The following is a 54,683-nucleotide window of genomic DNA, read 5'->3' as shown; positions in this document are numbered from 1 at the left end:
TGGCGTGCTTGATGATGCCGCCGATGTACCACAGGCACTCCTGGCTCAGACCGGCGTATTTGTCGCCGGCGAACTGGGGCTTGCCGTCCTTCCAGATCGACATGTGGACGTGCATGCCCGAGCCGTTGTCGGCGAACATGGGCTTGGCCATGAAGGTGGCCGACTTGCCGTAGGCCGCGGCCACGTTGTGGATCACGTACTTATAGAGCTGCAGGCGGTCGGCCATGGTCAGCAGGTCCGAGAACTTCAGGCCCAGCTCGTGCTGCGCCGGGGCCACCTCGTGGTGGTGCTTCTCGGGGTTGAGGCCCAGGTCGCGCATGACGCCCAGCATCTCGCCGCGCAGGTCCTGGCCGCTGTCGACCGGGTTGACGGGGAAATAGCCGCCCTTGGGCCCGGGGCGGTGGCCCATGTTGCCCTCGGTGTATTCCGAGCCCGTGTTGGCCGGCAGCTCGATCGAGTCATAGCTGTAGCCGGTGTTGTGCGGCTGGGTGGACCAGCGGACGTCGTCGAAGATGAAGAACTCGGCTTCCGGGCCGAAATAGACCTGGTCGCCCGCGCCCGAGGACTGGACATAGGCCAGGGCCTTCTTGGCCATCGAGCGGCTGTCGCGGTTGTAGGGCTCGCCCGTGTCCGGGTTCATCACGTCGCAGAACAGGAACATCGTGGTCTGCTGGTAGAAGGGGTCGATGTAGGCCGTCGTCAGGTCCGGCATCAGCAGCATGTCGGACTCATTGATCGCCTTCCAGCCGGCGATGGACGAGCCGTCGAACATGGTCCCCTCGGTCAGGAATTCCTCGTCGACCAGGTCGATGTCGAAGGTGACGTGCTGCAGGCGTCCCTTGGTGTCGGTGAAGCGGACGTCGACGTACTTCACGTCCTTGTCCTTGATCTCCTGCAGGATCTTCTTGGCGGCGCTCATAGGTTCGATGTCCTTCTGCGTTTCTTCTGGGGAGGAAGCTGTACTGGTCTAGACCGCCTGGGCCCCGGTTTCGCCGGTGCGGATGCGGATGACGTCGGTGATGTCGGAAACGAAGATCTTGCCGTCGCCGATCTTGCCCGTGCGGGCCGCCGTCTGGATGGCTTCGATCACGGCCGGGGCCAGGTCGTCGGCGACGACCACCTCGATCTTGATCTTGGGCAGGAAGTCGATGACGTATTCGGCACCGCGATAGAGTTCGGAATGACCCTTCTGGCGGCCATATCCCTTGGCCTCGAGCACGGTCATGCCCTGCACCCCGATGTCCTGGAGCGCCTCTTTCACGTCGTCCAGCTTGAACGGCTTGATGACGGCTTCGATTTTCTTCATGGGCGCCCCCGAGGTGGTTGGGCCCGATCTCTTGCGAGAACGTCCAGACACTCGGGGAGCAAAAGGACACCGCATCGCAGCATAAGGCAAGGGCCGCGTTGCATTTTCAGGCGGTCCGTGCGCGGAAGGACGGATGGTGGAAACGAATGCTCCGTCCCTCTGGCTGGCCGTCCTTCCCTGGCCGGACGCGCAGACGCACAAGCACACGCGCGGACGGCTGGGCGTGGTCTCGGGCGGCCCCCTGCGGACGGGGGCCGCGCGGCTGTCGGCGCGGGCGGGACTGAGGACCGGGGCCGGGCTGGTGCGGCTGCTGTGCCCGGCGGACGCCGCCCGGGTCGTGGCCGGGGCCGTCGAGGCGATCATGGTCGACGCGTTCGCCACGCCGGAGGACCTGGCCACCCTGACCGCGCCGATGCAGGCGGTGGTGATCGGGCCTGCGGCCGGGCTGGATGAGGCGACGGTGGCGAACCTTGCGGCCATAGCGGACGGGGCGGCGGCGCTGGTGGTCGATGCCGATGCCCTGACGATCTTCGCGGGCCGGGCCGGGGACCTGTTCGCCCTGCTGGACGACGGCGACGTCATGACCCCGCACGAGGGCGAGTTCGAGCGGCTGTTTCCCGGCCTGCTGGAGCGCGGCCGGGAGGCGGCGGCGATCGAGGCGGCCGGGCGGTGCGGCGCGGTCGTCGTGCTGAAGGGCAGCCGGACCCTGATCGCCGCGCCGGACGGGCGGATCGTGGTTCAGCCCGAGGCCTCGCCCTGGCTGGCGACGGCGGGCAGCGGCGACGTGCTGGCCGGCATGATCGGCGGGTGGCTTGCGCAGGGGATGTCGGCGTTCGACGCGGCCTGCGCGGCTGTCTGGATGCACGCCGATGCGGCGGCCCGTTTCGGTCCCGGCCTGATCGCCGAAGACCTGCCCGAACAGATCCCCCACGTCCTCAGGAGCCTGCGATGACCCCGACCCTGTATGGCATCAAGGCCTGCGACACGATGAAGAAGGCCCGCGCCTGGCTGGACACGCACGACCGGGCCTATGTGTTCCACGACTACAAGGCGGTCGGCATCGACCGGGCGACGCTGGCGGGCTGGGTCGCCGAGCACGGCTGGGAGACGGTGCTGAACCGCAACGGCACGACCTTCCGGGCCCTGCCGGACGACGCCAAGGCCGGGCTGGACGCCGACAAGGCCATCGCCCTGATGCTGGCCCAGCCGTCGATGATCAAACGGCCGGTGCTGGATACGGGAGACCGGACGGTGGTGGGGTTCAAGCCCGAGATCTATGCGGCGGCGTTCGGGGTGGAGTAAAGCTTCTAAATCAGTAGGTTGGGCTGGTCAGTTTGCAGGCTGAAGTCAGTTCTGGCCGAGGCCGATTGCACTCCGAAAAAACCGAGTCCATCGAGTGCAAATCTAGATTTTTCAAGGCCTTGGATCGCACCGATTTGGACTCCTGGAGTCCAACGAACTTTAGGTGCCCATTCCTTCTCCCCTTGCGGGAGAAGGTGCCCCGGAGGGGCGGATGAGGGGTGACTCCCGGTGTCGCCGGTGGCCGCGCGTCAAGCTCACACTCGATGCTCCGGAGTCACCCCTCATCCGACCTCGCTTCGCTCGGCCACCCCTCCTCGGATCGCATGCGATCCTTCGTCGACCCGCAAGGGGAGAAGGGATTTTTAGATCAGCCCTCGACGTCGGTCTCCGGGCGATCGTGGCCGTCGGCGCGTTCGGTGACCCAGGCACCGGTGCTGTCGGCGTATTCGATCATCGCCGTCTGATCCGCCACGCGCTGCTCGCGCGAGGCCCTCACCGCCGCCGCCTTGGCCGCGTCGTGGTTGGGGAAGGTCTCGGAATAGGTGTCGCCGACCTTGTAGGCCCAGCCGCCGTCGTGTTCGACGATGCGATAGGTGACGTGGGTCATGGGAGGCTCCGTGATGGGGGTATGGAGGCCTCATTCGCATTTTCTGCGCGGGCGTGCATCCATTTCGCGCCGTGGCTGCGACCACTCATCGAAAGCGCGGGCGATGGGCCGGCGCGCACGGGGTGAAGACGATGGAAGACCTGTTCCGTTCCTACTGGTGGCTGCTGTTCCCGCTGGGCTGGTTCGTGTTCGGCGGCCTGCAGTCGGTGATCGACTATTTCCGGCACAAGGACACGCTGAAGATCATCAAGACCTATGCGGACAAGGGCGAACAGCCGCCCGAGGCCCTGCTGAAGGCGCTGGAGCAGCCGGAGTACGAGGACCGGCGCGACCGGCGGCGCTATCGGTACCGGTCGCACGGCGAGCGGGGGAATGTCTTCTCGGTGGTGCTGTTCGGGGTTCTGGCCGTGGGCTTCGGCTATGCCAGCTTCACCAACATGTACGCGGCGGGCGACGCCTTCCTGATCGTGACCTTCGTGATGGGGGCCCTGGCCCTGGCCTCCCTCGTCTCGGTCGTGCTGGCCGAGCGCAATCCGCGCGAGTGATGGTGGTCCGTGGGGGGCATGACGACAGACGCCGACCTGGTGCGGGCCGCCCGCGCCGGATCGGACGCCGCCTTCGCGCGGCTGGTGGAGCGGCATCAGGCCCCGGTGCGGGCCTTCCTGCGCCGGATGCTGGGCGGCAGTTTCGACATGGCCGACGACCTGGCGCAGGAGGTGTTCGTCGCCGCGTGGAGTTCGCTGGGACGGCTGGAGGATCCGGCGGGCGTGCGGTCCTGGCTGTTCGGCATCGCCTGGCGGCGGGCGCAGGACCGGATGCGGTCGGGCCTGAGGGGGCAGGCGCGGGACCGGGCCTGGCTGGACGAGATGCAGGCCCCGGCCGGGATCTCGCCCGAGGACCGGCTGGCGCTGGCCGACGCCATGGCGACCCTGCCGGCCGACCAGAGGGCCTGCGTCGCCCTGTGCCTGGCCGACGGATGGTCGCATGGGGAGGCGGCCGAGGCGCTGGGGCTTCCGCTGGGCACGGTGAAGTCGCATGTTGCGCGGGGTCGGGCGCGGTTGCTGGCCGTGCTGACGGGAGGATCGGATGACGCCTGAAGACAAGCTGTCGGCCTTCTTCGCTGAGACCGCCGTACCGGCCCGCGACCTGGGCTTTCAGGCCATGGTGGCCGAGCGGGTCGCGCGCCGCCGGGCGATCGCGACCGTGGTCGCCCTGATCCCCTGGACGATCGCCGCCATCACCCTGTGCTGGGCCCTGGGTCCGCTGCTGGCGCCCTTCGTGCTGGAATTCAGCCAGACCCTGGCCCCGGCCGCCGCCATCCTGGCCCTGACGGCGCTGGTCGTCGCGGTGTCCCTGACGGCGGGACGCAGGCTGTCACTGGTCTGAGGCGTCAGACGGCGCGCAGATACTCCAGGCATTCGGCCTTCACGGTCTGAAGCGCGGGATCGGTCACGCCCTCGACGGCGGCGATGACGGTCGGGTCGTCGGTGGCCTCGCAGGTCAGTTCGTCGGCCCCGCCCGAGGCGTCCAGCGCGGTCAGGACGCCGGACGGATTGATCGGCAGGGCCCGGAACAGGGCGTCGGCCATCCCTTCCGCGTATTCGCCGTCGACCTCGGGTCTCAGCAGGGGCGCGACGGCCAGCCAGCCGGGGTCGCCCGTCGCCATGCCGGCGAACACCGGGTCCAGTCCGTTCGGGGCCGCTGGACCGGTCAGGACGAGCACGGTGTGGCCGGCACCATCGGCCGCGATCAGATTCGCCAGGTGTGCGGCCGTCATGGGCTGCTCGGGAATGGCCTCGGGTTCGGTCGGTTGAACGCGCGGCGAGCAGGCGGCCAGCGCGGCCATCAGGGCGATCAGGGTCAGGCGATGTGGCATGCGGAGTCTCCTCGAGCGGCACCTTACGAAGATTTCACGTCATCTGGCGCATCCGTTGGCGCTCGCCGCTGCCTCTTGTGATCAGAAGGCCGGGCATCAGGCACGCGCCGATCACTGAAAAAGGGGCCAGACCCATGGAAGACTTCATCCCGATCTTCGCCATCTTCGCCGTCTTCGGCTCCATCACCGCCATCGTCGTCGGGCCCAGCTGGCTGAAGAGCCGGGAGCGCCGCGAGATGCAGGCCACCGTCCGCGCCGCCATCGACAAGGGCCAGCCCCTGCCGCCGGAAGTCATCGAGGCCCTGAGCACCGAAGCCACCAAGAACCTGTCCAGCCGCACCCGCGACATCCGACGGGGCATTATCTGGCTGGCGACCGGCGTCGGCATCGCCGCCTTCAGCCTGATCAACGAAATGCGCGGCGTGGGTGACGACTGGGACAACGGCGGCAACTTCGACAGCGGACTGCTGGGCATCGCCGCCATTCCGGTCACCGTGGGCCTGGCCTATCTGGTCCTGAGCTTCTTCAACAAGAACAAGGACTGAGCCCGGCCTGACAGGGGGAAACAGTCATGGCCAAGTCCTTGATGGACCATCACGACGTCGAGCTCGCCGCCCTCGCGGCGGCGGGCGGGCGGCGCGAGTTCGGCGAACTGGTGCGCCGCCACGGCTCGGCCGTGCGGTATCTGCTCCGGCGGATGGGCGCGCAGGGCGCCGAGGCCGACGACGTGGCCCAGGACGCTTTCCTGCAGGCGTTCGAGAAATGCGCCGAGTTCCGGGGGGAGGGGACCTTCGCCGCCTGGGTCAAGCGCATCGCCGCGCGCCTGTACCTGAAGCGCAAGGCCAAGGACGCCCGCTATGTCGCCGAGGTCGAACCGGATCAGGAAGAGGTCACCCCCGCGCCGGACCGGGCCGGACTGGTCGATCTGGACGAGGCGCTGAAGACCCTCAGCGAGACGGAACGCCTGTGCGTCTCGCTGTGCCATGGCGCGGGGCTGTCTCATCCCGAGATCGCGGCCGCCATGAATCTGCCGCTTGGAACGGTGAAGTCACATGTCAAACGTGGTCTGGATAAACTCCGTGCCCGGCTTTCGCCAATCTCTGGGAAAGACGGTGCCGGACAGTCGGGGAGGGCGACGCATGTCGGCTGACGAATTCGATCCCATGATCGAGCGGCTGTTCGCCCGCACGCCCCATCTGGCGGATGCCCCCCTGTTCGCCGCCGGTGTCGAGACGAAGCTGCAGTCGTCCACCCGGATGCGGACCCTGGCCCTGACCCTGGCCGGGGTGGTCGGCGGGATCATCGCGGTGCGGGAATCCATGAACCTGGACCTGCAGTTGACGGATCCGCAGGCCCCGGTCGCGGGCCGGGTCATCGGCCAGAGCCTGCAGTCCGCCAGCCTGGACGTGCAGGGAGCCGTGGCGTCGGGTCTGTCGCAGATGGGCCTGGCCGACGTGACGCTCGGGTCCATGGGCGGGATGCAGCTGTTCTGGATCACCGCGGGCGCGCTGATCGCCCTGGCCGCGGCAGGGGTGGTGAAGCTGTCGCAGGAGGTCTGATCCGCCCAGGTTGCCCGGCCCCCGCGTCGCCCCCGGAGGATGACTGAGGGTCCGGGTTGCTGCTAAAGGCAGCGATCAGTTTGAAGGTTCGCCATGTCCGCCCAGACCCAACCCACGGTCAAACGCCTCGCCGCCCCTGACATCATGAAACGGAAGGGGGGCGAGCCGATCGTCTGCCTGACCGCCTATGACGCGCCGACGGCCGCGCTGCTGGACGATCACTGCGACCTGCTGCTGGTCGGCGACAGCGTCGGCATGGTCGTGCACGGCCTGCCGAATACGGTCGGGGTGACGCTGGAGATGATGATCCTGCACGGCCAGGCGGTCATGCGCGGATCGAAGCGGGCCATGGTCGTGATCGACATGCCGTTCGGCAGCTACGAAGGCGGCATGCAGATCGCCTACGAGAACTGCGCGCGGGTGATGAAGGAAACCGGGGCCCAGGCGGTCAAGCTGGAGAGCGGCCCGACCGTGCCCCAGACCATCGAATATCTGGTCCAGCGCGGCATCCCGGTCATGGGCCACGTCGGCCTGCGCCCCCAGGCGGTGCTGACGGAAGGGGCGTTCAAGGCCAAGGGCAAGACCGACGACGAGCGCCTGCGCGTCATCGCCGAGGCCGAGGCGACGGCGGATGCCGGGGCCTTCGCCATCGTCATCGAGGGCACGGCCGAGGGCGTAGCCCGCGAGATCACCGGGACCATCGACAAGCCGACCATCGGCATCGGGGCCTCGGCGGCCTGCGACGGGCAGATCCTGGTCACGCCCGACATGCTGGGCCTGTTCGACTGGACGCCGAAATTCGTGCGCCGATACGCCGATCTGCGCGGGGAAATCACCTCGGCGGTCGCAAGCTATGCCGCCGATGTGAAGTCCCGCCGTTTTCCTGCCGAAGTCGAGACCTACTTCTCCAGCAAGCCCGCCGTCTCGTAAGGTCCGTCTTCGTCGACGGACATGCGTTGCGGCGCGGACGTTGACTCTCTAGGGTCCGCGCCGATTGGCTTTGCAGCGTTTTTTGGGGCGGCGTTTCACGTGACTGATGTCTTCGAAGAGGTCGAGGAGGAGATTCGCTCCGAACGCCTCAAGCGCCTGGCGCGCACCTGGCTGCCGGTTGTCGGCGGCATTCTGGCCGTCGCCCTGGTCGCCGCCCTGGCGTGGTGGGGCTGGCAGAGCTTCCAGACCAGCCAGGCCAACAAGGCCTCGGTCGCCTATCAGCGGGGGATCGAATCCCTGCAGTCGGGCGACACGACCGCCGCCGAAAGCGCTTTCGCCGAGGCCGAGAAGGCCGGCAACGGTGCCTACAAGGCCCTGGCGCTGCAGCAGCGCGCGGGTCTGGCCGTCCAGGCCAACCGCATTCCCGACGCCATCAAGCTGTTCGACGACGCGGCCAAGGCCGATTCCGATCCGATGCTGGCCGACCCGGCCCGCTACAAGGCCGCCCTGCTGCTGATGGACAACGGCGGCACGCTGGCGGACCTCGAGGCGCGCCTGCTGCCCTTGACCGAAGACGACCGGCCGATGCGCCCCTTCGCCCAGGAGGCGCTGGGCCTGACCCGGTTGCAGTTCAACAAGCCCGCCGAGGCGCGCGAGCAGTTCGTGCTGCTGACCCTGGGTCAGGACGTGCCGGAATCGGTGCGCCAGCGCGCCCAGGCCGCGATCAGCATGATCGACGCCGGCCTGGTCACGGGCCTGGCGCCCATCGTCGCCGCCCAGCAGCTGGTGCCGCCGCCCGAGCCCGCGGCCCCGACCGGCCCCGACGGCCAGCCGATCGACCCGCGCGCCCTGGAAGCGGCGCGTCAGGCCCAGGCCCAGGCCCAGGCCGCAGGCGCGAACTGACCGTGACGACCCGCCCCCTCAAGACCGGAACACCGATGACCCCTGTGTCGCGCGCATTGAAGACGGCCCTGGTTGTGGGGCTCGCTGCCGGACTGGCGTCCTGCGGGACCGTGCGGCGCGTGCTGCCGTTCGGTCTGGGCCAGGACGACGCGCCCCAGGCGACGGCGACCGAGGGGACGCGGATCTCCATCCTGACCTTCGAACAGCAGCTGGCGCCCTCCGCCGGTCTGGCGGGGCGTGATTTCTTCCTGCCGGGGCCGGTCGCGGCCACCGCCTGGCCCCTGCCGGGCGGCACCGAGACGAACTCGATCGAGCACGTCATCGCCGCGCCGACCTTCACCGTCGCCTGGCGCCGCAAGATCGGCGCGGGGTCGGGCAAGACGCGTCAGGTCATGGCCCCGGTCGTGGCCGACGGCGGGCGTGTCTTCGTCATGGATGGCGAATCGACCGTCACGGCCGTCGATGCCGGCTCGGGCGACGTCGTCTGGAAGGTAGACGTCAAGCCGGAGGGCCGCGAGGTTCGCGGCGGGTCCAGCCTGTTCGGCCTGCCCGTTCCCTCCATCGGCGTGGGCGGTCCCGGCGAGCTGACCGGCGGTTTCGGCGGCGGTGTCGCCGTCGGCGGCGGCAAGGTCTTCGTGGCCTCGGGCTATCGCACCATGTCGGCGCTGGACGCGGCCACCGGCGCGGTGGTCTGGACCGTCGCGGTCGACGTGCCGATCCACGGCGCGCCCACGGTCGCCGGCAACCACGTCTATGTCGTCGACGTCGACAACCAGCTGATCGCCTTCAACACCGCGACCGGTCTGCAGGACTGGTCGTACCGCGGCATCGTCGAGCCGGCCCGCATCATGCGCGCCTCCAGCCCGGCCGTGAGCGGCGAGACGGTCATCGCGCCCTTCTCGTCCGGCGAAGTGGTCGCCCTGCGCGCCGGCAACGGCCAGGCCGTCTGGCAGCAGGTCCTGTCGCGCACCAGCCGCACCAGCGCCCTGTCGGAAGTTCGCGACATCGCCGGACGTCCGGTCATCAGCCGGGGCTTCGTCTATGCCGTCGGCCACTCGGGCGTGATGCAGGCCATGGACATCCGCACCGGCCAGCCGAAATGGTCGCTGCCGATCGCGGGCGTCAACGCGCCTCTGCCCGCGGGCGACGTGGTCTATGTGGTGTCCAAGTCCGGCGAGCTGACCCTGGTCAACCGCGAGACGGGGGCCGTCTACTGGACGCGCGACCTGAACGACGGCCTGATCCGCCAGGAAGGCGGCTTCCTGGGCTTCTTCGACCGCACGGTGCGCCCGGAGTGGTCGGGTCCGATCCTGGCGTCGAACCGGCTGATCCTGGTCAATTCGGACGGCAACGCCGTGGCCTTCGATCCGAAGACCGGCCTGCAGACCGCCAGCCTGTCGCTGGGCGCGCCCGCCTATATCGCCCCGGCCGCCTACAACGGCGCGCTTTATGTTCTGACCGACGACGGTGAACTGGTCAGCATCCGCTGACCTTTCACGTCGAATTACGCTAGAAGGCCGACATGGCACTGAAGCTCGCCATCGTCGGCCGCCCCAATGTGGGCAAGTCGACACTGTTCAACCGGCTTGTCGGCAAGCGCCTCGCGCTCGTCGACGATCGCCCGGGCGTGACCCGCGACCGGCGCTATGCCGAGGGCAGTATCGGCGACATGGACCTGACGCTGATCGACACGGCGGGGTACGAGGACGTCAGCGACGACAGCCTGGAAAGCCGGATGCGCGAGCAGACCGAGCTGGCGCTGGAAGACGGCGACCTGATCCTGTTCATGATGGACGCGCGCGAGGGCGTGACCTCGCTGGACCGCATCTTCGCCGAGCGTCTGCGCAAGCAGCACAAGCCCGTCATCCTGCTGGCCAACAAGGCCGAGAGCCGCGAGAGCGGCGGCGGGGTGGGGGAGGCGCACGCCCTGGGCTTCGGCGAGCCGGTCGCCATCTCGGCCGAGCACGGCGAGGGGATGGCCGACCTGTACGCCGCCATCCGCGACGCCTCGGTCGACATCTTCATTGAGGAGATCGACGAGCCGGACAAGCCGATCCGCATCGCCATCATCGGCCGCCCGAACGCCGGCAAGTCGACGCTCATCAATCACCTGATCGGCGAGGACCGGCTGCTGACGGGGCCCGAGGCCGGGATCACGCGCGATTCCATCTCGGTCGACTGGGAGTACGAGGGCCAGAACATCCGCCTGGTCGATACCGCCGGGATGCGCCGCAAGGCGCGGGTGCAGGAGAAGCTGGAGAAGCTGTCGGTCGCCGACACCATCCGCGCCATCACCTATGCCGAGGTCGTCGTGCTGGTGATGGACAAGGACAACGCCTTCGACGTCCAGGACCTGCAGCTGGCCGATCTGGTCGAGCGCGAGGGCCGGGCGCTGGTCTATGTCGCCGCCAAATGGGATCTGGAAGAGAACCCGCAGGCCAAGCTGGCCGACCTGACGCGGATGGCCGACGACAAGCTGCCCCAGCTGCGCGGATCACCCTTCGTCGCCCTGTCGGCCCATTCAGGGCGCGGCGTCGACCGGCTGATGCCCGCGGTGCTGAAGGCGCATGCGACCTGGTCGGTCAAGGTCAAGACCAAGGACCTGAACGACTGGCTGTCCATGGCGACCCAGAGGCATCCGCCCCCCGCCGTGGACGGCAAGCGGATCAAGACGAAATACATGGCCCAGACGAAGGCTCGCCCGCCGACCTTCGTGCTGTTCGCCAGCCGCGCCGCGTCCCTGCCGGAGCACTATATCCGCTACCTGACCAACAGCCTGCGCGAGAGCTTCGACCTGCCGGGCACGCCGCTGCGCCTGACCATCAAGGGCGGGTCGGAGAACCCCTATGCCTCGGGCGGCGCCAAGTCCGGCCCCGAACGCTACAAGGGCGACGCCAAGACCGCACCCCGCGCGGTCCGCAAGAAGGCCGAGGAGGAATCCCACCTGCCCGGCAAGGCGCTGGAGCAGAAGAAGACCCGCGTCGCCAAGCCCCGCATCATCGGCGCGGTGAAGAACTCGGCGTCCAAGAAGGCCGGGTCGTCGGTGGCGGTCCAGAAGGGCGCCCGGGGCGGCGCGCGTCAGGTGTCGCGGTCGGGCCGCGTGCGGACGGGCCAGAAGCACCTGCCCAAGAAATAGGCCCCGGGACCGGTCGTTCGGGAGCGTTAGGCCTACGAAAGCGTATGGCTTGAGTGCCAGTCCAAGGGCGCGCGTATCGCTGTCCGGTCCCGATGTTGTCCCGAAGTCCGCCGCCTGTTCCGTTGCCGCCCCACCTTCGTCAGCGCCTGGCCTCCCTGATCCAGGCGTATGACCAGGGCCTGGGCCCGGTGGAGCGGGAGGCGCGGGAGCGACAGGCCGCGAACGCCCCGATGACAGCCCTGCAGATCCGGAGCGTCGCCGACGCCCGCTATCCCGCCGACGTGCGCGGGTTCCTGGATACGCTCGGGTATCAGGCCCTGTATCGCGATGACCTGGAGCGGGCGCTGGCCGTCCGGGCCGCGAGCGCGCCTGCGGCGGCGGCACCGGACGCCGGGGCCGGCGCCCGTCCCGATCGCCCGCGCCGCCGGAGCGCTCTGGCGGCCAATCTTCTGAGACTGGCGGTCCTGGCCATGGCGGTGGCCGCGGGCGGGCTCATCCTCCAGTTCAGCCTGCCGAAACTTCGGGCGGAGCCGGCGTCACCCGGGGCTGCGCGGCCGACATCGGCGTCGGCGACGCCGGCATCGGTCCCGCCGCCCGAGGACAGCCCGTGCCGCCAGGCGCTCCGGACCGACGCATCGGCCTGGTGTGAAAGCGCCCTGACGGGAACGCGCGCGCGGGGCCCGACGGCGGCAGCGACGCGCGAAGCGTGCGGCAGTCCGCTGGCCGCCAACAGCGACACGGTCCGTCTGGCGCTGAATGGCCTGCTCGATGACGGTGTGACGGAAACCTATGGTCCCGCCGAGGCGCGGCAGCGGTGCGCGGCGGCGGCGATGCTGGCCGTGCCCCGGTAGGGGGGTGGGCGCGGGCACAGCCGTTCCGCGATGGAGGCCTTCGTCTGACGGCCGGTTCAACGGAGACCGGGCGGTCAGGGCAGGGCAGGCGCGGCGGCGATGCCCGGCTTGGGCAGGGGGACGTCTTCCCGCATCGTCACGGCTCGCTCCGGTCCATGCGGGGTCGCTCCGGTATGGCCCTCGATCCAGTGAACGACCGTCATGACTTCGTCGACGGAGGCCTCGAGATCCAGGGTCGCCAGATCCTCGAGCTCGACGACGGCCTCGCCTTCAACATCGGCGGCGGGCGGTTCAGGGTCGGGCATGCGCCCTCCGGGCTGGGACTGGCCGCCATGTTGCACGGTTCCTGGTCAAGCCGGCACGAAATCGTCCGGCCCATCAGATCCCGCCGGCCTCATTGCCCCTTGAACATCCCGCCCGACTCCGGCATAAGCCCCCGCTCGCAGGCGGCTCATCCGATGGGCCGCCGCATTTCGTTTTCGCGTTGTCGGGTTTCGATCCGTTGCGCCCGACCCTGAGATTGAGACGGACATGGCTGTTCCGAAGCGCAAAGTATCGCCCTCGCGTCGCAATATGCGGCGTTCGCACGATGCCCTGGGCACCAATGCATACACCGAAGACAAGGACACGGGCGAGCTGCGCCGGTCGCACCACATCGACCTGAAGACCGGCACCTATCGCGGCCGTCAGGTCCTGACGCCCAAGGAAGAGTAGACCTCAGGGTCTCTCATCCCGCCCGACGGAGCGCGAAACGCGCAGGCCGGGCCGGGAGGCGTTCGACGAGTTTTGCGGCGCACGGTTCCCCCGTGCGCCGTTTTCGTGCGTTGATGAGGCATCGATCCTTCAAGGAGTGCCCCTCATGATCCGATCCCCGACTGCCGTCGCCGCCACGGCCCTGGTCCTCGCCGCCTGTAGCGCGCAGGAGCCCGCCTCGGCCCCCGCGCCCGAAACACCCGTGGCAGCGGCACCGATGGAGCCGGCCGCGCCGGCGGGCGACGTCCTGACGGCCCAGGGCTATGGCGCGCTGCGGATCGGCATGATGCGCGCCGAGGTGGTCACCGCCATGGGCGACGATTCGAACCCGGCCTCCGTGGGTGGGCCCGAGCCCGAGGTCTGCGACCAGTGGCGGCCCGCCCGCGCTCCCGAAGGCGTGCTGGTCATGATCCAGGAGGGGGTGCTGAGCCGCATCTCGGTGGCCGACCCGTCGATGCTGAAGACCGATCGCGGCTTCGGGGTGGGTGACACCGCCGCCGCCATCAAGGCCGCCTACGGCCCGCTGGTCGTGGCCCAGCCGCACAAGTATTCGCCCCCCCCCGGCCGAGGACCTGTTCGTCTGGCAGGTCGGCGCGCCGGCGACGGCGGGCGAATATGTGCAGGACGCGGCCGCGCGCGGCATCCGCTACGAGATCGGTGACGACGGCAAGGTGAAGATCGTCCACGTCGGCGGCCCGGCCATCCAGCTGGTCGAGGGCTGCGCCTGATCTGACGGTTCGGCGGTTGGCGATTCGCGGGGGCCGGGCTAAACCCCCGGCCTGATCTCCCTGCATCGCGAAGGCCTCAGCCCATGACCGACATCGCCGACATCGTCGCCCGCCAGATCCTCGACAGCCGGGGCAATCCCACGGTCGAGGTCGATGTCGTGCTGGATGACGGCAGCTTCGGCCGCGCGGCGGTGCCGTCCGGGGCCTCGACCGGCAAGCACGAGGCGGTCGAGCTGAGGGACGGCGACAAGGACCGCTGGGGCGGCAAGGGCGTGCAGAACGCGGTCGACGCCGTCAACGGCGAGATCTTCGACGCCCTGTCGGGCATGGACGCCGAGGACCAGCGCCGCATCGACGAGGCGCTGATCACCCTGGACGGCACCGAGAACAAGAGCCGTCTGGGGGCCAACGCCATCCTGGGCGTGTCGCTGGCCGTGGCCAAGGCCAGCGCCATCTCGGTCGGTCTGCCGCTGTTCCGCTATGTCGGGGGCATCTCGGCCCGCGTCCTGCCGACGCCCATGATGAACATCATCAACGGCGGGGCCCATGCCGACAATCCGATCGACATCCAGGAGTTCATGATCCTGCCGACCGGGGCCGAGAGCTTCTCGGAAGGCCTGCGCATGGGCTCGGAGATCTTCCACGCCCTGAAGAAGCAGCTGAAGGACGCCGGCCACAACACCAACGTCGGCGACGAGGGCGGCTTCGCTCCCAACCTGGCCTCGGCCGAGGAGGCCCTGAGCTTCATCACCAAGGCGGGCCAGGCCGCCGGCTATCTGGCCGGCGAGGATTTCCACCTGGGCCTCGACGTCGCGGCCACCGAGTTCTTCAAGGACGGGGCCTACAACATGGCCGGCGAGGGCAAGATTCTGGACGGGGAGGGGATGGTCGCCTACCTGGCCGACCTGTGCGAACGCTTCCCCATCGTCTCGATCGAGGACGGCTGCGCCGAGGATGATTTCGACGGCTGGAAGCTGCTGACCGATGCCCTGGGCGAGCGCGTCCAGATCGTCGGCGACGACCTGTTCGTCACCAACCCGGCCCGTTTGGCCGCCGGTATCGGCGAGGGTCTGGCCAACTCCATCCTGATCAAGGTCAACCAGATCGGCACCCTGTCCGAGACCCTGGACGCCGTCGATATGGCGCACCGCGCGGGCTATACCGCCGTGATGAGCCACCGCTCGGGCGAAACGGAAGACTCCACCATCGCCGACCTGGCCGTGGCCACCAATTGCGGACAGATCAAGACCGGCTCACTGGCCCGGTCGGACCGGACGGCCAAGTACAACCAGCTGCTGCGCATCGAGGAACTGCTGGGCGACCAGGCGTCCTACTACGGCGACGGCATGCTGCTGAAATAGGGGGCGGATCGCGGACCTTCGGGTCCGCTTTTTCTGCCTAGTCGATGCGGGTCCAGCCGAGCGGCTTCAGGACCTCCATCGGCCGGAACTGGGCCTTGTAGTCCATCTTGGGCGAGCCCTCGACCCAGTAGCCCAGATAGACGAACGGCAGGCGCACGCCCTGGGCCTGGCGGATGTGGTCCAGGATGGCGAAGACGCCCAGCGAGCGCTTGCTCAGGGCGGGATCGAAAAAGCTGTAGACCATCGACAGCCCGTCCGAGAGCAGGTCGCACAGGGTGACCGCGACCAGGTCGCCGGGGCCTTCGTCGGTCGAGGGCAGGCGGTATTCGATCAGGTGGGTCCGGACCGCCGTGTCCTCGACCATGGCGATATAGTCCGGCCAGGTCATGTCGGTCATGCCGCCGCCGGGGTGGCGGGTCTCGAGATAGCGTTTCAGCAGGGCGAACTGCTCCTGCGTGGCCTCCGCCTCGACCAGGTCGCGCGACAGGTCGGCGTTGCGGCTCAGGATCTTGCGGTGTCCGCGCGACGGCTCGAACTCCGGCACCGGCAGGCGGACGGAGATGCAGGCGTCGCAGCCCTCGCAGGCCGGGCGATAGGCGATGTTCTGGCTGCGGCGGAAGCCGGCGTGGGTCAGCTCGTCGTTGACGTGGGCCCCGTCCGAGAAGGGCAGGTTGGCGAACACCTTCCGCTCGGTCATGCCCGGCAGATAGGGGCAGGGGGCGACCGCCGTCATGAAAAAGCGCAGCTGACGCGTGGGAACATGCTGCGTCACGTCAGGGCGTCCGCATCGGTTGGACGATCATCGAGGGCAGGCAAGGCGTCATGGGTTGATTTGGCGTCATTCCGGCCTGCGCCGCAAGGCCGTTCGCGCCGGAGCTGATCCGGCGCGACATCTTCACAGGCTGGTGTCCGTGGGCAGGACCGGAGCCTCGCGCAGCAGGACGATGGCGATGCGGCGATTTCCGGCCAGCGAGGGGTCGTCGGGATACAGCGGATCGGAGCCCGCCTTGCCCGCCACGGAGTAGACCCGGTCGGCGTCGACCCCGGCGGCCTGGAGGATGGCGCGCGAGGCGTCCGCGCGGTTGGCGGACAGGGGCCAGTCGGTGGCGACCGAGGCGCGACCCGAGCCCGCGACGGCCGAGGTGTGGCCCGAGATGGAGATGCGGTTCGGCAGCCGGTTCACGACCCCGGCGATGGCCCGCAGCAGGACCTGGGCGCGGGCATTGGGGCGGGCCGAGTTCTGGTCGAACATCGAGCGGCCTTCCTGATCGACGAGCTGGATGCGCAGGCCCTCGGGCGTCTGGTCGATGATCAGCTGTTTGGACAGTTCCGCCAGTTCGGGCATGCGCTGCATGGCCTGGCGCAGGGATTCGGCGGCGGAGGCGAACTCCGCGGCCTCGCGCGCGGCGATCTCCTGGCGCAGTTCCTCCTCGGAGGCGGCGGCCAGGTTGGCGTTGGTGCCGACGTCCTCGGGCGCGTCCTCGGGAGCCTCGGGGGCCTGCTGTTCCAGGACCGACATGGAGCCGGAGCTCTTGGAGCCGTCCTCGCCCAGCGAGGTGCCGCCCAGGATGCCGCCCGAGCCCGAGGTCGTCTGCGACACGCTGGCGGGGGCGAAATACTCGGCGATGCCGCGCTTCTGTTCCGGGTCGGTCGTGTTGATCAGCCACATCAGCAGGAAGAAGGCCATCATCGCGGTCACGAAGTCCGCATAGGCGACCTTCCAGGCGCCGCCGTGGTGTCCACCGCCGACGACCTTCTTGACCTTCTTGATGAGGATCGGACGATCACTCATGGACGACATGGCACAGGCCCCGGACAACGATACCGGACCGTGGTCGATCAAGGTTAAGGCCGCGTTGCCGACAGGGCGGTTGTCGCCGCGACCACTTGCCCCTAAACCCACCGCCCAGTGCGGATGTGGCGAAACTGGTAGACGCACCAGATTTAGGTTCTGGCATCGCAAGATGTGGAGGTTCGAGTCCTCTCATCCGCACCATCATCCTTGAAGCGCGCTAACGCTCGGCTCGCGGAGCCTCGCTGCCTGAGCGCAACCTTGGAGGGGCGCTAACGCGCGCGACGCGGTCGCTCGCTGCCTGAGCGCGGGACACCAGACAAAGCAAAAGGCCCGGGATTGCTCCCGGGCCTTTCGTCGTTGAGGGCTGAGGAACTCAGTCCTTCTGGTTGTCGACGCCGGTGCCCATGGCCTCGGCCGGGGAGGACATGGTGGTCTCCTCGGTGATGTCGATGCCCTTGGCCAGCTTGGAGTTCCAGAAGCCGTAGGCGGCATAGATGACCGCGCCGACGGCGGCGTAGCCACCCAGCAGCATCAGCGGCAGGGGGTTGTCCTCGGCGGCATGCTGGAACATCGGGATCAGGTTCTGGCTGGCCAGGAACAGGCAGGCCAGGATGCCCAGGACCGCCGTGAAGATGCCGCCGGGGACCTTGAAGGGCCGGGGCATGTCCGGGTGCTTGATGCGCAGGAAGATCACGCTCAGGCAGACGATCGAGAAGGCGGTGGCCGTGCCCAGCGACACCAGGTCGCCCAGGATCGAGATCGGCAGGAAGGCCGCCGCGATGGCGATCAGCAGACCCAGCAGGATGGTGCCGATCCAGGGCGTGCGGAACTTCGGATGGATCACGGCGAAGGCGCGGGGCAGCAGGCCGTCGCGGGCCATGGTGTAGAAGATCCGCGTCTGGCCGTAGCAGAGCACCAGCATGACCGAGGACAGGCCGGTGATGGCGCCGATCTTGATCATGAAGCTGATCAGGTTCAGCGGCTCGCCGCTGGCCAGGATGATCGGCGTGTCGGCCCAGCCGAGGCTCATGCGGTCGATGGCGACGGCGACGGGCGCGGGGCTGGCCAGCTCCAGATAGGGAACCACGCCGGTCATGACGGCGGCGACGGCCATGTAGATCAGCGTACAGACGAACAGGGCGCCCAGGATGCCGAAGGGCACGTCCTTGGACGGGTTCTTGGCCTCGGCGGCGGCGGTCGAGACGGCCTCGAAGCCGACGTAGGCGAAGAAGATGATCGCGGCGCCGCGGAAGATGCCGCCGACGCCGAACTGTCCGGCGACGCCGGTGGGCTCAGGGATGAAGGGGACCCAGTTTTCCGGGTTCACATAGCCGATCCCGACCGCGATGAACGTCAGCAGGACGATGATCTTGATGATCACGATGGCGTTGTTGATGTTGGCGGATTCGGACACGCCCAGCACCAGCAGGCCGCAGACCGAGGCGATGCCGATGGCGGCCACCAGGTTGAAGGTTCCGGTCATGGGGAAGGAGGTCGCGCCCGCGTCCTGGACCAGCTGCACCAGAGGCGTGGCCCACTGGGGACCCTCACCACCCGCATACTGGATCACCGGGAAGATCTGCTGGCTGATGCCGAAGTCGCTCAGGATCGAGACGACATAGCCGGACCAGCCGACCGCGACGGTCGAGGCGGCCACACCGTATTCCAGAACCAGCAGCCATCCCATGATCCAGGCGAAGACCTCGCCCAGCGTGCCGTAGGCGTAGGTGTAGGCGGAGCCGGAGACCGGCATGGTCGAGGCCAGCTCGGCGTAGCACAGGCCGGCCAGGCCGCAGGCGATGCCCGCGACCACGAAGGACAGCATGATCGCCGGACCGGCGTTGGCCGCAGCCACCTGTCCGGTCAGCACGAAGATGCCGGCACCGATGATGGCCCCGATACCCAGGCTCATCAGGTTCCATTTGCCGAGCGTACGCTTCAGCTCGCTCTTGGCGGCTTCCTTCTGGATCTGTGCGACGGATTTCTTGAGGAACAGACGGTTCCCCTTTGGCTTGCTGCCAACTGCGGACATGAAGTCTCGCCCCTTGAATACGCGGCGAACCCTCCCCGGGTCGCCTTCCAGCGCGGGACGCTAGCGACCGAAGCCCGCGCGCGCAACGCGGTTTCCGATCCATAAAGGGGCGACGACGTTTTCGTGACCGTGGGCGTTGCGGCCCGGACGCGGTTTCGTGGCGGGATCGGCCGGTTCGGGTTAGGCATCCGCGATGATGCTGCCCATCCACGCTGTTCTGGACGACCTGAAGTCGGTGATCGCCGGTCATCCTGCCGTCGTGCTGGCCGCTCCGCCGGGAGCGGGCAAGACCACCGTCGTGCCCCTGGCGCTGCTGGAGGCTCCGTGGCGCGGTGACGGCCGGATCCTGGTGCTGGAGCCGCGTCGGCTGGCGGCGCGGGCCGCGGCCGAGCGGATGGCGGCGACCCTGGGGCAGGCGACGGGAGAGGTGGTCGGATACCGCACCCGGCTGCAGAGCCGGATCGGGCCGGGCACCCGCATCGAGGTCATCACCGAGGGCGTCTTCACCCGGATGATTCTGGACGATCCGGGCCTGGACGGCGTGGCCTGCGTGATCTTCGACGAGTTCCACGAACGCAGTCTGGATGCCGACCTGGGGCTGGCCCTGGCGCGGGACAGCCAGGCGGTGCTGCGCGACGACCTGAAGATCCTGGTCATGTCGGCGACGCTGGACATCGCCGGGATCTCGCGGCTGCTAGCCGATCCGGACGGTGCCCCGGCCGCGGTGATCGAGGCGGAGGGGCGGGCCTTTCCGGTCGAGACCCTGTATCTCGGCCGCAATCCGGTCGAGCGGATCGAGGACGCGACCGCGCGGGCCTGTCTGACGGCGCTGGCGGACCAGCCCGGATCGGTGCTGGCCTTCCTGCCGGGGCAGGGCGAGATCCACCGGACGGCCCAGCGGATCGCCGAGCGGCTGCGCGACCCGTCGGTCGACGTCGTGCCCCTGTACGGGGCCATGGAGAAGGCGGCACAGGACCGGGCCATCGAGCCGGCACCGCCGGGCCGTCGCAAGGTGGTGCTGGCGACCTCCGTGGCCGAGACCAGCCTGACGATCGAGGGCGTACGGGTGGTGATCGACAGCGGCGTATCCCGCGTGCCCCGGTTCGAACCCGCCAGCGGGCTGACCCGCCTGGTCACCGTGCGGGTCAGCCGATCCTCCGCCGAACAGCGGCGCGGTCGGGCGGGGCGCACCCAGCCGGGCGTCTGCTACCGCCTGTGGGACGAGGAGGCGACGCGGGGGCTGGTGCCGCATCAGCGGCCCGAGATCCTGGAGGCGGACCTGACGGGTCTGGCCCTGGACCTGGCCCGATGGGGAGCAAGGTCCACCGACGGGCTGGCCCTGCTGGATGCGCCGCCCAGGGGGGCGCTGGCCGAGGCGCGCGCCGTCCTGACGCGGCTGGGCGCGCTGGACGAGACGGGGGCCCTGACCGCGCACGGCCAGCGGTTGACGCGGATGCCGCTGACGCCCCGGCTGGCGCATCTGGTGGCGGTGGCCGCCGATGCGGGCGACGCCCTGCTGGGCGCGCGGATCGCCGCCGTGCTGAGCGAGCCCGGTCTGGGCGGAAATGACACGGACCTGCGCGACCGGCTGCGGGGCTTCGAGCGCGACCGCAGTCCCCGCGCCGCTGACGCCCGCAAGCTGGCCGACCGCTGGGCCCGCGCGGCCGGGCGCGGCACCGTTGCGACGGGGGACGCCGTCGAGGTCGGGACCCTGCTGGCCGAGGCCTTTCCCGAACGAATCGCCCGGGCGCGGGGCAAGCCGGGCGAGGTGCTGCTGGCGTCCGGCCGGCGCGCTTTCATCGACGCGACCGATCCGCTGGCGGCTGAGGCCTGGCTGGCCGTCGCCGATCTGGGCGGCGGCGACGCCCGCGACCGGATCCGCCTGGCCGCACCGGTGGACGTCGGCACACTGGAAGGTCGCTTCACGATCGAGGACCGGCTGACGCGCGAACCTTCGGGGCGGATGGTCATGCGGCGTATCCGCCGTCTGGGGGCCGTCGTCGTGGACGAGCGGATCACGGGCACCCCGGACCGGGCCGCCGTCACCGCAGCCCTGCGGGATGAGGCGGGGCAGGCGGATGTCGCGAGCCTGCCGTGGGGCGAGCGGTCCGGCGCGCTGCGGGCCCGGCTGGCCTTCCTGGGGACGCTGGATGAGGGCTGGCCGGACATGAGCGAAGCCGGCCTGTCGGCCAGTCGCGAAACCTGGCTATGGCCGTTGCTGGAGGACGTGCAGTCGCTGTCGAGCCTGGCCGACGGGGCGCTGGAACAGGGCCTGCGCGCCCTGGTGCCCTGGGATCAGCAGAGGGCGCTGGACGACCTGGCGCCGGTCCGGCTCACGACGCCGCTGGGGTCGGCGGCCATCGACTATGCGGCCGAGGGCGGCCCGCGGGTCGACATCCGGGTGCAGGAACTGTTCGGGGTCACGATCCATCCCACGGTCGGCGGCGGCCGGGTGCCCCTGACCTTGGCGCTGCTGTCGCCGGCGCGACGGCCGCTCCAGATGACCAAGGACCTGCCCGGCTTCTGGCAGGGGTCGTGGAAGGACGTGCGGTCCGACATGCGCGGCCGGTATCCGCGTCACCCCTGGCCCGAGAACCCGGTCGAGGCCGACCCGACAAATCGTGTGAAACCCAGAAGTAGATGACGCCAACGCGGTCACCCGGGTAGAGAGTGCAGCGGAGGGATATCCGATGAACGGACAATGCCGCTGCGGGCGGGTGAAGATCAGGATCAGCGCGCCGGCGCTGGTGACCATGGCCTGCCACTGTCGCGGCTGTCAGCGAATGACGGCCAGCGCCTTTTCACTGTCGGTGCTCGTGCCGGGTTCGGGCTTCGAGGTCGTGGAGGGCGAGACGGTACGCGGCGGCCTGCATGGATCCTCGCATCACGAGCATTGCGGCTGGTGCATGAGCTGGGTGTTCAGCCGCTTCGACGAGATGCCCGACCTGGTCAACGTGCGCACCCCCATGCTGGACGATCCCGAGGCCTTCCCGCCTTTCATCGACACCATGGTGTCAGAGAAGCTGTCGTGGGTCGTGACGCCTGCGCGCCATGCCTATCCGGCCTTCCCGCCGGAGGATGCGCTCGGTCCGCTGATCGCCGAATATGCCCGGACCCGGGCGGAAGCCCCATGACCGAACCCGCCTTGCTGATCGCGCCCAGCCCCGCCTCGACCCGGCGCGTCCTGTTCGCCAGCCTGATCGGTACCACGATCGAGTTCTTCGACTTCTACATCTATGCGACCGCAGCCGTGCTGGTGTTTCCGGCCCTGTTCTTTCCGGGCGGCGACCCGCTGACGGCCCAGCTCCAGTCGTTCGCCACCTTCGCCCTGGCCTTCTTCGCCCGGCCGGTCGGGGCGGTGGTGTTCGGCCATTTCGGCGACCGGATCGGGCGCAAGGCCACCCTGGTCGCGGCCTTGATGACCATGGGCCTGTCGACCATCGCCATCGGCCTTTTGCCCACCTATGCCCATGTCGGGGTGATCGCGCCCCTGCTGCTGGCGCTGTGCCGGTTCGGCCAGGGGCTGGGCCTGGGCGGCGAGTGGGGCGGAGCCGTGCTGCTGGCGACCGAGAATGCCCCGCCGGGACGCAAGGCCTGGTTCGGCATGTTCCCGCAGCTGGGCGCGCCGATCGGGTTCATCCTGTCGACCGGGGCCTTCATCGTCCTGACCTCGATCATGAGCGAGGAGGCCTTCCTCAGCTGGGGCTGGCGGACGCCGTTCCTGGCCAGTTCGGTGCTGGTCTTCGTCGGCCTGTGGGTGCGGCTGCGGATCACCGAGACGCCGGAGTTCAGCCGGGTGATCGAGCGGGCCGAACGGGTCAAGGCCCCGATCCTGACCCTGCTGGCCCGCTACAAGGGCGCGCTGATCCTGGGCACCCTGGGGGCCACGACCACCTTCCTGCTGTTCTATCTGATGACGGTCTTCGCGCTCAGCTGGGCGACGACGACCCTGGGCTTCACCCGCGCGGACATCCTGCCGATCCAGCTGGTCGGGGTGATCTTCTTCGCGGCCTTCATCCCGATCTCGGCCCTGGCGGCCGATGCGTTCGGGCAGATCAAGGTGCTGATCGCCGCCTCGATCGGGATCGCCCTGTTCGGCTTCCTGATCGCGCCGCTGTTCGCAGGTGGACTGACCGGGTTGCTGGTCTTCTTCTCGCTGGGCTTCGCGCTGATGGGGGCGACCTATGGCCCGCTCAGCTCGACCATGGCGCGGCCGTTCCGGGCGGCGGTGCGCTACACCGGCGCGTCGATGGCGTTCAATCTGGCGGGCATCGCGGGAGCCTCGATCGCCCCCTATGCGGCGACGTCCCTGGCGCGTTCGTTCGGCGTCCCGGCCGTGGGTCTTTATCTGGCGGCCACGGCGCTGGTGACCATCGTCGCCCTGATCGGCATGTCGCGGCTGAAGATCGAGGACTAGGGCCTCAGGCCGCGTCGGTCACCGCATAGGCCATGATGCCGGTGGCGATGGCCAGGTTCAGGCTGTCGGCCCGGCCGCGCATCGGGATCTTCACATTGACGTCGCAGGCGGCGGCCAGCCCGTCCGTCAGACCCGCCTGCTCGTTGCCCATCAGGATCAGGGTGGGGCCGGCATAGGCGGCCTCGCGATAGCTGACCGTCGCGTCCAGCCGCGTGCCGACGACGCTGCCCGGCCATGCCGTCCGCCAGGCCAGGAAGGCCTCCACCGTGCAGCGGACGATGGCGACGGCGAAGACGCTGCCCATGGTCGCGCGCACGGCCTCGACCGAGAACGGATCCACGCAGTCGCCGATCAGGATGACACCGCCGCATCCGGCCGCGTCGGCCGTGCGGATGATGGTCCCCAGATTGCCGGGATCGCGGACCTGCTCCAGGGCGATCCAGCAGGAGGCCGAGGCCGGGTCCAGCTGATCCAGTCTGGTATAGGCCTGGTCGAACACGCCCAGCACGGTCTGGGGGTTCTCGCGGCGGCTGATCTTTTCCAGGATCGGATGGGTGACGGTGACGATCTCGCCGCCGGCCTCCAGCGTCGCGGCCTTGGCGCGATCCAACAGCGGATGCGGCCGCGCCTCCATGCCGACCATCAGCAGGCGGGGGGCGCGGCCCTGATCCAGCGCCTCGCCGATGAACTTCAGCCCCTCGGCCAGGAATTGCCCCGTGACCTCGCGCTCCTTGCGCATGTGCAGGGCGCGGATGCCCTTGACCGTGTCGTTGGTCAGGGAGGTGACGAGCCGCTCGGTCATGCCGACCACCGGGCGAAGAAGGACAGGCCGATCGCGCGGGCCTCCGGGCCATCCTCCGACAGGGCCAGTTCGCCCCAGTCCACGCGTCCCGCGCGCCCCTGCGTCGCCTCCAGCATCAGATGCGCCAGCGACAGGCCCGAGACCCGTGCGGCATAGGCATTGAGCAGCAGGAAGTCCGCGTCGTCCGACAGCAGGGTGGCGCAGTCCTTCAGCAGGGCGGGCATGTCCTCGAACAGTCGCCAGACCTCGCCGGTCGGCCCGCGCCCGTATTTGGGCGGGTCCAGGATGATGCCGTCGTAGCGCGAGCCGCGCCGGACCTCGCGGGCCACCCATTTGCGGGCATCCTCGACGATCCAGCGGATCGGATGATCGGACAGGCCGGACAGTTCGGCGTTCTCGCGCGCCCAGGCGACCGACTTCTTGGAGGCGTCGACGTGGGTCACCTCGGCTCCGGCCGCGGCGCAGGCCAGGCTGGCGACGCCGGTATAGCCGAACAGGTTCAGGATCTTCGGCGGGTTGGACCCACGGGCGCGGACGCGGGCGTCCAGCCACTCCCAGTTCGCGGCCTGCTCCGGAAAGAAGGCCAGGTGCCGGAAGGGCGTGAACCGGCCTGTGAACCGCACGTCGCGCCAGGCCAGCGGGAAGGTGTCGATCGCCTTGCCCGCGAACCGCCAGCGACCGTCGTCGTCCTCGTCCTGGGCCTGCGGGTCGAAGACGGCGTCGGGTCGGTCGAAGGCCGCGGCATTGCGCGGCTGCCAGAAGCACTGCGGCTCGGGCCGGACGACGGTGTGGGGACCATAGCGCTCCAGCTTCTTGCCCGCGCCGGAGTCCAGCAGGGCGTAGTCGGACCAGCCACGGGTCAGCAGGGTCTGGGGCTCGGGGGCGAGAACGGGAGGCATGGATCAGGCCTTATGCCGTCAGGCCGCCTGACGTCCAGCCATGGAGGGCTCCGCGACGGCTTCGGCCTGAAGGTCGATGGCGTCGGGCAGGTGCCGGGTCTTGTTCCAGGCGAACGGTTCGTAGAACAGCCGGACGAAGGCATGGAAGAACGCCAGGGTCAGCAGGGACCAGTAGAACGGTGCCATGGCCGCATCGCTCATCCTGTAGGACAGGCCGGCCCGACGCGCGCCGATCAGGGCGCTGATCCATGCGGCAACGGTCCCGAGCCCGAGGACGCCGAGGGAGAAAAGGGACGCGCGTGGCTCCAGTCCGGCAGCGGCCGCGACCAGAACGAGCGCCGTGACCCAGGCGAGCGAGATCGCGTGAACGGCGGCCGAGGCCAGCGAGACAAGGATCGTCATCAACAGCGCCACGACGCCCTGCCACCGCAGGGAGCCGAACGAACGGGTGTGCACGCCCAGGGTCTGCATGAAGCCCTTCAGCCACCGCGTCCTCTGCGGCAGCCAGGACCCCAGGCCCCCGGGCGGCGGCTCATGCGTGGGATGACGGATGACGCCGAGCCGCCCGCCCGCCCGCCAGAGCCGAAAGCCCAGATCGGCGTCCTCGGTCACGTTGTGGGCATCCCAGCCGCCGACCGCGCGCAGCCAGGACGCCCGGAAATGGTTGCTGGTCCCGCCCATGGGAAACGGCAGCCCCAGCCGGGCCATGGCGGGCAGGGTGACCTCGAACAGGCTGGCGTATTCGATCGCGAACTGCCGATCGAGGAACGGCGTCCGGGTCCGTGTCGCGGTGCGGATCCGCAAGGGCGCCTGAAGCGCCGAAAGGCGGCCGGACGGATCGGCGGCGAACCGCGCGGCGGCCTCGCGCAGCTGCAGCGGATCGGGGTCGTCCTCGGCGTCGTAGACGGTGACGAGCTCACCGGTGGCCGCGGCGAGGCCGACGTTCAGCGCCCGGGGCTTGGTGCGGGGATCGCCGGGCGGTGCGATGAGGATGGACATCCAGTCCGGGCGGTCGGCGTGCCAGGCCGCATCGATGGTCTCGTGGTCGTGGGCCTCCAGCAGCAGGAAGGCTTCCAGACGGTGGGCCGGATAGTCGATGCGGGACAGCCGCCCGACCAGCTGGTCGATCACGGCTGCCTCGTCCAGCAGGGCCACCAGGATCGTGTAGCGCGGCAGATCGGAGCCCGGGGCGACGTCGCCGGGCGCAGGCGCGGGGGCCAGCGTCAGCAGGATCCTCCAGCCGGCCACGACCACAAACGCCAGTTGCGCCCCGCCGATCAGCATGGCCCCGGTCGTATCCGGCGCGAAACCCATGCCGGTGACGGCGGCCGCGATGACCACCGCCAGGACGCCCGTCTGAGCCCAGGTCAGGCTTCGCCGGCTTGCCCAGTCGTCGAATCGACGCGCCAACGGATCCACGGCCCCCAACCGCAAGTTGCCTGACCGTCCTAGGCTGTGAAGCTTTACCGGGCAAGGCGTTGGCATGGCGTCGGGATTGCCGCTATTCCAGCGCGGCGGCACCACGCCGTGAATGGAGTCGTTCGCGTGCCGGAACTGCCGACGTCGTCTTCAGCCGGTCCGGTCAAGGGCGCCCGCAAGCCCAAGGGCGAGGGCCATGCCCGCCGCGCCGAGATTCTCGAAGCGGCCGAGCGCATCTTCGTCGAGGTCGGCTACGAGGGGGCGACCATCCGGCGGATCGCCGACGAGGTCGGCCTGTCGTCGACCGCCCTCTACATGCACTTCTCCGAAAAGTCGGAAATCCTGCACGAGATCTGTCGCGTGGCGTTCGCGCGCCTCCAGGCCATGAACCAGGCGGTGATGGACGAGCCGGGCCCGCCTGACGACCGGCTGCGGCGTCTGCTGGAAGCCTATGTCGCATTCGGATTCGACAATCCCAATGCCTATCGCCTGACCTATCTGACCCGGCCGGTCGAGGCGCGCGACGGGGCCCAGACCGCGGCGCAGAGCCTCGGCGGCGAGCTTTATCGGGCGTTCGAGGCGGTGGTGCAGGACGTGGCGGCCGAAGGGCATCTGAGGGGGGAACCCCGCGCGACCGCCCAGACGCTCTGGGCCGGCGCGCACGGCGTCGTCTCCCTGATGATCACCAAGCCCTATTTCGACTGGGTCGGGCGCGAAGCCCTGACGCGGTCGATGATCGACGCCCTGATCGCGGGGCTGCTGAAGCCATGAGGACCGGTGCGGCCGTGATGGCCGCCGTCCTGCTGGCCGCGACGGGGGCGGAAGCGCGACCGTTGCGGGTCCTGTCGCTGGACCAATGCGCCGACCAGTACGCCCTGGCCCTCGCGCCGGACGCCCGGCTGTTCCTGTCACCGCGCGCCGACGATCCGGATGCCTGGATGGCGGCGGCGGCGCGGGGACGGCCCCGGGTCCGGCCGACGCTGGAGACCGCCATCGGGGTCCGGCCCGACGTGGTCGTGCGGTCCTGGGGGGGAGAGCCCCGCATGCTGGCGGCGCTGGAACGCCGCGGCGCGACCATCGTCAGCCTGGACGACGCCTCCGAAATGGACGGCATCCGCACCAATGTCCGCAAGGTCGCCGCCGCCTTGGATCATCGCGCGGCGGGCGAGCGGATCGTCGCCGGCATGGATGCGCGCCTCGCCGAGGCCGCCCATGCCCCGGCTCCGAACCGGACGGCGCTGTATCTGACCTCCGGCGGGTTCACCGCCGGGACCGGCACCCTTGTCGACGCCATCATGCGCTCGGCGGGGTTCGTCAATCTGGCCGGGATGGCCGGGTTCGGGGCGGTCAGCGTGGAGCGGATCGCGCTGCAGCCCCCTCGGCGGTTCCTGCTGGGCTTCTTCGACCAGATCCGGGGCGACTGGCGCGGCGTCGGACGCCATCCGCTGATCGCGCGCGCGGCCGAGGGTCGGGTCGCGGCGGCGCTGCCGGCCTCGGTCCTGACCTGTCCCGCCTGGTTCGCGGCGGATGCGGCGGTGATGCTGTCGAAGGGGCAGGGCGGCTCGTGATCCGCGCGGGCGACCCTCGGCTGATCGCGCTGCTGGCGCTGGGCATCTTGCTGGCGCTGGTGCTGGCCGTGACCCTGGGCGAGACGCCCTTCGACGCCGCCCAGTATGCCGCCGGCCTCACCCAGTGGCAGTCCGACGAGGCGGTCGTGCTGTGGCAGATCCGGGCACCGCGCGCCGTCTGCGCCGTGGTCGTGGGCGCCGCGCTGGGGCTGGCGGGAGCGGTCCTGCAGGGGCTTCTGCGCAACCCCCTGGCCGATCCCGGGGTGCTGGGCGTCTCGGCCACGGCAGCCCTGGCGGCGGCGGGCGCGATCGTGCTGGGACTGGCCGCGGTCCCGGGCGCGGTCGAGGTCTCGGCCCTGCTGGGCGCGGGCCTGGCGGCGCTTCTGCTGCTGGCCGTCGCCCGCCGGTTGACCTCGCCGGAGGGGCTGATCCTGTTCGGGGTGGCCCTGTCCAGTCTGGCGGGGGCCCTGACCGCCCTGATCTTCAACCTGTCGCCGTCGCCGATCGCCCAGGCCGAGGTGATGTCGTGGCTGCTGGGCTCGGTCCAGAACCGCAGCTGGATCGACGTCGGCTGGGTCACCCCGCCGGTACTGGTCGCGGGCGGCCTAGCCTTCGCGGCCTCGGGCGGACTGCGCATGCTGGCGCTGGGCGAGGAGGCCGCCGCGACCTCGGGCCTGGCCATGGGGCGGATGAAGATGCTGGCCCTGATCGCCGCTGCCGTCGCCGCCGGAGCGGCCGTGGCCGTGGCCGGTGTGATCGGTTTCGTCGGCCTGGCCGCGCCGCATCTGGTCCGCGCCGCCGTCCGGGGCGATCCGGCAAGGCTGCTGCTGCCCTCGGCGCTGGCGGGCGGGCTGATGCTGGTGCTGGCCGACCTGATGGCGCGGGTGATCCCGACGGATCAGGAACTCAAGCTGGGCGTCTTCACCGCCCTTGTCGGCGCGCCCCTGTTCGCCCTGATCGCCTGGCGCGCGGCGCGGGAGTGGCGGTCGTGATCGCGCTCGCCGGGGTGAGCGCCCGGATCGGTGCGTCCACGGTGCTGGACGGAGCCGACCTCGCCGTGGGTCCGGGAGAGCTGGTTGCAGTCGTCGGTCCCAATGGCGCCGGAAAGACGAGCCTGCTCAAGGCGGCGCTCGGTCTGCGGCCGATCGCCTCCGGCACGATCTCGATCGACGGCCGTCCACTGGCCGATCTGGATCCGCGCCAGAGGGCAGCGGTTCTGGCCTATCTGCCGCAGGACCGGCGCATCGCCTGGAACATGCCGGCGGTCGAGATCGCGGCGCTGGGGTTGCCGTTCCTGCCCGGAGCCGAGGCGCGCGCCCGGGCGCTGGAGGCCCTGTCCGAGGTGCAGGCGGGTGACCTCGCCGATCGGGGCGTGGCCGAGATGTCGGGCGGCGAGAGGGCCCGGGTGCTGATCGCGCGCGTGCTGGCCACCGGCGCGAAGGCGCTACTGCTTGATGAGCCGGTGGCGGGACTGGATCCGGACGCGCAGTTCCTGCTGATGGATCGCCTGCGGGCGCGGGCGAGCGCGGGACAGGCGGTGATCGTCAGCCTGCACGATCTGTCGCTGGCGGCGCGCTATGCCGACCGCGTCGTGGTCATGGACAGGGGCCGGATGACCGCCGACGGGCCGCCGACCGACGCCCTGTCTCCGGAGATTCTGGCCGGGGTCTTCCGTCTCGACGCGCGCTGGCTGCCTACGCCGGACGGGCCGGTCCTGTCAGCGCGTCGGGTCCCGGCTCACTGAAACCGTCTTACTGATACGGGCGCGGGCCGTTGTAGCCCGCCGCGATGTCGCGCGAGAGGGTCAGGGGGGCGGAGCCGCCGTTCAGCCGGGCCTTGTAGACCGACATGTTTTCCATGACCCGCATCATGTAGTTGCGCGTCTCGGTGAAGGGCACGCATTCGATGAAGTCGGTCGGATCGACCCCGCCGCCGGCGACGCCGCCCCGGGGATCGCCGCACCGCGCCGTCCACTGGGGCACCCGGCCGGGGCCGGCGTTGTAGCCCACGGTGGTCAGCAGCATCGAGCCCGAGAACTGGCTTGTCAGCTCGCCCAGGTGATAGCTGCCCAGCGTCATGTTGTAGTCGGCGTCCCAGAGCCGCTCGGCCGAATAGGACATGCCCAGACGACGCGCGACGCCGGACGCCGTGGCGGGCAGGAACTGCATCATGCCGCGTGCGTCGGCGGCCGAGCGGGCGCGGGGGTCGAAGCTGGATTCCTGGCGCGTGATGGCCAGGGTGAACTCCAGGGGCGCAGCTCCGGCGACGACCGGCGGGATGCGGATCGGATACTGGCGCTCCGGCAGCAGGAAGCCGCGCTGGCTGGCGGCGCGACCGACCATCATGGCCCCGAATCCGTCGCCATAGCCGCGGGCCATGTCCATCAGCTGGGCCAGATCGGTCGCGCCGGGCAGGGTGTCGTCCAGCTGATAGGCGAAGACGCGGAACAGGCTCATCTCGCCGGTCTCGCCCAGGATCCGGGCGGCGCGGACGACCTCATTGGCCCCGAACGCGGCCGCGTCGTTCTGGGTGATGACCGGATCGGCGGGCAAGGTCAGCGTGGTGATGCCGGCCTTCTCGGCCGCCAGCTGGCCGTAGAAGGTCTGAATGTGACGCGCCCCGCCCTGGTAGAAGGCCTGGGCCCCCGCCTGATCGCCGCGGGCCTCGGCGGCGCGACCCAGCCAGTACAGGGCACGGCCCTGGGTGATGGGGGTCTGCGAGGTCTGACGCAGGGTCTCGAAATGGCGGGCGGCGGTCGTCGGGTCGTTCAGCTTGGTCAGGGCGACCCAGCCGGCGAAGAACTCCGCATCGACCTTCCGTTCACCGGACGGGAAGCCGTGGCCGGCCATAGCGGCATAGGCCGCGGGCCATTCGCGCCGCTCCAGCGCATCGAGGAAATAGTTGCGGCGCTCGGACCAGAGCGTGCTCTGGGCATCGGTGTTCAGGGGCGAGGGGGGCAGGGCGGACAGCAGGGGGAAGCCTTCCGACTGCCGGTTCGCCGCGCGCAGGATGCGCACGCGCTCCAGCACGACGTTGGGGTCCATCGCCTGCGACGGGGACAGGTTGGCCACAATGGAGTCCGCGCCATAGGCGCTGCGCAGCGACAGGACGGCATTGGCGATGGTCTGGCGCTCGGGCGACACCAGATTGATCATGGCGCGCGTCGCCGGGCCGTGCGGGCCGACCAGCAGCATGTTCAGACGCGCCTCGTGGTCGCGCTGGGTCAGGGTCGAACCCCAGCGGGCCAGAATGCGGCTCTGGCTAGCGTCGTCGAACGACTGGGTCTGCCACCATTCCTGGATCAGCAGCCGCGCCTCGTCGCCGCGTCCGCGCTGGTCCAGCGCCTCGGCCAGGGCGATAGCCCCCTCGACGGTGGTCGGACGGTCGGAGCCGAAATAGGCGAGGGCGGCATCGGCCCCCATGCCGGCCCGGTCCAGGGCGCGCTCGCCCGCCGCGACGCGGCTGTCGGCCCGCGGCCATCCGGCCAGGGCGGTCTTGTCCTGCGCCAGTTCGGTGAAGGACAGCTGGTCGCCGGAGGTGTCGACCAGGGCCCATTCGACCAGCTTGCGCGCCGTGCCGTCGCCGATGCCGGCGATCGCGTTGCGCGCCCCGATCACGTCACGGGCGCGGGCGGCAGCCAGACCCTGGCGGAACAGGGCCGTGTCGCTCTGGCTCAGGATGCCGGGTTGATAGGTGCCGCTGGCGACATAGGGCGTGGCCTGGGGGGCCTGGCGGTTCAGATCGGCGGTCTGCGGAATCGGGGCGAGCACGGCCAGAACGGCCGCCAGACTGGTCGCAAGCATGATATGTCCGATCCCCATTCATCCCGGTTGCGGGTTCGACCCCGGCAACCTACCCTCTCGCGTCTCGTTTCAGGCGACCGCCGCCCATCCCCACGCAAGGTAGACTTGTTTCAATGACCGCCCCCTTGTTCAAGGGCGTGATCACCGCCCTGATCACACCACTTCGTGACGGAAACGTGGACGAAGCCGCTTTCGAGACCCTGCTGGAACGCCAGATCGCAGCCGGGGTTCACGGCGTCGTGCCGATGGGCACGACGGGTGAAAGCGCCAGCCTGTCGCCGGACGAGCATCGCCGGGTGGTCGAGCTGTGCGTGCGGATCGCGGCCGGGCGGGTGCGGGTGATCGCGGGCGCCGGATCGTCCTCGACCGACAAGGCCATCGAGATGGTCCGCCACGCCAAGACCGTCGGCGCCGACGGTGCCCTGGTCGTAACCCCCTACTACAACCGCCCGTCGCAGGCGGGTCTGCAGGCCCATTTCGAGGCCATCGCCGACGCGGTCCAGCTGCCGGTCCTGCTGTACAATGTGCCCGGCCGGACGGGCGTCGACCTGGCCGATACGACGGTCGCCGCGCTGGCGGCCCATCCCAACATCGTCGGCATCAAGGATGCCACCGGCGACATGGGCCGGGTCAGCTGGATGCGGGCCAGCATCACGGGCCAGTTCGACCTGATCTCGGGCGATGACGCCAGCTTCCTGGGCTATGTCGCGAACGGCGGGCACGGGGTGATCTCGGTGGTCTCGAACGTCGCGCCCGACGCCATGGTCGCGCTCTACAACGCGGTTCAGGCCGGGGATCTGGCCACGGCCCGGTCGTGGCAGGACCGGCTGATCGGCCTGCACCGGGGCCTGTTCGCGGATGCCTCTCCGTCGCCGACCAAATATGCGCTCGGCAAGCTGGGCTTCTGTGGCGAGGAAGTGCGCCTGCCGCTGGTGCCGACGTCCGGGGCCGCGCGCGCCGTGGTCGATGCGGCCCTGTCCGCCGCCGGGATCAGCTGATGGCCACGACCAAGGAAAAGGCGGCCGCCGCCGCGACCAAGGCCCCGATCACCAAGGCCAAGGTGATCGCCGAGAACCGCCGCGCCCGCTTCGACTATTTCCTCGAGGACAATATCGAGGCCGGGATCATGCTGCTGGGCACCGAGATCAAGGCCCTGCGGATGGGCCGGGCCAATATCGCCGAGAGCTATGCGGCGGTGGAGGGGCGCGAGATCGTGCTGATCAACGCCGACATCCCGCCCTACGTCCAGGCCAACCGCTTCAATCACGAGCCGCGCCGGCCGCGGAAGCTGCTGCTGCACAGAAAGCAGATCGATCGCCTGATCGGTGCTGTCCAGAAGGACGGCCAGACGATCATCCCGCTGAAGCTGTATCTGAACGACGACGGCAAGGCGAAGCTCGAGATCGCCCTGGCCAAGGGCAAGAAGCTGCACGACAAGCGCGAAGCCAGTGCCGACCGCGACTGGGCCCGCGACAAGGCGCGCCTGCTGCGCGACCGGGGCTGAATCAGGCGGCGCGGCTGAGGGGTCGGGCGTCCACGACGTCCGGCATCTGCAGTGTCGGGGCGCTGGATCCATAGATGCCCAGCGACGGCGCGAAGGCGCGCTCGGCGACCATGATCGCCAGGGTCAGGACGACGGCACCGAGCAGGGCGAGCAGCCCGATCCGGCGTTCCGCGGCGGTGAAAAGCGAAGGCTTGTTACGCATGGTCTGCCCCTCCCAAGGCAATGATCCAACGCAAGCTGAGCGGGGGGTGTTCCGCCGCTAAATCATACACCCGAAGGCCGCCGATTCGTGTGTCCGGCGAACAACAGTCGCCCTTTGGGCGAGGTGAATCAGCCGTTGTCCATGAGGGCGCGGGCGCGCCGGAAGATGGCCTCGAACATCTCGGGCGTCAGGCGGCCCGTGTTCGTGTTGAGCCGGGAGCAGTGATAGCTGTTCAGCAGGGTGTAGCCGCCGATCTCGGCCTCCATGCCGTGGCCTGACGCCATGGCCGAGCCGGGCAGGCCCATGGCCTTCAGCACGCTGCGGCGCGAGACGTCGCCCAGGGTGACGATGACCTTCAGCCGGGGCAGGGCGTCCAGCCGTGCCTTCAGGAAGGGCCGGCACGTCGCCTCCTCGATCGGCAGGGGCTTGTTCTGGGGCGGGGCGCAGCGGACGGCGTTGGTGATCATGCAGTCAACCAGCGTCAGGCCGTCGTCCGGCCGGGCGTCATAGGTGCCGGTGGCGAATCCCGTCTTGATCAGCGTCTCGTACAGGATCCAGCCCGCGCCATCGCCCGTGAAGGGCCGCCCGGTCCGGTTGGCGCCCGTCCGGCCGGGGGCCAGACCCGCCACCAGCAGCCGGGCGTCGGGGTCGCCGAACGAGGGGGCAGGGCCGTTCCACCAGTCGGGGTTCTGACGCCGGTTCTCCTCGCGATAGGCGACCAGCCGGGGGCAGAGGGGGCAATCGCGGGGCGGCTCGGGATCCGTGCGCTGTGTCATGCCTGAAAACCCTTCCGGTGCATCGCCAAGAACGCTTCGCCCGCGATCGCCGCCGTGTCATAACCGGCGCGGATCGGGCGGAATGGCCGGCGAAAGCTGTCCAGCATCGTCCTGAGATCGAGATCGGCGTTCAGCGCCCTGGCCGCCGAATACAGATTGCCTCCGTCGACGAAGACGACGCGGCGGTCGGTCGGATAGGACGTCATGGCACTCGCTCCGGATACATCGGCCGCAGACATCCAGGCGGACCTCGTCAACATCGAGGGGCCCGCGGGTCTGGACGAGGCCGTCATCGTCGCGCTGGGCTGCAATGACAAGGGGGTCTGGGCCGACTGCGCCGAGGCGCTGGAGGCGGCCCTGGCCCGGTTCCGCTCCGAGGGCATCGATGTGGTCGCCCGGTCGTCGTGGTGGCGCTCGCAGGCCTGGCCCGATCCGAACGATCCGCCCTTCCTGAACGGCGTGGTGATGGTCCGCACCGCGCACGACCCCCACGCCCTGATGGCGGCACTGGGCCGGATCGAGGAGGCGTTCGGGCGGCTTCGCACGGTACCGAACGCGCCCCGGACGCTGGATCTGGACCTGATCGCCTACGGGCGCGAGCAGGGCGACTGCGAGGGTCTGATCCTGCCGCACCCGCGCGCCGCGGACCGGAAATTCGTCATGGGCCCGCTGGCGGAGATCGCGCCGGACTGGGTGCATCCGGTGGGGGGAAAGACAGCCGACGAACTGCTAAGTGTAGCGTCCGTTGCCGCTGACGCGCTTCCACTCAGATGAGGCCGTGGAAGCTGAGGTCGCAACTGCTTTGGCATAACCTTGTTGAGGCAAGGTGGGTTTTACTGATTGGAGCCGCCATCGCCAGCGTGATCGCGATCAGTCTCATTGCCAGCATGTCTCAAGGCCCGAACTACGACATCTTCGGCAATCGGCATTCCTACGACCCCGCTGCAGTCTGCAGAACCTATGGCGAAGGGGGAACGGTCTGCGCTCCGGCCTCACCAGAGGTGCAGAAATATCGAGAGGCTCAGAAAGAGCGGCGCGAGACATAGCGAGGCTGATCGCCGCAAAACCGCCCCTGTGGCGTTGCACAAACGCCTCCCCATCTGTATGCAACGCGGTTCTCCCCCCGCCCGAGGTAATTCATGGCTCGCGTCACTGTCGAAGATTGCATCCAACGGGTGCCGAACCGGTTCGGCCTCGTCCTGCTGGCCGGGAACCGCGCCCGCGCGATCGCCAATGGCGCGCCGCTGACCCTGGATCGCGACAACGACAAGAACCCGGTCGTCGCCCTGCGCGAGATCGCCGACGAGACCGTGGTCCCCGCCGAACTGCTGGAGACCGTCGTGGTCGCCCTGCAGCGCGTCGACGAGCGCACGGAAGCCGAGGACGAGGCGGAAATCGTCGGTCTGCTGGCCGAGCCGCAGCACATGAACATGGCCGAGGCCGAACTGATCCGCGCCCTGCAGAGCGACCGGGACGGCGGGCAGGAGGAGCGGTACTGACGGCCCAACCCGCCAACGGTATCACGATCCTCCCGGCGCGGTCCGGTCCGACCCCGCCGCCGACTACCATTGCCAATGACGTCGTATCGCCGCCCGTGGAAACACCGGCGGCGAAACGCATTCCGGTCCTGCGCCAGTTCGAGCTGATCGAGGCGGTCAAGGCCTATGACCCCACCGCCGACGAGGCCCTGCTGAACCGGGCCTATGTCTATGCGATGAAGATGCATGGCTCGCAGCTGCGGGCCTCGGGCGATCCCTATTTCGCGCATCCGATCCAGGTCGCGGGCATCCTGACCGACTACCGGCTGGATACCGCCACCATCGTCACCGCCCTGCTGCACGACGTGGTCGAGGACACCTCCGCCACCCGCGACGACATCGCCCGCATGTTCGGCGAGGAGGTCGCGGTCCTCGTCGAGGGCGTGACCAAGCTGAGCCGGCTGGAGCTGCAGGCCGAGCACACCCGCCAGGCCGAGAACCTGCGCAAGTTCATCCTCGCCATCTCCAGGGACGTCCGCGTCCTGCTGGTCAAGCTGGCCGACCGTCTGCACAACATGCGGACGCTGAAATACGTCAAGCCCGAGAAGCGCGAGCGGATCTCCAGAGAGACGCTGGAGGTCTATGCGCCGCTGGGCCGGTCGATCGGCATCCATTCGATCGCCTCCGAGCTCGAGGAACTGGCGTTCGAACACCTGAACCCCACGGCCCGGACCGCCATCGAGCGGCGGCTGGAGGCGCTGAAGCTGGAGCACGGCGGGGCCACCGAGACGGTCGCCGCCGAATTCCAGCGGGTCCTCAGCGAGGCGGGCATCAAGGCGCGGGTCTATGGCCGCCAGAAGACGCCCTATTCGATCTGGCGCAAGCTGCAGCGGAAGTCCGTCGGCTTCTCGTCGCTGTCCGACATCTACGGCTTCCGCGTCCTGGTCGAGGCCGAGGACGAATGCTACCGCGCCCTGGGCGTCATCCACCGCGCCTGGCCGATGGTGCCCGAGCGGTTCAAGGACTTCATCTCGACGCCCAAGTCGAACAATTACCGCTCGCTGCACACCACGGTGGTCGGCCCGGCCGGTCTGCGCATCGAGATGCAGATCCGCACCGAGGCCATGGATCGGGTGGCCGAGGACGGCGTGGCCGCGCACTGGGCCTACAAGAACAAGTCCTACGGCTTCGACCAGGCGGCCATGGAGGCCGAGGGCGGCCGCGACCCGCTGCAGAACCTGCGTCACCTGGTCCAGGTGATCGAGCACGGGGAGGGGGGCGAGGACTGGGTCGAGCACGCCAAGCTGGAGATGTACCTGGATCAGGTGTTCGTCTTCACGCCCAAGGGCACGCTGATCACCCTGCCGCGCGGCGGCATGGCCCTGGACTTCGCCTATTCGGTCCACACCGAGGTCGGCGACACGGCTGTGGGCGTCAAGATCAACGGCGAGCTGAAGCCGATGCGCACCGCGCTGCAGAACGGCGACGTGGTCGAGATCATCCGCGGCAAGAAGCGCGAGGCCCCGGCCGACTGGCGCAGCCTGACCGTCACCGGCCGGGCCCGGTCCGCCATCCGTCGCCACATCCGCTCATCGGAACGCGACGAGTTCTACAAGCTGGGCAAGACGACGCTGGAGCAGGCCCTGATCCGGGTCGGCAAGTCGCTGGCCGACGTGTCGCTGAAATCGGTGGTCGAGACCCTGGCCACCGGCACGCAGGAAGACCTGTTCGACGCCATCGGCCGTGGCCGCCTGCCGGCCAACAAGGTGGTCGAGATGCTGTTCCCGGCGCTGAAGGGCACGCTGAACACCGGCCAGGAACGCCGCAAGATCGCCGACGACAAGGCGCGCATGTTCGTGCGCGGCGGCGGCCTGACACCGGGCGTCAGCATTCACTTCGGCCCCTGCTGCACCCCGGTGCCCGGCGACCGCATCGTCGGCATCCTGGAGCCGGAAAAGGGCCTGACCGTCCACGTCATCGATTGCCAGAAACTGGCGGATTATGCCGACGACGACAGCGTCTGGCAGGACCTGCAGTGGACGCCCCAGGCCGAACAGGGCGCGGTCGGCACCGCCCGCCTGCGGGCCACGATCAAGAATGCGCCCGGCGTCCTGGGCCAGGTCGCCACCGTCATCGGCGAGGCCGGCGGCAACATCCTGAACCTGAAGATGGCCCACCGGCAGTCCGACTTCTTCGACGTCGACCTCGACGTCGAGGTCGCCGACGCCAAACACGCCACCAGCATCATGGCCGCGCTGCGGGCGAACCCCAGCGTGGATACGGTCGAGCGGTCGCGGGGGTAGGGCCTACTTCTTGCCCGGCTGGGTGAAGGGCGAGGTCCCCACCGACACGGCGGGCTTGGGCTTCTCGGCCTTGGGCTTGCGGGCTTCCTTGTTCGACTTCACTTGACCCTTGGCCATCGCCGGTACTCCACACAGGCACCGCCGGAGCGGCGATGCGATGGCTCCACCCTAGACCTTTCCACAGCGCGCGTCCCACAGGCTGTTGACGAGAACAAAAAGCCAACATAGAACAATACCGGAACACGCAATCTGGGGATAAGCCGATGACACGGGTGGTTCGGGAAACTCTGTCGCTTGCATCGTGCGGCGGCTTTGTCTGGATGGTCTGGCAGGTCGCCCTGTTGGCGAGATGAGTCGCCTCCGGCCTGACATCGAGGTTCAGGCCATCTCCGATACGCCCGCACAGACCGGTTTCGTCCACCTGAGGGTCCGCTCGGCCTATTCGCTGCTGGAAGGCGCGATCAAGGCGGGCAAGGTCGGGAAGCTGGCTGCGGACGCGGGGATGCCGGCGGTCGGGGTCGCGGACCGGGTCAATCTGTTCGGGGCGCTGGAGTTCTCTGAGGCCGCCAAGTCGGTGGGGGTCCAGCCCCTGATCGCCTGCGCCCTGCCGGTGACGGGCATCGGCGGCAAGCGCACCGAGCGCTGGGCCAAGGTGCCGACCGTGGTCCTGATCTGCCAGGACGAGCCGGGCTGGCGGAACCTGTGCGCCCTGTCGTCCTCGGCCTACCTCGACGCCGGCGACGAGGAGCCGAACGTGACCTGGGATCAGGTCGTGGCCCATTCGGCCGGTCTGATTCTGCTGTCGGGCGGTCCGGACGGACCGGTCGATCCCCTGTTCGTCCAGAACAAGCCGGCCGAGGGCGCCAGGGCCCTGGCGGCGATGGCCGGGGCGTTCGGCGATCGTTTCTATGTCGAGCTGCAGCGGCATGGCCGGCCGGACGAGGCGGCGGCGGAGCGCGGTCTGGTCGAATGGGCCTATGGCCACGACGTGCCCTTGGTGGCGACCAACGACGTCCACTACGCCCGTCAGAACCAGGCGCGGTCGCACGACGCCCTGCTGTGCATCGCCGACGGGGCCTTCACCGGTCAGGAGGACCGCCGTCGGATCACCGACCAGCATTTCTTCCGGACGGCGGCGGAGATGCGGACCCTGTTCGCCGACCTGCCCGAGGCCTGCGACAGCACCATCGAGATCGCGCGGCGCTGCGCCTTCCTGGTCAAGACCCACCCGCCCATCCTGCCCCGCTTCGACACGGGCGACGGCCGGACCGAGCCCGACGAGCTGATGCACCAGGCCCGCGAGGGGCTGAAGGCGCGGCTGAAGCTGGTCACCCCGTCGGCGCCCGAGGCCGACTACTGGACCCGGCTGGAGTGGGAGGTCGGGATCATCACCCAGATGGGCTTCCCCGGCTATTTCCTGATCGTGTCGGACTTCATCAAATGGGCCAAGTCGCACGGGATCCCCGTGGGGCCGGGCCGGGGGTCCGGGGCCGGGTCGCTGGTGGCCTGGGCCCTGACCATCACCGATCTGGACCCGCTGCGGTTCGGCCTGCTGTTCGAGCGGTTCCTGAACCCCGAGCGGGTCTCCATGCCCGACTTCGACATCGACTTCTGCCAGGAGCGGCGGGAAGAGGTGATCACCTACGTCCAGGAGCGCTACGGCAAGGACCGGGTCGCCCAGATCATCACCTTCGGCACGCTGCAGGCGCGGGCCGTGCTGCGCGACGTCGGCCGGGTGCTGCAGATGCCGCTGGGCCAGGTGGATCGCCTGGCCAAGATGATCCCGAACAACCCGGCCAACCCTACGACCCTGGCCCAGGCGATCGAGATCGAGCCGCGTCTGCGCGAGGCGCGCGACGCGGACCGGGCGGTGGCCACCCTGCTGGAAACGGCGCTGGAGCTGGAGGGGCTGTACCGCAACGCCTCGACCCACGCCGCCGGCATCGTCATCGGCGACCGGCCGCTGGTCGAGCTGACGCCCCTGTATCAGGACCCGCGCTCGGACATCCCGGCCACCCAGTTCAACATGAAATGGGTCGAGCCCGCCGGTCTGGTGAAGTTCGACTTCCTGGGTCTGAAGACCCTGACGGTGCTGGACCGCGCGCACGGATACCTGTCGCGGCGGGGCGCGGCGCAGGACTTCAACCTGCTGCCGCTGGACGACGGCAAGACCTATGAGCTGATGGCCTCGGGCCAGACGGTCGGTGTGTTCCAGCTGGAATCCCAGGGCATGCGCGACACCCTGAGGAAGATGCGCTGCGGCTCCATCGAGGAGATCACCGCCCTCATCTCGCTGTACCGGCCCGGGCCGATGGAGATGATCGACACCTATATCGACCGCAAATTCGGGCGGGCCGAGGTCGACTATCTGCATCCGTCCCTGACCGAGGTCCTGACCGAGACGTACGGCGTCATCATCTACCAGGAACAGGTGATGAAGATCGCCCAGATCCTGGCGGGGTACAGCCTCGGGGAGGCCGATCTTCTTCGCCGCGCGATGGGCAAGAAGAAGAAGGAGGAGATGGATTTCCAGAAGGCGCGCTTCATCAAGGGCGCCTCCGAGAAGTCCGTGCCGGAACAGCAGTCGGACTCCATCTTCGAACTGGTGGCCAAGTTCGCCGGCTACGGCTTCAACAAGTCGCACGCCGCCGCCTATGCGCTGATTTCGTACCAGACCGGCTGGCTGAAGGCGAACCATCCGGTCGAGTTCTTCGCCGCGTCGATGAGCCTGGACCTGTCCAACACCGACAAGCTGGCGGTCTTCTATCAGGACGCGCGCAAGTTCGGCGTGCCGGTGCGCGCGCCCGACGTGAACACCTCGTCCGCCGACTTCGACGTGACCTGGGAGGAGGGGACTGGCGCGGTGCTCTATGCTCTGGGCGCGATCCGCAACGTGGGCCTCGAGGCCATGAAGCACGTCGTCGAGGTGCGCGAGACCGGCGGCCGGTTCGCCGACATCTTCGACTTCCTGGAACGGGTCGATCCGCGGGCCGTCAACAAGCGGGCGCTGGAGGGGCTGGCCAAGGCCGGGGCGTTCGACTCGATCCATCCCAACCGGCGTCAGCTATTCGAACAGGCCGACACCCTGATGGCCTATTGCCAGAGCGTGGCGGCGGACCGGACCTCGTCGCAGGTGTCGCTGTTCGGGGCCGACCAGGCGGGGGCGTCGCGGCCGCGGCTGAAGAGCGTCGAGCCCTGGGTGGGGCCGGAACGGCTGGACCAGGAGCTGTCGGCCGTCGGCTTCTACCTGTCCGGCCACCCGCTGGAGGACATGGAAGGGGCGCTGCGCCGGAAGCGCGTGACCTTCGTCGCCGAGGCCGTGCAGCGCGCGGAACAGGGCCACGACGCCTTCATGATGGCCGGCGTGGTGCGCCGGCGTCAGGAACGGGCCAGCGCCAAGAACGGCGAGAAGTTCGCCTTCGTCACCTTTTCCGATCCGACGGGTGAGTTCGAATGCCTGTTTCCGCCCGAACAGCTGAGGAAATGCCGCGACCTGCTCGAGGTCGGCTCGGCCCTGATGGTCCGGGTCCGCGCCAAGTCGTCGGACGGAGAGGTCCGGTTCTTCGGTGACGACTGCTCGCGGCTGGATGCGCTGGTCGACGACTCGACCGTGGGGCTGCGGGTCCACGTCTCGGCGCGGACGACCGATCCCGCCGCCATCCAGGCCCGGCTGGCGCGCGCCCTGGCGCAGGGCAAGGGCGGGGAGATCACCCTGATCGCCTCGCTGGACGGGCGGCGCGAGGTCGAGATGCGGCTCCCGGGCCGGTACCGGCTGGACGGGGCGCTGCGGGGGGCGCTGAAATCGGCCCCCGGCGTGCTGATGCTGGAAGAAGCCTGATGCGCCCCGGGGCCGCTGTCCGGGCAGCCCTGTCGTCCCTGATCCTGATCTGCGCCCTGTCGGCCGGCGGATGCGCGTCGCTGGGGGCGACCTCTGCCTCGTCTGCTGCAGGCGACAGCCACCGGACCCTCGCCGCCATCCTCGACGAGCCCGGACTGGCCGGCACCCGGTGGGGAATGATGGCGATGACCCTCGACGGTCAGGTGCTGGTCGACATCCGCGCCGACGACCGCTTCAGCCCCGCGTCCAACACCAAGATCTTCACCACGGCGGCCGCCTTCGCCCTGTTGCAGGATCCGGGCGACCCCGATCCGATGGACGGCACCTCGGTCCGGCTCGAGGCCAGAGGGGAGGGCCGGGCCCCCGATGCGGTCCTGATGGGGGCGGGCGACCCGGCGCTGGGTGACGGTCCGGATTGCGTGGCCGACTGTCTTGCGGCGCTGGCCGATGCGACGGCGGCGCGCACGACGCGGGTCGGGGACGTCGTCGGCGACGACCGCCTGTACCCCGACGAGCGACGCGGCCCCGGCTGGGCCTGGGAGGACATGCAGGAGGGGTTCGGCACCGCCGTCTCGGCCCTGACGGTCAACGACAACATCGTGGTCCTGCAGGTGTCCCCGGTCCAGACCGCGGGCGCGCCGGTCCAGGCCGCCTGGCGGGCGGGCGACGATCTTCTGCCTCTGGTGAACACCGCCGTGACGGTCGCGGTGGGAGAGACGGACCTGAGGGTGGAGCGGCGGCCGGGCGAGGATGTCGTGCGTCTGTATGGCCAGATGCCGACGGGGAGCGACGCGGTCGCCCTGCGGGTCGGGCTGGACGATCCGGCGCTGACGGCGGCCCTGCGGTTCAGACGGCTGCTGGAGGCGCGCGGCGTGACGGTCGAAGGCACAGTCCGCGCCCGCCACCGCCCGCTGGAGCTGTCCGATGACCCGACCAGGGGTGACTCCTTGCCGCCCGTGGATCAGCCCGACGGGGTCGAGGTCGCGCGCCTCGCCCGACCGCCGCTGCTGGCCAGCCTGAACCGCACCGCCCGGTTCAGCCAGAACCTGCACGCCGAACTGCTGCTGCGCCGCCTTGGACGTCTGGACGGCACCGGAGCGAGGGCCGAGGGTCTGGCGCAGGTCGAGGCGGTCATGGCGACCGCCGGCCTCGAGCGCGCCGCCTTCGATCTGTACGACGGATCCGGCCTGTCGGCCTACAACCGCATCAGCCCCCGGGCGACGACGACCTTCCTGGTCTGGACCAGCCGACAGCCGTGGGGCGAGGCCTGGCGGGCGACCCTGCCGGTCGCCGGTCAGGCGGGGACGCTGCTCCGGCGCTTCGCCGGGACGCCTCTGGAAGGCCGGGTCTTCGCCAAGACCGGCAGTCTGAACGGGGTCAATGCCCTGGCCGGCTTCCTGACGGCGGCCAGCGGCCGGACGGTGGCCTTCTCGATCTACGCCAACGACCGACCCTCGACGGCCGACCCGGCGCTGGAGGCCATGGATCTGGCGCTCCTGACGCTGGCGGCGGCGCACTGAGGCGGCGCCACAGGGCCGGGACGGTCGGGCAGCGGGGGACCGGAGTCGCCTGACGGACACAGGAACAGGGGAGGCTGGTGGGGGTTAGGCATCCAACCTCTGAAGGAGACCACCCCATGATCCGCACGCTTCTCGTCGGTACCGCCGCCCTCGCCCTGCTGGGGGCCTGCAGCCAGTCCGACGACCCCGCCGACGCCGCCGCCGCCGCCGTCAATGCGACCCAGGACGCCGCCTCGGTCCCGGTCGGCCAGGCCTCGGCCGCGACGCTCGGGGCCAACACCGCCGGGGGCTTCGTCACCGCGCTGGCGACGTCCGACATGTACGAACTGGCCGCCGCCGACATCGCCGAAGCGAAGTCGACCAACGCCGGCGTCAAGGAACTGGCCGGGATGATCAAGACCGATCACACCGCCTCGACCGCCAAATTGAAGACCCTCGCCCCGACCGAGGCCGCCGACACCACCCTGCCGACCGGAATGGACGAGCGCCGTCAGGGCCTGATCGACAATCTGAACGCTGCGGCACCCGCCGACTTCGACCGGGTCTTCCTGACCCAGCAGGTCGCCGCCCACAACGAGGCCCTGACCCTTCTCAACGGCTTCAAGGACCACACCGAGACCCCGGGCCTCGCCGCCCTGGCCACGGAGGTGATCCCCAAGGTGACCATGCACCGCGACCGCGCGCAGACCATGCTCGACGCGATGTAGGTCGGGAAAACAACCCAGGCTGGAGGCGGGGCGGTCTCGCAGGAGGCCGCCCTTCGTCGTTCTGCAGGATGCGCATGACGCCTTGAACATCGCCCGCGTGCGCGCTAACAGTGAACCATATGGTTCAGCAACTGACATCCCGCCTCGACGCCTCGTTCGCCGCCCTGTCGGACTCCACCCGGCGCGGGGTCCTGGCGCGCCTCGGACGGTCGGAGTCTTCGATCACCGAACTGGCCGAGGCCTTCGACATGACGCTCACGGGCATGAAGAAGCATGTCGGCGTGCTGGAAGCGGCGGGTCTGGTCGCGACGGAGAAGGTGGGCCGGGTGCGGACCTGCCGGCTGGGCCGGCACCGTCTGGAGGACGAGGCCGCCTGGATCGAGGGTCACCGTCGGCTCTGGGACGCCCGGTTCGACGCCCTGTCCGAGGTCGTCGAGACGCTGAAACGCAAGGAGCAGGACGATGCATAGCCCCACGACCGTCGAACGGACATCGGATCGCGAACTGACGGTGACGCGAACCCTGGCGGCCCCGGCCCGGATCGTCTTCGAGGCGTGGACGACGCCGGCGCTGATGATGCGCTGGTGGGCCCCCGGATCCTTCGGGATCGTCTTCCTGTCGTGCGACATGGATGTCCGCACCGGCGGGTCGTACCGCTTCGTGTTCGGCCACCCCGCCTCGGAACAGCCGATGGCCTTCTTCGGTCGCTACATCGAGGTCACGCCGCCCTCCCGCCTCGTCTGGACCAACGAGGAGGAGCCGGACGGGGCCGTGACCACCGTGACCTTCGAACCCGTGGACGGCGGGACCCGGATCATCGTCCGCGACCTCTATCCCTCGAAGGACGCGCTCGACGCCGCAATGGCCTCGGGCAGCACGGGGGCCTGGCCCGAACAGTTCGAGGCGCTGGACGACCTGCTCGCCGTCTGAGGGGCGAAGGGGGGAGGGCGGACGGGACGGCGTCCCGACACCCGCCTTGCCTTATCCGCCCAACCCGCCTATATCGCCGCCCACTTCACACGCAGGCGTGGCGTGTTCGGGGAGACATCCCGGACGCTCCGTTCCGAGGGACCACCCGGTCCTTTCACCGCCTGCGGCGGAATAATCGGAAAAAGGACTTCCCATCATGGCTCTGCCAGACTTCTCCATGCGCACCCTGCTCGAAGCGGGCGCCCACTTCGGCCACCAGACGCACCGGTGGAACCCGAAGATGGAACGCTACATCTTCGGCTCGCGCTCCAACATCCACATCATCGACCTGTCGCAGACGATGCCGCTGTTCCACCAGGCTCTGGTGGCCGTGCGCGAAGTCGCTGCGAAAGGTGGACGCGTCCTGTTCGTCGGCACCAAGCGCCAGGCTGCTGAGCCCGTCGCCGAGGCCGCCAAGCGCTGCGCCCAGTACTACATGAACAACCGCTGGCTCGGCGGCACGCTGACCAACTGGAAGACCGTCTCGGGCTCCATCGCGCGTCTGCGCGAGCTGGAAGGCATCCTGGAGCGCGGCGGCGAAGGCCGGGTCAAGAAGGAACTGGTCAACCTCTCGCGCGAGAAGGAAAAGCTGGAACTGTCGCTGGGCGGCATCCGCGACATGGGCTCGATCCCCGACATCATGTTCGTGATCGACACCAACAAGGAAGCGATCGCGATCCTCGAGGCCCGCAAGCTGAACATCCCGATCATCGCGATCCTGGACACCAACTCGGATCCCGACGGCATCACCTATCCGATCCCGGGCAACGATGACGCCGCGCGCGCCATCCAGACCTATTGCGACCTGATCGCCGACGCCGTCCTGGACGGCCTGGCGGCCGGCGCCGCCCACTCGGGCGTCGACCTGGGCGCGATGGAAAACCCCGTCGAGCCGATGCTGGCCGAGGCTTCGGCCCCGGTCGATGCGGACGCCGCGCCTGCCGGAACCGAGGCTGTCGCCGAGGAAATGCTGGCTGCTTCGGGCGAAGAGACCGCCGCCGAAGAGCCTGCCGCCGAGGCCCCGGCTGCCGAAGCCGAGAAGACCGAAGCCTGATCGTTCGGTCCGGCACACCGGACCGTCCGCAAATCTGACATGCGGCCGGGCTAATCCAAGCCCGGCCGCTCACGCATTCAAGACCTCAGGAGACCAGAAATGGCCGAGATCACCGCCGCCCTCGTCATGGAACTGCGCGCCAAATCCGGCGTGGGCATGATGGACTGCAAGAAGGCGCTCCAGGAAACCGACGGCGACATCAACGCCGCGATCGACTGGCTGCGCGCCAAGGGCCTGTCCAAGGCCGCCAAGAAGGCCGACCGCGTCGCCGCCGAGGGCCTGGTGGCCGTCGCTTCGAAGGAAGACGGCAAGGGCGAAGTCGGCGCCGCCATCGAGTTCAACTCGGAGACGGACTTCGTCGCCCGCAATGAGCTGTTCCAGAACGCCGCCAAGGCCTTTGCCGAAAAGGGCCTGGAGCACCACGACGTCGAGGCCCTGCACGGCGCCGAGCTGGAAAACGGCAACACCATCCAGGCCGAGGTCACCAACATGATCGCGACCATCGGCGAGAACATGCAGCTGCGTCGCGCCGCCCGCCTGTCGGTCGATGAAGGCGTCGTCGCCTCCTACGTCCATAACGCCGTGGCTCCGGGCCTCGGCCGCATCGGCGTGCTGGTCGCCCTGCACGGCGGCGGCGACAAGACCGCCCTGCGCGAACTGGGCCGCAAGATCGCCATGCACGTGGCCGCGACCGCTCCGCTGTCGCTGAACACGGACGATCTGGACCCGGCCGCCGTCGAGAAGGAACGTCAGGTCCTGACCGAGAAGGCCAAGGAAGAAGGCCGTCCCGAGAACATGATCGCCAAGATCGTCGAGGGTCAGATCAACAAGTTCCAGAAGGACGTGGTGCTGACCAAGCAGCCGTTCGTCATGAACCCCGACGTGACCATCGAGCAGCTGGTCGCCGACGCGGGCAAGGAACTGGGCGCGCCCGGCCTGCACCTGGCCGGCTTCGTCCGCCTGGCGCTGGGCGAGGGCGTGGAGAAGGTCGAAGGACCGGACTTCGCCTCGGAAGTCGCCTCGATGATGAAGACCGACGCCTGATCCCGACGATCACGGCTAGATGACGGAAGGGCCGGCGAGCGATCGCCGGCCCTTCTTCGTTCCGGGTTGGCGCGGCGGCCGGTCTCGGGTCAAATGCCCGCCTGTCCGTCCGTCATCGAGAGAAGCCTTGTGATCCGTCGTCTTGCCGCCGTCTCGTCCGCCGTCCTCCTGTTCGCCAGCGCGGCCCAGGCGCAATCCGTCGATCGTGTCGCCCTCAACGGGGTCATCGACCAGGGCTTCAACCACAGCGAGGTCATGCAGACCGCGGCCTGGCTGACCGACCGGATCGGCGGGCGGCTGACCAACTCGCCCCAGATGCGCGAGGCCGAGCAGTGGACGCAGCAACGGTTCACCGACTGGGGCCTGTCGAACGTGAGGGCCGAGGGCTTCGAATTCGGGCGGGGCTGGTCGATCGTGCGCTCCAGCGCGCGCATGACGACGCCGCGGCCGATCGACCTGCGCGCCATTCCCGTGGCCTGGACCCCCTCGACCAACGGCACGGTCAGCGGCGAGGTCATCCTCGCCCCGATCACCAGCGCCGACCAGTTCGACGCCTGGCGCGGCAAGCTGGCGGGCAAGATCGTCATGCTGACCGCGCCGACCACGGGGGCCGAGCCGACCGAACCCGCCTTCCGCCGATGGACCGATGAGGAGCTGAGCGGGCGCCAGGCCTACTCCCTGCCGCAGACCGATCCGGACGCCCCCGAGCGTCAGCTGCGCGGCGCGACCGCGGATTTCCCCGCGCGCCTTGACGCCTTCCTCGCCGACGAAGGCGCGGTCGCCTGGGTGCGGATGTCCCAGCGCGAGGGCGGCCTGCTGCACGGCACCGGCTATCAGTATCAGGTGGGTCAGACGCCGCGTCTGGCCGGGCTGGAACTGGCCGCCGAGGACTATCGTCGTCTGGCGCGGCTGGCCAAGGCCGGAACCGTGCCGACGCTGGAGCTGATGAGCGAGGTCCGGTTCCATGACGAGGACGTCAATGCCTACAACGTCCTGGCCGACATCCCCGGCACCGACCGGTCCGGCGAATATGTGATGGCCGGGGCGCACCTGGACAGCTGGGTGGCCTCGGACGGCGCGGTCGACAACGCCGCCGGCAGCGCCGTGGTCATGGAGGCCGCGCGCATCCTCAAGGCCCTGGGGGTCCGGCCCAAACGGACGATCCGCTTCGCCCTGTGGAACGCGGAAGAGCAGGGCCTGCTGGGCTCGCTGGCCTATGTCGACCGGCACGTGGCGACGCGCGCCCCGCTGAGCGATCCCGCCCTGGCCGCCCTGCCGAACAACCGCACCTGGCGGGCCCGCTGGCCCGTGCAGCCGCGCGAAGGCCATGCCGACCTCGTCGCCTATTTCAACATCGACAATGGCTCGGGCAAGATCCGGGGCATAAATGCCGAGGGGAACGTCGCGGCGGCTCCGGTGCTGGAGCAGTGGCTGGAACCGTTCGCCAGCATGGGGGCCGGGACCGTCTCGCTGCGCCCGTCCGGCGGCACCGACCACGTCTATATGCAGACGGTCGGGATCCCCGGCTTCCAGTTCATCCAGGATCCGCTGGATTACAGCAGCCGCCTGCACCACACGAGCATCGACTCCTACGATCACCTGAGGCCCGACGACCTGCGCCAGGCCGCCGTGGTGCTGGCCGGGATATTGTTGAGCGCGGCGAACAGCGACGAGCCGCTGCCGCGCATGCCGCTGCCGACGCGGCCGACCGCCAGCGATCCCGTCGGCTTCCCGATCACGAACTGAGCCGTCGTCGGCGAAATGTCATGGGGGGCGCGTTCGGCTTTGAAGCCGGGCGCGCCCTTCGTCTATAAGACACCACGAATCCCGCAGAACGAGACCCCCATGCCCGCTGACAGTGCCCCGAAATACAAGAAGGTGCTGCTCAAGGTATCAGGCGAGGTCCTGATGGGCGATCAGGGCTATGGCATCGACATGGCGACGGTCGACACCGTGGCCGCCGCCATCGCCCGTGTCGTCAAAGGCGGGACCGAGGTCTGTCTGGTGATCGGCGGGGGCAACATCTTCCGCGGTCTGTCGACGGCGGCTGCCGACATGGAACGGGCCAGCGCCGACTACATGGGCATGCTGGCGACCGTCATGAACGCCCTGGCCATGCAGAACGCGCTGGAGAAGATCGGCGTCGATACCCGCGTGCAGAGCGCCATCCCCATGGCCGCGATCGCCGAACCCTACATCCGCCGTCGCGCCGTCCGGCACATGGAGAAGGGCCGCGTGGTCATCTTCGCCGCCGGCACCGGCAACCCCTATTTCACGACCGATACGGCCGCCGCCCTGCGCGCCGCCGAGATGGGCTGCGACGCCCTGCTGAAGGGCACCTCCGTCGACGGCGTCTATTCGGCCGATCCCAAGAAGGACAAGTCGGCGACGCGCTATGAGCACCTGACCTATCAGGACGTGCTGAGCCAGAACCTGAAGGTCATGGACGCCGCCGCGATCGCCCTGATGCGCGAGAGCAAGATCCCGATCGTGGTGTTTTCGATCCGCGAGGAAGATTCACTGCGCAAGGTGCTGAAGGGCAAGGGAACGTTCACGGTCATCAGCGACCTTCCCGCCCCGACGGCCTGACAAGAAACGAACCCAGGAGACCCACATGGCCAAGCCCGATCTGAAGACCTATCGCGACCGCATGGACCGCGCCGTCACCTCCCTGAAGGAGGAATTCCAGGGCCTGCGGACCGGCCGGGCGAACGCCGGCCTGCTGGATCCGGTCCAGGTCCAGGCCTATGGCTCGACCTCGCCGCTGAACGCCGTGGCCGCCATCAGCGTGCCCGAGCCGCGGATGATCTCGGTCAGCGTCTGGGACAAGTCGATGGTCGGACCGGTCGAGAAGGCCATCCGCGCCGCGGGCCTGGGTCTGAACCCCATCGTCGACGGCCAGACCCTGCGCATTCCCGTGCCGCCCCTGACCGAGGAGCGCCGCAAGGAGCTGGCCAAGCTGGCCGGAAAATATGCCGAACAGCAGAAGATCGCCGTCCGCAACGTGCGCCGCGACGCCAACGACGACCTGAAGAAGGCGGAAAAGGCCGGCGAGATCAGCCAGGACGACCAGAAAAAGATGGAGACCGAGGTCCAGAAGGACACCGATGCGGCCATCAAGCGTATCGACGAGACCTTGAAGACCAAGGAAGTTGAGATCATGCAGGTTTGAGGGCCTCCTCTCACCTCGACAGAATGGATTTTTGATGACGGCCCAACCCGGCGGTCTGCCAGCCTCTGAGATCGGGCCCCGGCATGTCGCTCTGATCATGGATGGCAACGGTCGCTGGGCGCAGGCCCGGGGACTGCCGCGTGCCATGGGCCATCGCGAGGGCGTGCAGGCGCTGAAGCGCACGGTGCAGGCGGCTCCGGATTTCGGCATCGACTGCCTGACGGTCTTCGGCTTCTCGACCGAGAACTGGCGACGCCCGGTGGAGGAGGTGTCCGACCTGATGGGTCTGGTTCGCTCCTATGTGTCCAGTGACCTGAACCGGCTGGCGCGTGAAGGCGTGCGGGTCCGGGTGCTGGGCCGCCGGACGGGCCTGCCCAGCGACATCGACGCCATCGTCGAGCGGGCCGAGCGCACGACCGCGCACAATGACAAATTCCTGCTGCAGGTGGCCTTCAACTACGGCGGCCGGGCCGACATCGTCGATGCGGCCCAGGCCCATGTGGACCGCGTCCTGGCGGGTCAGGCGACGGGCCCGCTGGACGAGGCCATGCTGGGGGCAGGGCTGTCCACGGCCGGATCCCCGCCGGTCGACGTGATCGTGCGCACCTCGGGCGAGCAGCGGCTGTCCAACTTCCTGCTGTGGGAAGCGGCCTATGCCGAGCTCGTCTATCAGGACGTGCTGTGGCCCGACTATGGGCCGGAGGCCCTGGCCGACGTGGTGCGCCAGTATCAGGCGCGCGATCGCCGCTTCGGTGCCGTCACGGTCGCCCCCGCGCTCGCGGTCGGCTGATGGCCATGCGGGTGCGCGACATCGGGCTTCGCGCGGCCTCTGCGATCGTTCTGGCGCCGGCGGCGGGTCTCGCCACCTGGCTGGGCGGGCCCTGGTTCCTCGCCCTGCTGGTCGTCGCCGCGGCCCTGCTGTCCGCCGAATGGGCGATGATGAGCGCGCCCAGGGCCTGGCGCGCGACCGGCACGGCGGTCTTCCTGGCGCTGCTCTGCGCGATCCTCACGGTCCATGCCCAGCAGCTGTCGCTGTCGCTGGTCCTTCTGGTGTTCGGGGCGGTCGCGGCCGCCCTCTACGCCCGGGCACGGGGGCAGGAGGCGCTGGATGCCGCCTATGGCGTCCTCTACCTCGGCTGGCCGGCCGTGCTGGTCATCTGGCTGCGCAACGGCCAGGCCGACGATGCCTCGGGCCTGCACTGGACCGTGTTCGTGCTGGCGGTGACCTGGGCCTCCGACATCGCCGCCTATGTCTTCGGCAGCCTGCTGGGCGGGCCCAAGCTGTGGCCCCGGTTCTCGCCGAACAAGACCTGGTCCGGCTTCGTAGGCGGACTGCTGGCCGGGGTGTGCGCCGGCGCCGCCATCGCGGCCTGGCTGGACATGGACCCGCTGACCGCCGTCTGGGGCGGCCTGCTGGGGCTGGCGGGCGCCCTGGCCACCATGGCGGGCGACCTGTGGGAATCGGCGCTCAAGCGGCGCTTCGGCGTCAAGGATGCGGGCAAGCTGATCCCCGGCCACGGCGGGCTGCTGGACCGGGTGGACGGACTGATGTTCGCCATCGTCGTCGTGGCGGCCGGACGGCTGGGCGTGCTGCTGCTGGAGCGTGGCGCATGATCAGGCGGCGCGTGAGCGTTCTGGGCTCCACCGGCTCGGTCGGGACCTCGACCCTGGACCTGATGGTGCACGGCCAGGCGGCCGGCTCGGCCGAATTCGAGGTCGTCGCCCTGACCGGCGGGGCCAATATCGAGCGGCTGGCGGAACAGGCACGACGCTGGCGGCCCGAGGTCGCCGTGACCGCCGATCCTGCCCGGCTGGAGGCCCTGCGCGACGCCCTGGCCGGCACCGGGATCGCCGTGGCGGCCGGAGAGCAGGCCGTGATCGAAGCGGCGACACGTCCCACCGATCTGGTCATGGCCTCCATCGTCGGCGCCGCGGGCCTGAAGTCCGCCTGGGCGGCGGCGGCGACCGGCGCGACCCTGGCCCTGGCCAACAAGGAGAGCCTGGTCTGCTGCGGCGCCAGCCTGATCGAGCGGGTCCGGGCCCATGGCGGCCGTCTGATCCCGGTCGATTCCGAACACTCCGCCATCTTTCAGGTCTTCCCGGCAGAGACGCCGGACCATGTCGCCCGGCTGATCCTGACCGCCTCGGGCGGACCGTTCCGCACCACCTCGCGCGAGGCGATGGCGTCGATGACGCCCGAGCAGGCCGTGGCCCATCCCAATTGGAGCATGGGGGCCAAGATCTCGGTCGACAGCGCCACCATGGCCAACAAGGGCCTGGAGATGATCGAGGCCGCCTATCTCTTCGGCATGCCGGCCGGGAAGATCGACGTGGTCGTCCACCCGGAATCGATCATCCACAGTCTGGTGGAGTTCGTCGACGGGTCGACCCTCGCCCAGATGGGCCCTCCCGACATGCGCACGCCGATCGCCTGCGCCCTGGCCTGGCCCGAGCGGCTGGACTGGCCGGCGCCCCGTCTGGACCTCGCGGCCATGGGCAGACTGACCTTCGAAGCCCCTGATCCGGTCCGGTTTCCGGCCCTCCGACTGGCGCGTGAAGCGCTCGAAACGGGCGCCGGCGCGCCCACCATCTTCAACGCGGCCAACGAGGTCGCGGCCCTGGCCTTTCTTGACCGTCGTCTGGCCTTTCTCAATATTGCCGCAGTCATCGCCGAAACGCTTGATCGGATGACGAAGGCGGGGCCGATTTCCGGTTACGACGACGCGTGCGCCGGGGCCCTGGCCCTCGATGCGGACGCCCGTCGCGTCGCGGTCGGGATCGTCCAGGACTTGGCGATCGCCGCCTGATGGCGTCTCGCGCACGGGATACGGGGACGACGAGCGAATGCTGAACGCCTTGGCGCAGATCCTGATGACGGTCGTGCCGTTCCTGCTGGTCCTGACGGTCATCGTCACGATCCACGAACTCGGCCACTTCCTGGTCGCCCGCGCCTTTGGCGTGAAGGTCGACCGGTTCGCCATCGGCTTCGGCAAGGCCCTGTTCAGCCGCACGGATCGCCACGGCATCGAATGGCGCGTCGGCTGGCTGCCGCTGGGGGGCTATGTGAAGTTCTCCGGCGACATGGACGCCTCGAGCGTGCCCGACAGCCGGGGTCTGGACACGCTGAAGCGCGAGATCGTGGCCGAGCAGGGCGTGGGCGCCGAGCGCGACTATTTCCACTTCAAGCCGATCTGGCAGCGGATGCTGATCATCGTCGCCGGACCGGTGTCGAACTTCGTTCTGGCGATCGTCATCTTCACCGTGCTGTTTTCCCTGGTGGGCGTCGAGCTGCGGCCCGCCCGCGTGGCCCAGGTCGTGCCCGGCTCGCCGGCCGCCGCCGCGGGCTTCCGCGACGGCGACCTCATCTCCGAAATGAACGGCAAGCCGGTCGAGGACGCGGGCGAGGTCGTGCGCAAGGTCAATCTGTCCAGCGGCGATCCCATCCGCTTCACGGTCGAGCGCGCCGGCCGCCCGGTCGAGATCGTGGCCACCCCGGCCCGTGTGACCCGGGAAGACCCCGTGGCCGGGCGCGTCAGCGTCGGCACCATCGGCCTGATGCTGTCGTCGACGGCCGCCGAGACCCGGCAGATCCGCTACAATCCGCTGGAGGCCGTGGGGCAGGGGGTGCGCCAGACCGGCGACATCCTCGGCACCACCCTGAGCTATCTGGGCCGCATCTTCACCGGCCGCGAGAACGGCGATCAGCTCAGCGGGCCGCTGGGCATCGCCAAGGCTTCGGGGGCCCTGACCAATGCGGCGGTCGCCGCCAATCCGGACCCGCTGGCCATGACGATCAACCTGCTTCTGACGATGACGAGCTTTGCCGCCATACTTTCGATCGGAATCGGCTTTCTAAACCTGTTGCCCATCCCGGTTCTGGATGGCGGTCATCTGGTTTTCTACGCCTATGAGGCTGTGGCGAGAAAACCCGTGGCGGCCAACGTTCAGGAGGCGGGGTATCGGGTCGGTCTTGCTTTGCTGGCGGGTTTGATGTTGTTCGCGACCTGGAACGACCTGCAGAAGTTGAACCTGTTCAAATTCCTGGGCGGGCTCGTCTCGTGAGCCGACG

Annotated in this window: 58 protein-coding genes and 1 tRNA gene (1 of these 59 cut by a window edge); 43 read left to right on the top strand and 16 right to left on the bottom strand. The window is 69.3% G+C overall.

From position 1 onward, the window contains the following. Together glnA and BRESU_RS12690 are read right to left on the bottom strand one after the other, a co-directional pair. Positions 1-919 carry the 5' portion of a type I glutamate--ammonia ligase gene (gene glnA / locus BRESU_RS12695; RefSeq protein ID WP_013269958.1) on the bottom strand. Its footprint begins 491 nt before the window's first position, so 919 of the gene's 1,410 nt are visible here — the first part of the coding sequence; its start codon is at positions 917-919; the stop codon falls past the left edge of the window. 48 nt (positions 920-967) lie between these two features. After that, complete coding sequence (locus tag BRESU_RS12690; protein ID WP_013269957.1) at positions 968-1,306, bottom strand: P-II family nitrogen regulator; 339 nt, start codon at positions 1,304-1,306, stop codon at positions 968-970. A 133-nt stretch (positions 1,307-1,439) separates the two neighbouring features. On the opposite strand from BRESU_RS12690, the gene BRESU_RS12685 reads away from it, so the two are divergent. Then, positions 1,440-2,258 carry an NAD(P)H-hydrate dehydratase gene (locus BRESU_RS12685; RefSeq protein WP_041761611.1) on the top strand — a complete coding sequence of 273 codons (819 nt, stop codon included), beginning with the start codon at positions 1,440-1,442 and terminating at the stop codon, positions 2,256-2,258. Then, positions 2,255-2,608: an ArsC family reductase gene (locus tag BRESU_RS12680; protein WP_013269956.1), complete on the top strand. Its 354-nt coding sequence runs from the start codon at positions 2,255-2,257 to the stop codon at positions 2,606-2,608. The genes BRESU_RS12685 and BRESU_RS12680 overlap by 4 nt, the downstream gene beginning before the upstream one ends. Before the next feature lie 367 nt (positions 2,609-2,975). Here BRESU_RS12680 and BRESU_RS12675 read toward each other — a convergent pair whose 3' ends face one another. Then, positions 2,976-3,215, bottom strand: coding sequence for a DUF2188 domain-containing protein (locus tag BRESU_RS12675; RefSeq protein WP_013269955.1), 240 nt, complete (start codon positions 3,213-3,215; stop codon positions 2,976-2,978). A gap of 131 nt (positions 3,216-3,346) precedes the next feature. Here BRESU_RS12675 and BRESU_RS12670 point away from each other — a divergent pair, with 131 nt between their 5' ends. The 3 genes from BRESU_RS12670 to BRESU_RS12660 are packed head-to-tail and all read left to right on the top strand — an operon-like array spanning position 3,347 to position 4,601. Next, positions 3,347-3,760, top strand: coding sequence for a hypothetical protein (locus BRESU_RS12670; RefSeq protein ID WP_013269954.1), 414 nt, complete (start codon positions 3,347-3,349; stop codon positions 3,758-3,760). An 18-nt stretch (positions 3,761-3,778) separates the two neighbouring features. Then, positions 3,779-4,312, top strand: coding sequence for an RNA polymerase sigma factor (locus BRESU_RS12665; RefSeq protein WP_013269953.1), 534 nt, complete (start codon positions 3,779-3,781; stop codon positions 4,310-4,312). Next, positions 4,302-4,601: a hypothetical protein gene (locus BRESU_RS12660; RefSeq protein ID WP_013269952.1), complete on the top strand. Its 300-nt coding sequence runs from the start codon at positions 4,302-4,304 to the stop codon at positions 4,599-4,601. Before BRESU_RS12665 ends, BRESU_RS12660 begins: the two co-directional genes overlap by 11 nt. Positions 4,602-4,605: 4 nt before the next feature. On the opposite strand, the gene BRESU_RS12655 is transcribed toward BRESU_RS12660, so the two are convergent. Further along, on the bottom strand, positions 4,606-5,091 hold the full coding sequence (locus tag BRESU_RS12655) for a hypothetical protein (RefSeq protein WP_013269951.1): 486 nt from the start codon (positions 5,089-5,091) through the stop codon (positions 4,606-4,608). A gap of 134 nt (positions 5,092-5,225) precedes the next feature. On the opposite strand from BRESU_RS12655, the gene BRESU_RS12650 reads away from it, so the two are divergent. The 8 genes from BRESU_RS12650 to BRESU_RS12615 all read left to right on the top strand — a co-directional run bounded on the left by BRESU_RS12650 (position 5,226) and on the right by BRESU_RS12615 (position 12,470). Beyond that, complete coding sequence (locus BRESU_RS12650; RefSeq protein ID WP_013269950.1) at positions 5,226-5,636, top strand: DUF6249 domain-containing protein; 411 nt, start codon at positions 5,226-5,228, stop codon at positions 5,634-5,636. A 26-nt stretch (positions 5,637-5,662) separates the two neighbouring features. After that, complete coding sequence (locus BRESU_RS12645; protein WP_013269949.1) at positions 5,663-6,241, top strand: RNA polymerase sigma factor; 579 nt, start codon at positions 5,663-5,665, stop codon at positions 6,239-6,241. Next, a complete protein-coding gene (locus tag BRESU_RS12640) occupies positions 6,231-6,650 on the top strand; it encodes a hypothetical protein (RefSeq protein ID WP_013269948.1) in 420 nt (139 codons plus the stop codon). The genes BRESU_RS12645 and BRESU_RS12640 overlap by 11 nt, the downstream gene beginning before the upstream one ends. A gap of 93 nt (positions 6,651-6,743) precedes the next feature. Then, complete coding sequence (panB, locus tag BRESU_RS12635) at positions 6,744-7,580, top strand: 3-methyl-2-oxobutanoate hydroxymethyltransferase (RefSeq protein WP_013269947.1); 837 nt, start codon at positions 6,744-6,746, stop codon at positions 7,578-7,580. Positions 7,581-7,679: 99 nt separating this feature from the next. Continuing rightward, positions 7,680-8,483: a tetratricopeptide repeat protein gene (locus BRESU_RS12630; RefSeq protein WP_013269946.1), complete on the top strand. Its 804-nt coding sequence runs from the start codon at positions 7,680-7,682 to the stop codon at positions 8,481-8,483. Between the two features lie 35 nt (positions 8,484-8,518). Beyond that, the gene (locus tag BRESU_RS12625; RefSeq protein WP_013269945.1) at positions 8,519-9,973 is read left to right on the top strand and encodes a PQQ-binding-like beta-propeller repeat protein; all 1,455 of its coding nucleotides are present in this window, start codon (positions 8,519-8,521) and stop codon (positions 9,971-9,973) included. 32 nt (positions 9,974-10,005) lie between these two features. Next, entirely contained in the window at positions 10,006-11,619 is a 1,614-nt protein-coding gene (der, locus tag BRESU_RS12620) for a ribosome biogenesis GTPase Der (protein ID WP_013269944.1), read from the top strand. A 122-nt stretch (positions 11,620-11,741) separates the two neighbouring features. Continuing rightward, positions 11,742-12,470 carry a hypothetical protein gene (locus BRESU_RS12615; protein WP_013269943.1) on the top strand — a complete coding sequence of 243 codons (729 nt, stop codon included), beginning with the start codon at positions 11,742-11,744 and terminating at the stop codon, positions 12,468-12,470. Between the two features lie 74 nt (positions 12,471-12,544). On the opposite strand, the gene BRESU_RS12610 is transcribed toward BRESU_RS12615, so the two are convergent. Further along, positions 12,545-12,775 (bottom strand): hypothetical protein, encoded by a 231-nt coding sequence (locus BRESU_RS12610; RefSeq protein WP_013269942.1) that lies wholly within the window; start codon positions 12,773-12,775, stop codon positions 12,545-12,547. A 226-nt stretch (positions 12,776-13,001) separates the two neighbouring features. Here BRESU_RS12610 and rpmF point away from each other — a divergent pair, with 226 nt between their 5' ends. The 3 genes from rpmF to eno all read left to right on the top strand — a co-directional run bounded on the left by rpmF (position 13,002) and on the right by eno (position 15,312). Then, on the top strand, positions 13,002-13,184 hold the full coding sequence (gene rpmF, locus BRESU_RS12605) for a 50S ribosomal protein L32 (protein ID WP_013269941.1): 183 nt from the start codon (positions 13,002-13,004) through the stop codon (positions 13,182-13,184). Between the two features lie 145 nt (positions 13,185-13,329). Then, the gene (locus BRESU_RS12600; protein ID WP_013269940.1) at positions 13,330-13,884 is read left to right on the top strand and encodes a hypothetical protein; all 555 of its coding nucleotides are present in this window, start codon (positions 13,330-13,332) and stop codon (positions 13,882-13,884) included. A gap of 150 nt (positions 13,885-14,034) precedes the next feature. Next, a complete protein-coding gene (gene eno / locus BRESU_RS12595) occupies positions 14,035-15,312 on the top strand; it encodes a phosphopyruvate hydratase (RefSeq protein WP_013269939.1) in 1,278 nt (425 codons plus the stop codon). 37 nt (positions 15,313-15,349) lie between these two features. Here the strand turns inward: eno and BRESU_RS12590 are convergent, their stop codons facing one another. Continuing rightward, positions 15,350-16,084, bottom strand: a complete 735-nt coding sequence (locus tag BRESU_RS12590) for an arginyltransferase (RefSeq protein ID WP_013269938.1) — start codon at positions 16,082-16,084, stop codon at positions 15,350-15,352. 123 nt (positions 16,085-16,207) lie between these two features. Then, a complete protein-coding gene (locus tag BRESU_RS12585) occupies positions 16,208-17,113 on the bottom strand; it encodes a flagellar motor protein MotB (protein ID WP_041761607.1) in 906 nt (301 codons plus the stop codon). Positions 17,114-17,223: 110 nt separating this feature from the next. Between BRESU_RS12585 and BRESU_RS12580 the strand changes: the two genes are divergently transcribed. Then, positions 17,224-17,308 (top strand) — tRNA-Leu (locus BRESU_RS12580). A 172-nt stretch (positions 17,309-17,480) separates the two neighbouring features. On the opposite strand, the gene BRESU_RS12575 is transcribed toward BRESU_RS12580, so the two are convergent. After that, positions 17,481-19,139, bottom strand: coding sequence for an amino acid permease (locus BRESU_RS12575; protein WP_013269936.1), 1,659 nt, complete (start codon positions 19,137-19,139; stop codon positions 17,481-17,483). 196 nt (positions 19,140-19,335) lie between these two features. On the opposite strand from BRESU_RS12575, the gene hrpB reads away from it, so the two are divergent. The 3 genes from hrpB to BRESU_RS12560 are packed head-to-tail and all read left to right on the top strand — an operon-like array spanning position 19,336 to position 23,556. Then, complete coding sequence (hrpB, locus tag BRESU_RS12570; RefSeq protein WP_041762590.1) at positions 19,336-21,783, top strand: ATP-dependent helicase HrpB; 2,448 nt, start codon at positions 19,336-19,338, stop codon at positions 21,781-21,783. A gap of 46 nt (positions 21,784-21,829) precedes the next feature. Further along, entirely contained in the window at positions 21,830-22,273 is a 444-nt protein-coding gene (locus BRESU_RS12565; protein WP_013269934.1) for a GFA family protein, read from the top strand. Continuing rightward, positions 22,270-23,556 (top strand): MFS transporter, encoded by a 1,287-nt coding sequence (locus tag BRESU_RS12560; protein ID WP_013269933.1) that lies wholly within the window; start codon positions 22,270-22,272, stop codon positions 23,554-23,556. Before BRESU_RS12565 ends, BRESU_RS12560 begins: the two co-directional genes overlap by 4 nt. A 4-nt stretch (positions 23,557-23,560) precedes the next feature. Here BRESU_RS12560 and BRESU_RS12555 read toward each other — a convergent pair whose 3' ends face one another. The 3 genes from BRESU_RS12555 to BRESU_RS12545 are packed head-to-tail and all read right to left on the bottom strand — an operon-like array spanning position 23,561 to position 26,676. Beyond that, a complete protein-coding gene (locus tag BRESU_RS12555) occupies positions 23,561-24,358 on the bottom strand; it encodes a TrmH family RNA methyltransferase (RefSeq protein WP_013269932.1) in 798 nt (265 codons plus the stop codon). Beyond that, positions 24,355-25,257, bottom strand: a complete 903-nt coding sequence (locus tag BRESU_RS12550; RefSeq protein WP_013269931.1) for a class I SAM-dependent methyltransferase — start codon at positions 25,255-25,257, stop codon at positions 24,355-24,357. Before BRESU_RS12550 ends, BRESU_RS12555 begins: the two co-directional genes overlap by 4 nt. 18 nt (positions 25,258-25,275) lie before the next feature. Continuing rightward, a complete protein-coding gene (locus BRESU_RS12545) occupies positions 25,276-26,676 on the bottom strand; it encodes a glycosyltransferase family 2 protein (protein ID WP_425358210.1) in 1,401 nt (466 codons plus the stop codon). A gap of 126 nt (positions 26,677-26,802) precedes the next feature. Between BRESU_RS12545 and BRESU_RS12540 the strand changes: the two genes are divergently transcribed. Genes BRESU_RS12540 through BRESU_RS12525 form a run of 4 tightly spaced genes read left to right on the top strand, consistent with a single transcriptional unit; the run spans position 26,803 to position 29,988 of the window. After that, complete coding sequence (locus BRESU_RS12540) at positions 26,803-27,447, top strand: TetR/AcrR family transcriptional regulator (RefSeq protein ID WP_013269929.1); 645 nt, start codon at positions 26,803-26,805, stop codon at positions 27,445-27,447. A 17-nt stretch (positions 27,448-27,464) separates the two neighbouring features. After that, positions 27,465-28,244, top strand: coding sequence for an ABC transporter substrate-binding protein (locus tag BRESU_RS12535; protein WP_245528564.1), 780 nt, complete (start codon positions 27,465-27,467; stop codon positions 28,242-28,244). Further along, entirely contained in the window at positions 28,241-29,236 is a 996-nt protein-coding gene (locus BRESU_RS12530; protein WP_013269927.1) for a FecCD family ABC transporter permease, read from the top strand. Before BRESU_RS12535 ends, BRESU_RS12530 begins: the two co-directional genes overlap by 4 nt. Continuing rightward, positions 29,233-29,988: an ABC transporter ATP-binding protein gene (locus BRESU_RS12525; RefSeq protein ID WP_013269926.1), complete on the top strand. Its 756-nt coding sequence runs from the start codon at positions 29,233-29,235 to the stop codon at positions 29,986-29,988. Before BRESU_RS12530 ends, BRESU_RS12525 begins: the two co-directional genes overlap by 4 nt. Positions 29,989-29,995: 7 nt before the next feature. On the opposite strand, the gene BRESU_RS12520 is transcribed toward BRESU_RS12525, so the two are convergent. Then, positions 29,996-32,047, bottom strand: coding sequence for a lytic transglycosylase domain-containing protein (locus BRESU_RS12520; protein WP_013269925.1), 2,052 nt, complete (start codon positions 32,045-32,047; stop codon positions 29,996-29,998). A 113-nt stretch (positions 32,048-32,160) separates the two neighbouring features. Between BRESU_RS12520 and dapA the strand changes: the two genes are divergently transcribed. Both dapA and smpB read left to right on the top strand, forming a co-directional pair. Further along, positions 32,161-33,045 carry a 4-hydroxy-tetrahydrodipicolinate synthase gene (gene dapA, locus BRESU_RS12515; protein WP_013269924.1) on the top strand — a complete coding sequence of 295 codons (885 nt, stop codon included), beginning with the start codon at positions 32,161-32,163 and terminating at the stop codon, positions 33,043-33,045. Further along, entirely contained in the window at positions 33,045-33,551 is a 507-nt protein-coding gene (gene smpB / locus BRESU_RS12510) for an SsrA-binding protein SmpB (RefSeq protein WP_013269923.1), read from the top strand. The genes dapA and smpB overlap by 1 nt, the downstream gene beginning before the upstream one ends. 1 nt (position 33,552) lies before the next feature. On the opposite strand, the gene BRESU_RS12505 is transcribed toward smpB, so the two are convergent. From BRESU_RS12505 to BRESU_RS12495, 3 genes are all read right to left on the bottom strand, one after another. Next, positions 33,553-33,753 carry a hypothetical protein gene (locus BRESU_RS12505; protein WP_013269922.1) on the bottom strand — a complete coding sequence of 67 codons (201 nt, stop codon included), beginning with the start codon at positions 33,751-33,753 and terminating at the stop codon, positions 33,553-33,555. A 128-nt stretch (positions 33,754-33,881) separates the two neighbouring features. Beyond that, a complete protein-coding gene (locus BRESU_RS12500) occupies positions 33,882-34,529 on the bottom strand; it encodes a uracil-DNA glycosylase (protein WP_013269921.1) in 648 nt (215 codons plus the stop codon). Further along, positions 34,526-34,735, bottom strand: coding sequence for a PIN domain-containing protein (locus BRESU_RS12495; protein WP_041761601.1), 210 nt, complete (start codon positions 34,733-34,735; stop codon positions 34,526-34,528). The genes BRESU_RS12500 and BRESU_RS12495 overlap by 4 nt, the downstream gene beginning before the upstream one ends. Between BRESU_RS12495 and folK the strand changes: the two genes are divergently transcribed. From folK to BRESU_RS12480, 3 genes are all read left to right on the top strand, one after another. After that, on the top strand, positions 34,734-35,303 hold the full coding sequence (folK, locus tag BRESU_RS12490) for a 2-amino-4-hydroxy-6-hydroxymethyldihydropteridine diphosphokinase (protein ID WP_013269920.1): 570 nt from the start codon (positions 34,734-34,736) through the stop codon (positions 35,301-35,303). The genes BRESU_RS12495 and folK overlap by 2 nt on opposite strands. A 365-nt stretch (positions 35,304-35,668) precedes the next feature. Beyond that, positions 35,669-36,028 carry a DNA-directed RNA polymerase subunit omega gene (gene rpoZ / locus BRESU_RS12485; protein WP_013269918.1) on the top strand — a complete coding sequence of 120 codons (360 nt, stop codon included), beginning with the start codon at positions 35,669-35,671 and terminating at the stop codon, positions 36,026-36,028. A 95-nt stretch (positions 36,029-36,123) separates the two neighbouring features. Then, positions 36,124-38,310, top strand: a complete 2,187-nt coding sequence (locus BRESU_RS12480) for a RelA/SpoT family protein (protein ID WP_013269917.1) — start codon at positions 36,124-36,126, stop codon at positions 38,308-38,310. Positions 38,311-38,313: 3 nt separating this feature from the next. Here BRESU_RS12480 and BRESU_RS17700 read toward each other — a convergent pair whose 3' ends face one another. Next, positions 38,314-38,427 carry a hypothetical protein gene (locus tag BRESU_RS17700; protein ID WP_013269916.1) on the bottom strand — a complete coding sequence of 38 codons (114 nt, stop codon included), beginning with the start codon at positions 38,425-38,427 and terminating at the stop codon, positions 38,314-38,316. A gap of 268 nt (positions 38,428-38,695) precedes the next feature. On the opposite strand from BRESU_RS17700, the gene dnaE reads away from it, so the two are divergent. From dnaE to BRESU_RS12410, 14 genes are all read left to right on the top strand, one after another. Continuing rightward, complete coding sequence (dnaE, locus tag BRESU_RS12475; RefSeq protein ID WP_041762580.1) at positions 38,696-42,148, top strand: DNA polymerase III subunit alpha; 3,453 nt, start codon at positions 38,696-38,698, stop codon at positions 42,146-42,148. Beyond that, positions 42,148-43,668 (top strand): D-alanyl-D-alanine carboxypeptidase/D-alanyl-D-alanine endopeptidase, encoded by a 1,521-nt coding sequence (dacB, locus tag BRESU_RS12470; protein ID WP_013269914.1) that lies wholly within the window; start codon positions 42,148-42,150, stop codon positions 43,666-43,668. Before dnaE ends, dacB begins: the two co-directional genes overlap by 1 nt. A 116-nt stretch (positions 43,669-43,784) precedes the next feature. Continuing rightward, a complete protein-coding gene (locus BRESU_RS12465) occupies positions 43,785-44,375 on the top strand; it encodes a DUF4142 domain-containing protein (protein ID WP_013269913.1) in 591 nt (196 codons plus the stop codon). Positions 44,376-44,494: 119 nt separating this feature from the next. Continuing rightward, positions 44,495-44,845, top strand: a complete 351-nt coding sequence (locus tag BRESU_RS12460; protein WP_013269912.1) for an ArsR/SmtB family transcription factor — start codon at positions 44,495-44,497, stop codon at positions 44,843-44,845. Then, a complete protein-coding gene (locus tag BRESU_RS12455) occupies positions 44,838-45,305 on the top strand; it encodes an SRPBCC family protein (RefSeq protein WP_013269911.1) in 468 nt (155 codons plus the stop codon). The genes BRESU_RS12460 and BRESU_RS12455 overlap by 8 nt, the downstream gene beginning before the upstream one ends. 196 nt (positions 45,306-45,501) lie before the next feature. Further along, positions 45,502-46,398 carry a 30S ribosomal protein S2 gene (rpsB, locus tag BRESU_RS12450; RefSeq protein WP_013269910.1) on the top strand — a complete coding sequence of 299 codons (897 nt, stop codon included), beginning with the start codon at positions 45,502-45,504 and terminating at the stop codon, positions 46,396-46,398. Between the two features lie 99 nt (positions 46,399-46,497). Further along, positions 46,498-47,442, top strand: a complete 945-nt coding sequence (tsf, locus tag BRESU_RS12445) for a translation elongation factor Ts (protein ID WP_013269909.1) — start codon at positions 46,498-46,500, stop codon at positions 47,440-47,442. 129 nt (positions 47,443-47,571) lie between these two features. Continuing rightward, positions 47,572-49,188, top strand: coding sequence for a M20/M25/M40 family metallo-hydrolase (locus tag BRESU_RS12440; RefSeq protein WP_013269908.1), 1,617 nt, complete (start codon positions 47,572-47,574; stop codon positions 49,186-49,188). Positions 49,189-49,287: 99 nt separating this feature from the next. Next, entirely contained in the window at positions 49,288-50,031 is a 744-nt protein-coding gene (pyrH, locus tag BRESU_RS12435; protein WP_013269907.1) for a UMP kinase, read from the top strand. Between the two features lie 25 nt (positions 50,032-50,056). Next, positions 50,057-50,614, top strand: coding sequence for a ribosome recycling factor (gene frr, locus BRESU_RS12430; RefSeq protein WP_013269906.1), 558 nt, complete (start codon positions 50,057-50,059; stop codon positions 50,612-50,614). A gap of 34 nt (positions 50,615-50,648) precedes the next feature. Next, the gene (gene uppS / locus BRESU_RS12425; RefSeq protein ID WP_013269905.1) at positions 50,649-51,404 is read left to right on the top strand and encodes a polyprenyl diphosphate synthase; all 756 of its coding nucleotides are present in this window, start codon (positions 50,649-50,651) and stop codon (positions 51,402-51,404) included. Next, positions 51,404-52,228: a phosphatidate cytidylyltransferase gene (locus BRESU_RS12420; protein ID WP_013269904.1), complete on the top strand. Its 825-nt coding sequence runs from the start codon at positions 51,404-51,406 to the stop codon at positions 52,226-52,228. The genes uppS and BRESU_RS12420 overlap by 1 nt, the downstream gene beginning before the upstream one ends. Beyond that, positions 52,225-53,421, top strand: a complete 1,197-nt coding sequence (dxr, locus tag BRESU_RS12415) for a 1-deoxy-D-xylulose-5-phosphate reductoisomerase (protein WP_013269903.1) — start codon at positions 52,225-52,227, stop codon at positions 53,419-53,421. Before BRESU_RS12420 ends, dxr begins: the two co-directional genes overlap by 4 nt. A gap of 37 nt (positions 53,422-53,458) precedes the next feature. Next, positions 53,459-54,676, top strand: a complete 1,218-nt coding sequence (locus BRESU_RS12410) for a M50 family metallopeptidase (protein ID WP_013269902.1) — start codon at positions 53,459-53,461, stop codon at positions 54,674-54,676. The last annotated feature ends 7 nt before the right edge of the window (positions 54,677-54,683 follow it).

Origin of the sequence: Brevundimonas subvibrioides ATCC 15264, from assembly GCF_000144605.1 — a bacterium.
Taxonomy (GTDB): domain Bacteria; phylum Pseudomonadota; class Alphaproteobacteria; order Caulobacterales; family Caulobacteraceae; genus Brevundimonas; species Brevundimonas subvibrioides.
This window is presented reverse-complemented; position numbering and strand designations above follow the sequence as displayed.

Coding starts and splice junctions, on each gene's coding strand:
- BRESU_RS12660 (WP_013269952.1), top strand. CDS start 4,302: ATGACGCCTGAAGACAAGCTGTCGGCCTTCTTCGCTGAGACCGCCGTA.
- dapA (WP_013269924.1), top strand. CDS start 32,161: ATGACCGCCCCCTTGTTCAAGGGCGTGATCACCGCCCTGATCACACCA.
- BRESU_RS12670 (WP_013269954.1), top strand. CDS start 3,347: ATGGAAGACCTGTTCCGTTCCTACTGGTGGCTGCTGTTCCCGCTGGGC.
- BRESU_RS12585 (WP_041761607.1), bottom strand. CDS start 17,113: ATGTCGTCCATGAGTGATCGTCCGATCCTCATCAAGAAGGTCAAGAAG.
- BRESU_RS12680 (WP_013269956.1), top strand. CDS start 2,255: ATGACCCCGACCCTGTATGGCATCAAGGCCTGCGACACGATGAAGAAG.
- uppS (WP_013269905.1), top strand. CDS start 50,649: ATGACGGCCCAACCCGGCGGTCTGCCAGCCTCTGAGATCGGGCCCCGG.
- BRESU_RS12610 (WP_013269942.1), bottom strand. CDS start 12,775: ATGCCCGACCCTGAACCGCCCGCCGCCGATGTTGAAGGCGAGGCCGTC.
- BRESU_RS17700 (WP_013269916.1), bottom strand. CDS start 38,427: ATGGCCAAGGGTCAAGTGAAGTCGAACAAGGAAGCCCGCAAGCCCAAG.
- frr (WP_013269906.1), top strand. CDS start 50,057: ATGGCCAAGCCCGATCTGAAGACCTATCGCGACCGCATGGACCGCGCC.
- tsf (WP_013269909.1), top strand. CDS start 46,498: ATGGCCGAGATCACCGCCGCCCTCGTCATGGAACTGCGCGCCAAATCC.
- BRESU_RS12640 (WP_013269948.1), top strand. CDS start 6,231: ATGTCGGCTGACGAATTCGATCCCATGATCGAGCGGCTGTTCGCCCGC.
- rpsB (WP_013269910.1), top strand. CDS start 45,502: ATGGCTCTGCCAGACTTCTCCATGCGCACCCTGCTCGAAGCGGGCGCC.
- BRESU_RS12410 (WP_013269902.1), top strand. CDS start 53,459: ATGCTGAACGCCTTGGCGCAGATCCTGATGACGGTCGTGCCGTTCCTG.
- rpmF (WP_013269941.1), top strand. CDS start 13,002: ATGGCTGTTCCGAAGCGCAAAGTATCGCCCTCGCGTCGCAATATGCGG.
- BRESU_RS12625 (WP_013269945.1), top strand. CDS start 8,519: ATGACCCCTGTGTCGCGCGCATTGAAGACGGCCCTGGTTGTGGGGCTC.
- BRESU_RS12520 (WP_013269925.1), bottom strand. CDS start 32,047: ATGCTTGCGACCAGTCTGGCGGCCGTTCTGGCCGTGCTCGCCCCGATT.
- rpoZ (WP_013269918.1), top strand. CDS start 35,669: ATGGCTCGCGTCACTGTCGAAGATTGCATCCAACGGGTGCCGAACCGG.
- BRESU_RS12420 (WP_013269904.1), top strand. CDS start 51,404: ATGGCCATGCGGGTGCGCGACATCGGGCTTCGCGCGGCCTCTGCGATC.
- smpB (WP_013269923.1), top strand. CDS start 33,045: ATGGCCACGACCAAGGAAAAGGCGGCCGCCGCCGCGACCAAGGCCCCG.
- dxr (WP_013269903.1), top strand. CDS start 52,225: ATGATCAGGCGGCGCGTGAGCGTTCTGGGCTCCACCGGCTCGGTCGGG.
- der (WP_013269944.1), top strand. CDS start 10,006: ATGGCACTGAAGCTCGCCATCGTCGGCCGCCCCAATGTGGGCAAGTCG.
- BRESU_RS12550 (WP_013269931.1), bottom strand. CDS start 25,257: ATGCCTCCCGTTCTCGCCCCCGAGCCCCAGACCCTGCTGACCCGTGGC.
- BRESU_RS12645 (WP_013269949.1), top strand. CDS start 5,663: ATGGCCAAGTCCTTGATGGACCATCACGACGTCGAGCTCGCCGCCCTC.
- BRESU_RS12675 (WP_013269955.1), bottom strand. CDS start 3,215: ATGACCCACGTCACCTATCGCATCGTCGAACACGACGGCGGCTGGGCC.
- folK (WP_013269920.1), top strand. CDS start 34,734: ATGGCACTCGCTCCGGATACATCGGCCGCAGACATCCAGGCGGACCTC.
- BRESU_RS12460 (WP_013269912.1), top strand. CDS start 44,495: ATGGTTCAGCAACTGACATCCCGCCTCGACGCCTCGTTCGCCGCCCTG.
- BRESU_RS12600 (WP_013269940.1), top strand. CDS start 13,330: ATGATCCGATCCCCGACTGCCGTCGCCGCCACGGCCCTGGTCCTCGCC.
- BRESU_RS12655 (WP_013269951.1), bottom strand. CDS start 5,091: ATGCCACATCGCCTGACCCTGATCGCCCTGATGGCCGCGCTGGCCGCC.
- BRESU_RS12495 (WP_041761601.1), bottom strand. CDS start 34,735: ATGACGTCCTATCCGACCGACCGCCGCGTCGTCTTCGTCGACGGAGGC.
- pyrH (WP_013269907.1), top strand. CDS start 49,288: ATGCCCGCTGACAGTGCCCCGAAATACAAGAAGGTGCTGCTCAAGGTA.
- BRESU_RS12465 (WP_013269913.1), top strand. CDS start 43,785: ATGATCCGCACGCTTCTCGTCGGTACCGCCGCCCTCGCCCTGCTGGGG.
- BRESU_RS12505 (WP_013269922.1), bottom strand. CDS start 33,753: ATGCGTAACAAGCCTTCGCTTTTCACCGCCGCGGAACGCCGGATCGGG.
- BRESU_RS12535 (WP_245528564.1), top strand. CDS start 27,465: ATGGCCGCCGTCCTGCTGGCCGCGACGGGGGCGGAAGCGCGACCGTTG.
- BRESU_RS12455 (WP_013269911.1), top strand. CDS start 44,838: ATGCATAGCCCCACGACCGTCGAACGGACATCGGATCGCGAACTGACG.
- BRESU_RS12575 (WP_013269936.1), bottom strand. CDS start 19,139: ATGTCCGCAGTTGGCAGCAAGCCAAAGGGGAACCGTCTGTTCCTCAAG.
- dacB (WP_013269914.1), top strand. CDS start 42,148: ATGCGCCCCGGGGCCGCTGTCCGGGCAGCCCTGTCGTCCCTGATCCTG.
- eno (WP_013269939.1), top strand. CDS start 14,035: ATGACCGACATCGCCGACATCGTCGCCCGCCAGATCCTCGACAGCCGG.
- BRESU_RS12500 (WP_013269921.1), bottom strand. CDS start 34,529: ATGACACAGCGCACGGATCCCGAGCCGCCCCGCGATTGCCCCCTCTGC.
- panB (WP_013269947.1), top strand. CDS start 6,744: ATGTCCGCCCAGACCCAACCCACGGTCAAACGCCTCGCCGCCCCTGAC.
- BRESU_RS12555 (WP_013269932.1), bottom strand. CDS start 24,358: ATGACCGAGCGGCTCGTCACCTCCCTGACCAACGACACGGTCAAGGGC.
- BRESU_RS12560 (WP_013269933.1), top strand. CDS start 22,270: ATGACCGAACCCGCCTTGCTGATCGCGCCCAGCCCCGCCTCGACCCGG.
- BRESU_RS12690 (WP_013269957.1), bottom strand. CDS start 1,306: ATGAAGAAAATCGAAGCCGTCATCAAGCCGTTCAAGCTGGACGACGTG.
- BRESU_RS12650 (WP_013269950.1), top strand. CDS start 5,226: ATGGAAGACTTCATCCCGATCTTCGCCATCTTCGCCGTCTTCGGCTCC.
- BRESU_RS12565 (WP_013269934.1), top strand. CDS start 21,830: ATGAACGGACAATGCCGCTGCGGGCGGGTGAAGATCAGGATCAGCGCG.
- hrpB (WP_041762590.1), top strand. CDS start 19,336: ATGCTGCCCATCCACGCTGTTCTGGACGACCTGAAGTCGGTGATCGCC.
- BRESU_RS12665 (WP_013269953.1), top strand. CDS start 3,779: ATGACGACAGACGCCGACCTGGTGCGGGCCGCCCGCGCCGGATCGGAC.
- BRESU_RS12685 (WP_041761611.1), top strand. CDS start 1,440: ATGGTGGAAACGAATGCTCCGTCCCTCTGGCTGGCCGTCCTTCCCTGG.